The sequence below is a fragment of the Exiguobacterium sp. ZWU0009 genome (assembly GCF_000798935.2).
GTDB classification, from domain to species: domain Bacteria; phylum Bacillota; class Bacilli; order Exiguobacteriales; family Exiguobacteriaceae; genus Exiguobacterium_A; species Exiguobacterium_A acetylicum.
Genome location: NZ_CP018057.1, coordinates 2,735,060 through 2,792,730, shown reverse-complemented (window position 1 = coordinate 2,792,730; position 57,671 = coordinate 2,735,060). Strand labels below are relative to the sequence as shown.

Sequence of the window (57,671 nt, the reverse complement as noted above, 5' to 3'; positions counted from 1 at the left end):
CTTCTTAGCGAAGTGGGATGAGACGTATAAAGCGACAGGAAAAGGACTGTCTTACGGGTCTTGTTCAAAAGAAATCCCGATGCTGAAGCAAGAGTTCGACTGGCTGAAAGAAGTTGATAGCCATTCGCTTCAATCGAGTGTCAAACACTTGACCGATGCGTATGACCGCTTCTTCAAGAAGCAGAATAAACGGCCTCGATTCAAATCAAAGCGTAATCCCGTTCAATCCTACAAAACCAATATCGAGAAGAAGAACCAACTTCCCGAAGTTTCAATCGTTGGCAGCAAGCTCAAACTTCCTAGGCTGAAATGGGTGCGTTTTGCTAACTCGAGGCAGGTAGTAGGACGAATCTTGAACGCCACCATCCGACGTAACGCTTCAGGGAAATACTTCGTTTCCCTGCTCGTCGAGCAGGAGATCAACGAACTGCCGAAGACGGGTACATCCATCGGCATCGATGTCGGGTTGAAACACTTTGCCATCCTGTCGGACGGCACGGTCTACCAAAACGACCGTTACTTCCGAACTCTCGAGAAAAAGCTGGTACGCGAGCAACGCAAGCTCTCTCGGCGTCAGCGCATAGCCTTGGCTAAGAAAATCAAACTGTCCGAGGCGAGGAACTACCAGAAGCAGAAACGAAAGGTCGCTCGCATCCACGAGAAGATTTCCAACAAGCGCACCGACTTCCTGCACAAGGTGTCGACCGAGATCGTTAAAAACCACGACGTCATCGGCATCGAGACCTTACAGGTCAAGCACATGCAGAAGAACCGCAGGTTGAGCAAGTCTATCTCTGATGTCAGCTGGTCAGCATTTTTTCACATGCTGGAACACAAAGCAAACTGGTATGGGAAGACCGTCGTGAAGGTCGGCAAGACCTTCGCATCGAGCCAACTGTGCTCGAGTTGCGGTCATCAACACAAAGACGTGAAACATCTTGGCTTGCGTGAATGGACATGTCCGAATTGCAGAATCCACCATGACCGTGATGTGAACGCAGGACTGAATCTCAAACAAGAAGCAGAACGTATCTTAGCTTCTTCAACCGTCGGGACGACGGGGTTAGCCTGATCAGGTTTCGATCGTTAGGTCGGATTAATCAGGAATCCTCCACCTCTAAGAAAAGCGTAGGTGGAGGTAGTTCAAAAACAACGTCCGTTCTTTGAAGCGAAGAAAAACTATTCGTATACCTACATCGGTCACAAAGTAACGTCTCCGCGCTATTCGGATGAGAAAAGTTCCGACACCTCGGAACAAATCCAGACGGAACTGTACACACGCTTTTACGATGACTTTAAAGTGACATTGAGCACTCCGATTAACAGCTTCACGGTAGATCAACCGACCGTCTTGATGAATCGGACGGCATTTGATGAAGTTGCTGGACAATTTGCGAATAGTGCCTCCGTCTTAAAGCATGAGCTGACATTCTTTGCGCCAGAGGGGATTGCGATTCCAGCGAAGTCGACCATTGATAGTGGTCTTCGTGAACTCGGACTCGGGGCGTATCTCGCAGACACTTATCCGGTCGTCCGCTATCAAGAAGATTTCGAAACCGTCGCGATCGATCAAAATCTTACTAGCGGCAGTACACTCATCGATGATCCGTTACTCATCGTCGTCAATGAAGCAAAGCAACCGAAAGCACCGAAACAACTGTCCAATGTCTTACTGGCTGACGTCATGTATGACCTGGATCAAGAAACCTTTCAAGACTATGTGGCGGAGAAGCAGATGACGAACGAACTCATCTTACAGACGAATGCGTGGGAGAAGTATCTTGGCATCTGGGAAGCAGCGAAACGATTGATGAACATGAACCTGATTTTTGTCGTACTGATTCTTAGTCTCGAGTTACTCGTCATCTGGACGGTGCTACGACTCGAGTATCAAGTGAATGCGATCGAGTTATCGGTTCAGAAGGTGATGGGATACAGCATTTGGCAGAAAAACCGACGCCTGATCATGTCGACGATGGGGATTACGCTTGTCAGTACACTAGCTGTAGCGCTTGCTGCCTATATCCTTGAGTTTTCTTCACCCGGGCTACTATTAACTGGCGGAGGACTCTTACTAGTGGCAGAAGGCGTCTTATTGATTTGGCTGATTCGAAAGATTGAACGGGCAAATGTCCAGCGCATTTTAAAGGGGGGAAATCTATGATTGAAATTCGGCAACTGACCAAGTCGTTTCAAGGAAAAACTTTATTTGAAAACCTATCGTTAACGATTTCTCAAGGCGACTTCGTCATCTTTTCCGGTCCGAGTGGATGCGGGAAGACGACGCTGCTTAACATGATTGGGGCGTTAGAGCCGATTGATACGGGAACGATTGTCGTCGACGGAGTGGACATCACGAACAAGCGCAATCAACTGGCATACTTCCGGACGAAGCTTGGCTTCTTATTTCAGAACTTCGCACTCGTCGATCAAAAAACGGTCCGGCAGAATCTCGAGATCGTTCAGAAACGCTATCGCTCGGGTAAGACGATTGAAGAAGTGCTGACTGCTGTTGGACTGAGCGACAAAATCGATCAAAAAGTCTTCATGTTGTCAGGTGGGGAACAGCAACGGGTCGCATTAGCTCGATTGATGCTGAAGCAATGTGACATCATCTTAGCGGATGAACCGACGGGCTCGCTTGATCAAGCGAACGCGGAGCGGGTGATGGCGCTCTTACAAGAGTTGAACGATCAAGGAAAGACGATCATCCTCGTCACGCATGACGAAGCGATTAAACAACAAGGAAAAAGGCTGGTGGAGATAGGATAACGGAATGAACGATTCGCTGTTGTTGATTGGAGTTGTTCTAGTACTTTTTGTAATCAATCAACTCTAAAACATTTGAAAGAAGTAACGCGTGAGCATTTTTTCGCTTGATTGATCGTCAGATACCTCTCCTTTTTAAGGAGAGTTTTTTTGTTCATTAGAAACAGAAAATAGATTTCAAAAGTAGATTGATGTAATTTGAAACACAGTGACGAAATAAAAATGGATAAATTTTGCATTGGTCGGAATCCGTGACAAAGAAGGAATCATCAAATGATATGGACAGGGCTCATCATACTCGTCATGATCTTGGTGTTGCTCGTCCCTATTTCAAAACCATGTCAAATACTAATTACTAAAAAAACAATTCACAGTAGCAAAAAAGAACTTTTCTTTTATGCGAAGGCAAAGTTGTATGATTGCTTCACCATCAGAGAAAATGGTAAGTCTGCAACGAATTGATGACATTCATTTAAGGCATTAAGAGTGACTTTTGGTTCCGTAATGGGAGGTCTCTTTTTTATTTATAGTTATCCATTGCTTATCAGAAGAAAAAGTTTAGCACCATTACTAAAGAGTGTTTCAAAATAATATATAAAAAACAAATAAATTATAAGGTAAAGAAATGATGGTAGAAAAACGAAAAATGGAAATTTTTTTCTAATTTGATGGTTGTTATCTGAAAATTTATGATAGGATTTTTACGAAAGGGTAAGTGTAAAAGGAAATGAAAATTTAGGAGGAAATGTAAAATGAAAAAAGTACTTACGTTAACTGCAGTATCGACACTCGCTTGTACGCTTGCTTTCGCACCTCAAGCAGATGCTTACCGAGCGACCAAAACTGTGAGCAGTGTCACATCAAAAGCAGATTTACCTTACTTCTCTGATTTTAGTGGCTGCGGAAATTATAAAGCCTATAGTTCTACTACACGGACAGGCTTTAAAAGTTTAAAGCACCACGTCACATTTACGACAGTTGGAGGAAGTGTTTCATTCTCAGGTGCCGGCGTTAGCGGTAGCGGAACAAGCCCAGGGTACACGAAATCAACAAAGAGTAAATCATACTATAGTTCAGGAAATGTGTGTGGTAGCGGATTGACACTCTATTTAGGGATGAACACGACTACACATGTGGATTATAGCAACCGAACGTATACAGCTACTGCAAAGATTTGATCATTCGAACATAATTTAATCATTCTTTTTACACTAACCTTTCGTATTATGAACAGGAGTATCGAAACCATATGAAAAAAATAATCCTTATTTGTATCAGTTTTTTATTCATATTAGCTGGTTGTAGCCAAGGTGAAACGTTCATCAATCGAGATATACATAATTCAAACTTAGTGAAGACTGCATCTTCTTATCTAAAAACATCAGATGGTGGCTCTGTCTTTGAAGTAGATAGTCAGTTTAGTGAATCTTCAGCTATTAAAAATAACAGTACCTATCGTTTTCTAAAAAAGAAGTCAAAGAACTATTCAATTCAAAAATGTAATGAAAAGAGAAACAAGTTTTATTGTGACTTGATTGTTATGCAAATTAACGGTGAAGGTACATTGAATAGCAAACAAATTTCAAAAATCGACTCATTTTTTGATCTCTATTTTTTATACGAAACTGCAAATTCAATCAAAGAAGTCAGCATGATTCAAGATATAAAAGAGCATATTCACCAAATGAGAAAACCCGTTCAAGGTGATCAAATTGAATATTTATACTTTACACTCCTATCGCTTGAACTTGATTCTAATATAAGCACTTCTCCGACAAAAGAAACGATAAAAACAATCATTGACGAATACTCTAGTCAAGATTTGATGGATCCAAACCGTCCTATCTTGTTGTATGCAGCATTAAAATTAAACGATAGTCATAAATGGGGAATAAAGTTAGAACGTCTCCAATCTCTCTATCAGAATGAACAAAACCAAATCACACTACTATTTTGTGATGAAATCACATACTGGATACAATTACAAATTGTCGAGATGGTTATGGAGAACGATGCAGGAAAAAAAGCATTCGTAAACTTATTGAATCAAAATAAACCTTACACTAGTTTTTATCATTCTTTAGACAGTATTCGAAATCTGTATCTGATGTCTAACTTATTTGCTAGTAATAAATTGAAACATACAGAACAATACATCGAGGTGATTAATTCCCGCCTCGATACCCTCTTAGGAAGCGAAAAGAAGACGCAACAAAATTTGTACTTCATATCTGTCATAGATCAAATTTTAAAAAATGAAAATCGAGATATGAGTGAGTTTCCAGATGTGAATTGTAACGATTTGAACAATCTATCGGAAAGATATTATTGTGGGAAAAACCAAGATGAAAATGATCTTTTTAATGAAAAGAATTTATTAGAAGAAAACAAATTATTAACAAAATTGTTGATTTATGATAGCGTTACATTGACCTCTTCACAGAAAAAAGAAGTGAAGTCATTATTTCCAACTGTCTTGAAATATGATGGGAAAGATGATTATGTCGTTTTGAATGTGTATAGCAGTATGATCACGGAGCATGAATTAAAAGTGGATACTGAGAAGATCAAAGAGCGTATAAAAGAGAAAGAATGCGGTCTTGGTTATTGTGAGAAAGCAGGAAACTATTCATTCGAAATGAGTGTCTATCTGAATAATATCTTAAATATTTTAGAGGGTGACGAAATTGCTAGGAGGTTTCGATGATTCGATGATGTCAATAAACGTAAATAACGTAAGTTTCAGCTATGGAAATCAAGAAATTTTAAATGACTTTTCTTTAGAAATTCAAAAGCCAGGCATTTATTCACTATTTGGTAAAAGTGGTTGCGGTAAAACGACTTTGATTAACATCTTGTCGTTGATACAGGCTCCTACGCATGGAGAAGTAGTATTGTTCAATCAAACGCTAGATTTTTCGAATAAAGAAAAGATTGATGAGGCGCGTAAACAAATCGCTTATTTCTTTCAGGATTTAAATCTCATTGAAGCATTAACCGTGCGTGAAAATCTCGAAATCATATCGTTAATTAATCATCAAAATATTGATGAAGAAAGATTAAAGCGATACAGTGAAAAAATCGGAATGTCAAAGAAATTAGATGTACCTGTCAACAATCTTTCAGGAGGAGAACGGCAACGGGCTGCTTTCCTAAAAGTAATGATTTTTGAATACAAATTGATTTTGCTAGATGAGCCAACAAATAATCTAGACAAAGAAAACATTGAAATGATCATGGATTTATTAAAGGAAATTAAGTCTGATAAAATCATCTTAATTGTTACGCATTCTAATTATGTAGTTGGCCAATCGGATCAAACATTTAACTTCAATGAATTGAATAGAGGAATTGCAGTATGAAAATGACCGTTTTTCATTACATGAAGAAGAAGTATATGAAACAGCTAAAAAAATTGACTACATTAAATTTTCTCCTCATCGTTTTACTGTTATTTTCTGTTTTTACAATTTTTATCTCAACAGAAAATATTCGAAATAACATTTTAAACAATGAGCGGCTTTCCATGGTACTCATTAACGGATACACTAAAAACGGTGAGTTTACGTACGATACAGAAAAGATAAAAAAGTTGGATCATGTTAAAGATTTGTCGTACGAATATGAGATTCCATTATCGTATTCAAATGGCGACGGTGAACAGGATTTCATGAACTGTCTGACGCTAAATCCAACGACACGAGATGCTATCAACTATCATAAATCGGTCAAAGGAAACGAAATCATTCTACCTGATTCATTTAAAGGGAATACGTTGAAGTTCACGGATATGGAGAACAAACCGTTATCCTTAAAACAATCCTATTATGAAGGGTCAGGTATTTTCTTTTTAAAGGATAAATGTTATCTAGCACCTCAAACTAGCGCGAAACTAGCTGAAGAAATAAGTAAATCAGATAATTATTCTAGTGCTAAGTCGTTGTTAGTCAATATTACGAAAACAGAGCATATCTACGATTTCGTACAAGATTTTAATAACATGTTTGATGAAGAAAAAGCATATGTATACTATCAAGCGGAAGGATTAGAAAAACTTGTAACAGGATCTAAAATGTCGATGTATCTGTTGATACTCTTCCAAGTAGTGTTGCTTGCTATCGTTTTTATCTTCTATAGAAATAGTTTAAATGCACTGATCAAAACACTAAATAGAGACTTGTTGTCGTTGTATATCAACGGGTTATCGAGTAAAGAAATTTCTCGACAATTTTATTCAACCATCGAATCCATGAATAAAAAAATATATATGTATTCCTATGCTCTGATTGCATTATTTGCAGTAGGAATGTGGAAATACATGGGGATGCAGCCGCTTCTGATAATGGTCGCTGGATTAGTCGTTCTATTGTCACTCTTGATTGTGTTGAACAAACGATTCGTGAAGCTATTGATTACTCGGAAAATGAAGAAAGAGTTGTCTAACGACAACATCGTTTCCCAGTTGAGAAACTAACGTTGTTCCACATGCCGTAAGAGATAGAGTAGTTTAACACTTTATTTTGTAATGGAATAAGAAGGTTTTTTGATACCCTTTGGTCATTTAATGATTAAGGGGTATTTTTGTGCAGTTATGTTTATGTAGAGGATTCATTTCAACCATGCACAACCAACGAGATAGTCTAATTAAAAATCACCCCATTCAAAATTAGAACAGGGTGGAAAATATTATTTCAGTTGACTGACTGCAAAGTTCGCTTCTTCCGCTGTAAATTTTTCTCCATAATCCGATGAGAGTTGATCTCGAATCGCTTCAGGCGACATGCTCATCGTCTCTTGGTATTCCTTTGCCTTTTGAAGGGCATTCTGGTTGTAGTCGGCATCAAGTGTATCGATCGCATACTGTGCCTCTTCACTTGTAAACTTCTCACCGCTGTCGGATGTCAGCTGCGCGTAGATGCCTTTCTTCGACATACTCATCGTCTCGGAATAAGACTCAGCTGATTTGAGTGCGTTTGATTTCCAATCATCAAAACTCATGTTTTCGATCGCATACGCTGCAGCTTCCTTTGAAAACTGCTCTCCATAATCGGACGTCAACTGGTTCGAAACGGCTGCTTTTGACATGTTCATCGTTTCCGCATACGATTCCGCCTTGTCTAGCGCTGACAGATATTCTGTTGGAACATCAGGTGTCGAGTCTTCCTCTACTTCAGTGTCTTCTGTAGAAGTATCTTCTACGATAGCTTCTTCCTCCACAGCAACCCCGTCCTCTTCTGAATTCGATGGTGCAGTCGTTTCGTTATCCGTGTCGTTTGCCTTTGTAGTAGAAGACGTTTTCGTGGTTGATTCTGTTGATTTTGCTGATGTTTCTTTTTTGGCTGGAGTCGCCTGATCTTCTGAATTGTTTCCTGCTGCTACAAAAATAAGAAGTACGATTAACCAAAACCACCATTTCTTATAGAATTTACGTTTTGGTTTAGTAGATGATTGCATTATTTTATCCCCTTATATCTTTTATACATAAAAAATAGCATACATGACTATAAATTGGAATTTTATTATTTTAAAAAATGGATAATTGAATATGTTTAGTAGGATATGAATTTTACCTAAGTTTTCTCATTCATCAAGAGAACACTAGAGGGAAAGATAGCGTTTAATATGTATAAATCGTTTTTAGAATAAGTAAAAAAATCTTTTAAAATATTGATTTTAGTCAATAAGCAGTCAGAAAACAAAATTATTTTTACAAAAATAGTAATTTATGAGTAAACGTGTTATTATTTTCTATGGCTATTTTTTACTTAAATGAAATTAAAAAACAGAAGGAGAGTAGGACATATGGCATGTGTGAATTGTTCGGATGCTGCAAAACGTGGTCTGAAGTTTTGTCCGAGTTGCGGTGACGCCTTGGAACATCACGTAGAACACGCAAAACCTTTAGAAAAAGAACGCGACGTCAGACCTGTACGCTCTAAAAAAATGAGTAAGTCTGCAAAAGCCGTTCTTTTAACAGTTGGATTGTTGGTCGTAGCAGGTGGTGCCTATTATGGACTCGCGACACAATGGTTCACGGTCGAAGCGACGACGAATAAGGTCCGTGATGCGATTCGCTCTGGTGACGCTACATTACTCGCTGAGCATACGGAGTTCAACGGAAAACCGGTTGATCAGAAGATGGCGCAACGCTTTTTAGATGCCTTAAAAGAGACACCGGAACAAAAGAAATCATTCATGGATTATTTATTGATGGCCGGTGTGTCGATTCAAGCAGAAAACGAAAGTGATGTTCCTGGTCAAATCGTAGCGAGTGGTCGCCAGCTCGGGATCTTCAAGGATTATCGTCTGCGCCTCGATAGTGTCAAAACGGAAGTCATCAGTAATTTTAAAGGAACGAAGGTGACGCTCGTCAATCCGGTCGGAACGGAAAGTAGTAAAGCGTCGGCGGAGGGCATCATGATGGACGGCGTCTATCCAGGATTGACGGATGCCAAGATCGCGTATGATGGCGAATACGGAAAAGAGTCGAGCGATGTGACAATCAATCCGTTGACGCTTGACGCTGCAGATCGGAAATACGAAATCACTTTAAAAGGAAATGCGGTCGAACTCGACCAGACGTATCCGGATGCCTTTTTGATTGTTGATGGAAAATCGACATCAGAACGAGTATCAGATTTGAAGAACTATGGACCAATCCCGAAGAACGGCATTAAACTCTCGATTGAAAATTCATTCCCATGGGGTGAGGAAACATCGGGTGAGGTTGTCGTCAAACCAGATACGAAAAAAGCGATGTTCACGTTCGAACCATCAGAAAACGTTTTGAACCAACTGCAAGAAGCCGTCGAGCAGCATGCTTCTGACTGGGTTGATGCGGCAACTTATCAAGATACAAGTTATTTCTCACTCGTTGATGATGCTTCCTATCTTGCGAAACAACAAAAGAACTATGACGATTGGAGCCGAAAGGACTTGGAGTGGGACGGAGAGTTCATGAATGCGTCGATTGATCGTCCCTCAGCTAAGTTCGTCGAATATGGGGATTCGGTAGGTATCGAAGTCATGGCGACAACCTATATTCGGGGTGAAATGTATACGCCTGATAGTGAATCGCCAGGAAAAACAACATCGAAGTCGCTCTTCCGCTACTTGTTCACGTATGAAAGTAGTGAGGATAGCTACGAGGAAAGTTTCAGGATTCAACAGGCAACGAGTATTAAATAAGAACAAGGGAGGCTACACAGATGATGGATTGGCAATCAGTCAGATCACGTTTTCAAGGGATGACAGCAAAAGAATTACAGGAGCAGGCGGAGCAAGCACGACGTGAAAAAGGACGCTTGCTGTACGAAATCGGAGAGCGTCATTACATGAAGCTGCGGAGCGAAGGGCATCGTCAAGAAATCGAGGACATTCTTGCACAAGAAGTACTCGTATTCGGTGCCTTGTCACGGATTGACGAGATGGAAGTCGAAGCTGCACAAAAGCAATGTAAGTCATGCCGGACGCCACTTGAGCCAGGCGCGAAGTTTTGTGGGAAATGCGGCACGTCCGTTCCACGTGAGAACGAACAAACGAAAGTCGCCTGTACGACATGTCATACACCACAACGTAATGATCAGCATTTCTGTACATGCTGCGGATCGGAAATGGGGCAACGCGTATGAAGTATTGTTCGACCTGTGGTCAAGCACATGCTCCACACGCCCAGTATTGCGAAGTAGACGGGACGTCGCTCGATAAGCAAGCCCGTCCGATTCGCTTCGAACAAGCTGCGCATTTTTGTGTCGGGTGTGGTACACAAATGGATGGTCGTGCGTCGTACTGTCCGAATTGTGGACATTCGCGCCTCATCGCTGCGACGTCAGAAGGCTCACTTGTAGATCGTCTTCCAGGTATGGACGACATTCGTAAGAAGTGGAAGTCGCAGGATTGGAACGTGAATCTCCCGTTGAAAGAGCGTGGACGCGCATTTATATCACGATTCGATTTCTCGTTTGGGAATCCGAGTCTTGCGATCGGTAGTATCGCTGCCATCATTTGTTTTGCTGCAATCGTCGTCTTATTGTTCGTCATGCTCGGTCTCCTCAGTGATAACCCGGCATTAGAAGGAATCAAGACTGTTCAACAAAACATGGGAGATGATTTTAGTACGTTCGGTATGTTCTTTTTCCTTGCTTTCGTTGCCCTTGCTGGTCTAAATCTCACATCAAGTGAAGACTTGAAATCACGCTTCCTTACAGAAGTGGTAGGCAACGATGCAGAACAGTTCTCTGATATTCAAAAAGCGATCGATCAACTTGATTTTCATATTTTCTCAGGACATTTCTTGCTGTCCTTACCGGGTCTGCTTCTATTGATTGGGAGTGCGTGGTTACTGGAACGAGGTGGTGTCATCGGAGTCAAGACGACATCGTGGAATGAGCGAATCGAACGTGCTGTCGTCTTTGCCCTGACATTATCGTTGATTACGCTGGTCGTCGGATTGTTTGCGACAGATTTCGGTATCTTCGATCTACATCTGGTCATAGGAATGCTTCGGATCTTCCTTCTAGCGCTCGCTGGTGTCCTTTTGTTCCAATTCATCGGTCAAACGGATCTGCGTAGTTCTTGGCAAGTCGGGCGGATCGCTGCGACGACGTTAATGAGCGTCTATTTGTTTGGTGTCCTGCTGACGTCATTCGGACAATTGTATTATCTAAACGAGCTCGATGAAATGGACGAAGTCGAATTTGGTGAATCAGCAAGCCTCGTTCTCTTGAGTGGTGCTTCTCCGCTTTACGCGATGTCGCAAGCGGGACAAGTCGATTTCAAGATGACCGTTTTGACGGAAGACTTCCGTTTAGGTGCGGCCTTATATGGCGAAGACCGTTTGAATGATCTGCAACGACCAGTGGAAGAAGCGGGAGAAGCTTCGAATCTGAGTCGGATTCAAGGAATCATCGGGAACCAGATTGAAAACGGAGAAGATCCAACACTCGATCCGAAAGTAACACGTTTTGATGAAACGGTAGATGTCGGGCTCTTAACACGCTTCGCTCAAATCGCGAATGCCTCCACTCCATTTGAAGAAGAGCAATTGCTCAGTTCAAGTGTTGCTCCTTACGGCTTGATTGCGCTTGTACTGATGTTCATCATCCATATCGGAATCGGATTCCGCTGGATTCGGACGTTACCGAATGTTGCGATTTATGCTGGGGTCTTCATGATTGGTGGACTCATTCTAGCGTACTTCACACAAACACGGTTTGAACTGCAATGGGATAACGATGTCCTAGCCGGTGTCGTCGTTTCTACTTTGACATGGTGGAATGCGTTCATGCTTTTCCTCTTCCCATTCCTCGGTGGATTAGTGGGATACGGATTGAACCGCTTCAAAGATACAAAAGGATGATTCCAAATAAAAACGCTTGTCTCCTTTTGCGAAGACAAGCGTTTTATCATAAGGATTGTTTAGTTGTTTGTTCAAATTCAATGTAAGAGTCTTTTTCGATACCAGAAGCACGGAATGTCAGACTCCCGTCTTCATTAAACCTGATTTCTAAAGATGACTCGTGAAAGTAGAGCATCAAGGTGTTGTCGGAATTGAAACGTCCGCTGTACGTATAGTCATCGAGCGGTTGTCCTTCATAATCACGGGCGTCATGAATCGTCAGTGTTGCCTCGCGATTCGGACGTGTCACGACATCGATCGTCGCATCCGTATAATCTTGCTCATATTCGCCTTGATCACTTGTCGAGTACGCATAGCTACCGGCTAAATCATTGAACGCTTTTTCGACTTTACCGAGTGTCCGGTGATAACGAGCCGCCTCGTTCGCGAGTGCTTTGTCACCGAACGTCTGGTTCATGACCCGTTCTGCGTAGCGAAGGGCATCTGTCGTCTGATTCATGAACAAGGCGGCTTCAAGGTCACGAAAAGCTTCCTGTTGTTGCGTCAGTGCGATGAGCCGTTTGTCCGTCGTACCTTCCGTACGCGCCTTCTCACGCCATTGTTGTTCATCGAAAAGATCTCCAGCCATTGTACTTTGAGCACTTTGCTTCAAGTAGAGATCTGCTGAATCGTTACTACAGCCACTTAATACGACGGCTATGAAGAGGAGAGGAAGTACACGTGTCATCATGATGTAGTCTCCTTCTTGAAAGTTCGTTTGATCGAAGTAATGCTATATCGATCGTCTTGGAACGTGATCTCATATTCGACGATGGCACGATGCGAGGGCTGGTTCTCCATCTCGAAATCGTGTCGGTCGTATGTTTCCGTCGTCTCGACATGGAAGTGATTTTTATCGATGACTTTGACGGCATCGAACGTCATGTCTTGTAAGGCAACGTAACTCGTCGGATATTCTTCTGAAAAGGCAAGGCGATCGCCGAAATGTACGCGTTCATCTTCCGTCAAATCATCGTCTCCATAAAATAAGTCCGCATACGATATGTATTCGTCCATTGACGAATCATAATACTGCCAGTCATCGCCACCTTCGTTCTCAATCGAAGGAAGACGCTTGGCATAGGTACTGAGAAAGCGGTACAGGGAATCGGGTGATGCTGATTCAAAAGTGAGGTACTCCTCGAGTTCGTCGTCAGCTAACCTCGTCGCTGAGAAGCCTTGCGGCAAGACTTGATCGACATCTGCTGCGTCATGAGTCAGCTCACTCGTCTGAAACAATGGTTGTGCAGCTTGATATTTCAAATAACCGAAGGCACCTCCACCGATGCAAAGCAACAGAATCAGCAATCCGATGAACCACGCTTTTTTGGAGGAACGGGATTGCGTGTGACTATTTTTTTGACCACAAACTGGACAAAAGATCATCTGATCATTCATCGGAGTCTGGCAATTTGAACAATGTGACATAAAAGCACTCCTTTCTTATCTTCGTCATTATAATGTAAAATAAATATAAAAATAACAATTTTTTGAATAAAAGGAGAGGAAATCATGGATCCATACGAACGCCTAGGAATATCGCGTACCTCATCGATGAAAGAACTGGAACAAGCATACTCGGAAAAGCTTGAAGCACATCCGGAGGACTCCGAAGAACGGACGGAAATCGAGCGAGCGTACGTCGTCATAAAATACGAAAAGAAACAAAAGAACAAACGAAATAAACGAACGATTGGGATTGGAGCGCTCGTTCTGTTGCTCGCTGCAGGAGGCGGAACGTATTTCTTTTTAAATCAGGAAAAGACGCCTCAGGCGGTCGAACAGAAGAATCAGGACGCTTCGTTCGTCATTGGGGAAGAAGAGAAGGCAAGTCAGGAAAAATCAGAATCGACGGATACAACGAAAAAAACAGATTCGGAGGAACTGTCTAATCAGGATTATAAGGACGTCCAAGATATTTCAATGCTCTTTTTCCGGGAACTTGAAGATGCTTTGACAGAACGAAGTGTCAAAGGACTGTCCGTCAGTACAGACACATATAACCAGAACTTCCAAAAGAGTTTGGATGATTTAGTCACAGGTGGCTATATCTTTGACGGTGTACTGACGGTCAATGATATTCCTCAAAATGATATGACGATCAAAGGAGATAAGGCGACAGTCAAAGCGACGGTCGACTATTCCTCCCGGTCCTATCAGCCGTATCTGCACGAACGCCCCGAGGGTAGCACGATCGTCTGGGAACTAAGTCTTGTAAAGTCAGGTCAAGACTGGCTCGTCGATCAGCGGAAGTCGCTCTCGGATTCAGCGACAGGTAGAGGCATGGAAGTTCGAGAATCGGTTAAAGAAGATATCGTTGATACAGTGTATCAACATGCCAAAGAGTGGGAGCAGGCGTATATCGATAAAGATACGTCGGCGTTCACATTGTTTACATCATCTGCATACTTGAATAAGCAACAAGGCTACTACGCTAGCATGGACAAAAGGGGCGTCTATTGGGAAGGGTACTTGGACGAAGTCGAATATTCACCAGCATCTATCACTGTCAGTGAAGTCGCGACTAATCTGACCGCGACGGTCGAAGCACTTTGTTATTATGATGGAGATTATTTAAAAGAAGAAGACGGTTCACTTGCTGAAGAAAACCCAGGAAAAGACGTACCTTTCAAGTATTATTTGAAGTACAACCTGGATGACGAGCGCTGGTATATCACCGACTCGGAAGAACTGAAAACTTTCAGTCAAAACGATACGACGACATATTAATTGTAAGGAGGAATTCAAATGAAAAAAGTAGTTATAGCAACAGCACTTGGTCTCATCATCAGTACACTACCAGTAGCAAGTGATTCGGTAGCAGCACTCAGTAAGACGGAAAAAACGATCGTTGATCGTCAACTCGCGGCGTTAAAGAAAAGTAAACTATCAGGTGGTTATAAACCGATCGATGTCCGGTCTGTCTATCTACTAGGTGGCAAGTATCCTGAGACATTTACGTTGTATGAACGATTCAACTCGAACACATATATGAATGATGTCATCGGTAAAGCTCAGAAGTATGACGCGAAGAAGAAAAAATGGACAACGATCTATACGTATACAGATCGAGATACAGACTATTATGATGTCCGGGCGAAAGGAAAACTACTCGATACGAAAAAAGAACAGCTTGTCATCGGACCATCTGGTGGAAGCGGGGGTTACATCGTGCCGATCCTGATTGGTTCAACGGATGGTAAGATGATCAAAAAGATGTTCGAATCAAAAGAAGCATACCCGTTCGGTCGGGCGCTAATTAAAGATAAAAAACTCTATGTCGGTTCGATGACGATCGTTCATGATGTCTACTCCTACAACGGAAAGACACTGAAGCATCGAGTCGGTACAGGAGCGGATGACCGGATTGTTGCCGGGAAGGTCTCTAACTATATGACGCTCGATTATTATGGCGGTAGCACGCATCTGACGAGTGGCAAAACGATGACACTCAAAAAAGGGCAACGTTTCGGAATCGTTCGTAAATCGACGAAGGATACGAATCCATACGTCTATCGGGCATTTTCTTCAGGAGAAGGAAAGTTACAACTCGACGGATATGGATTTAAAGCGATTAAGACTGGCGTTGAAAAATGGCACTTCGAACCAGACGCATATAGTGATGCTATTACGATGAAGTTTACAGTGAAATAAGTACGAGCCAGTTCCTAGTTGTTGTAGGAACTGGCTTTTTTCGTTGTTCCTCTTATTATGGGATTGCAAACGATTTCATGATACGCTAGGGGACAGAAAAACCTGCCTAGAAAGAAGGAATTCCTATGCATATTCTTGTCATCGATGATGAGGCGAGCATCCGGCATCTCGTCAAACTGCAACTCGAGCTTGATGGTCAGACGGTCGAGACGGCAGCCGATGGAGCAGCAGCACTCGCCTTGCAGGCAACACAGACCTTTGATTTGATCGTCCTCGATTTGATGCTACCGGATACGACCGGTTTCGAATTGATTCCAAAACTTCGACAGACGACGCCTGACTTACCGATCTTGATGCTGACAGCACGTGATCAGATGAACGATAAAATCATCGGGCTGCAGCTCGGAGCGGATGACTATATGACCAAACCGTTTAACGGAACGGAGCTCGTCTTGCGTGTCAAAAATCTATTGAAACGCACGAAGGCGGTCGCGCCACCGGTACCTGTCGCAAGTGATCCATTCTTATCTGTTGATCCCGAAGAACGAGTCATTCGGCTCGACGGTCACCCGTTACCACTGACATACCGGGAGTATGCATTGCTCGCACTTTTCCTGACGCATCCGAAACGGGTCTTCGAGCGAGATGAACTGCTCGAACAAGTCTGGGGCTTTGACTTCTCGGGTCAGACCCGCGCCGTCGATATCATGGTCCAGCGCTTACGGAAGAAACTCGGAGCACAAGGCGAACGGATCAAGACGATTTACGGTGTTGGCTACAAGTGGGTCGACGCATGAAGCTACGTCAAGTCATCACGGAAAACTTCGTCTTGCTCCTCGTTCCGGCATTGCTCGTCCTCTTCTTGATTCTCTATGCCTTCATCCAATCGAACCTATACGAGAACGCCGTCGAGTCCGTCCAAAAACTAAGTCGGGAAGCGGATCTCTACACGATGAACTACCTCGCAAGTGAAGAGACGGACTCGCTCGCCGATACGGCAGTCCCGATCGCTTCCTATCTCGCAGACCGATTCGATGCGCGTGTCCAACTGTTTGGACCAAACGCAGAACTGCTCGCTGATTCGGAACGCGATCAATTGCCGCTCCTCGCGGGAGACATCGATCAAGCGTTAAAAGGGAAGTCGAGTTATCTCTTTCTGAAAGAAACCGATGTTCCGGTGCTGTTCTTCTCGAGTCCGCTGTATGGCAAAACGGACGTCATCGGCTCGGTCCGTTTTCTTGTTGATCTGAGGACGGAAGCCGAACTGCTGCGGCAATTCACCTACGTTTTCACGGGCGTATTTCTGATCTTGATCGTGATTGCTGTTTGGACAGCGCGGCGGATGGCAAAGACGTTGATCGGGCCGATCGATGATTTACGGAGCGTCTCGCACGCCTTGACGAAAGGACACTATGCGCACGCGTTACCGACGTATCCATATGAGGAGTTGAACCGACTGGCGGCGGACTTCTCGACGCTTGCTGACGCAATCCAGCACAACATTGGACAGCTCGAACAACAACGAAGCGACCAACAGACGTTCATCGATCACATCACCCATGAACTCCGGACACCGATGACGGCGATCATGGGCTATGTCGAATTGATCCCCAAGCTGCCGCCGGATGAAGCGGCGCACTGTTATCACTACATCGAAGTCGAGAGCCAGCGCTTGTTACGACTCGTCTCGCATAATCTCGAACAGGCGAAACAACAACGCAACGAACGCCACGTGACGTCGACGATGTTCGCGCTCGACACCTTGCTCGCAGACGCCTTATTCATCATGCAATTGCGTCTTGGTGGACAAGGAATTCAAGTTGAACAGGATGTTCCGCCGATCTACGTGCTCGGGCAACCGGATCAGACGAAACAAGTCTTATTGAACCTTCTTGAGAATGCCGTCAAATACAGTGACGCGATGTCGGTGACGTTTTCAACCGTCAGTACGGATACGACCCTTCAACTCATCATGACGGATGACGGAATCGGCGTTGATCCAGCAGTGCTTGCCGAATGGGAGAAGGAGCAACATAGTCTGACGACGGCGAGTGGGAATGGACTCGGTCTACCGCTCTGTCGGCGTCTGATGCAGGAACAAGGTGGCGATTTTGCACTTGAAAGTGATGTAAGCGGAACACGTATCACATTGACCTTCCGATTAGCGAATCAGACATGATGTAATCGCTTACAAATGATACATTTACGAAACAATTCGACCGGATTTACGAAACAATTGCCACGTAATCTAAGAATCAAGCAAGGAGAGGAATCATGAAAGCATCGACCATCGCTTATCTCTTCCTGATGGGCATCTTGTTTGTCCTCGGTCTTCTTTTGCTTCAGCAGACGGTCTTCGGACGCTTACACGTCCTCGATGGACCGAAACGACTGAATGCTTCCGATGACTCACTCCCGACCGAGTTGACGTTACGTCACCGGGCGTGGGGGGAGCAGACGGTAGAAGACGGAACGGAAGTCCAGCGCATCACGACGCTATTGAAGCAAATGAAGACGGTGACAAACGGGACTTGTCCGGCGGGCACGGCGACGTTTACCGGAACGCTCCGTTTCTTAAACGGAACGACGTGGACGTTCTCGCTCGGGGAAAGCATGACGCTAAATGGAAAATGTGTCGCGCAACGTCCTAGCACTCAGACGACGACATTAAAAGCACGCTTCTTGAACGCCTATCACGAACCAGAGCAGCTCGCGCGTCAGTTCGCTGAGGCGGAAGTCGTGATCGTGTATGCAGCAGGACGATCTCGTTCTTTGACTGCACGTGAGCGAGAAGACGTCAAGCGTCGCCTGACGCAAGCGGAGCCGATGACGGACTATGAAGAAGTCGGTCAAGCACTCGATGCCAGTCAGGGACAGCCGCGCATTCTCAAGCTCCAGCGGTTCAAGAATGAGCAGAACAAGCGTGCCAACTTAATGAATATTACCGTGTATGAGACATTGTTCAGCGTCCAGTACATGGATGATGACAATGGAAACACCTTCTATTTAAAAGGACAACTCCTGCCGACCGGGAAGGAGGCAAATCGATGAGAAAAGGAATGCTCTTCTTGCTGAGTATCATTTGTCTCATGAGCATTTGGATCGTCCGCAACAATGAACAGACGAAGCAGGGAACAGCTGCGCGGGAAACCGTTCCGCATTTGACGGCGTATGTCTCTGCGAAAGAGGATATCGGTCGCGCCTTGCTGTCATCATATTGTGAACAAGCTGGCTGTACGTACGAGTTCGTCCGCCTCTCGACGGAAGAACTCGTCCGGCGTGTGACGAAGGAAGCGGATCATCCGCGCGCCGACGTCATCATCGGTGGAACGTGGGATGCCCACCAGACGCTCAAGCAACGCGGGTTGTCGACACCGTTCCCGAGCGACATGGATCAAGCGGAACTACAGGATCCGGATCGCTACTGGATCGGCTACGAAGTCGAACGCCTCGCAATCGTCATCAATACGGACGTCTGGAACAACCGATTCGGGGCGGCACCGTATCCGAAGACGCTCGCTGACTTGACAGCGAAACGGTATCAGGACGAGTTAATTTTGCCGGATCCGAACCATTCCGGTACCGGTGCGACGATCCTGCAAGCGATCTTTGACGGATACGGAACGAAGTCGGAAGGTGTCTTACGCGAGCTAATCGAGCGAACGCGACTATTCACGGCGAACGGTTTTGCACCGACGTCGTACGTCGCCAGTGGGGAAGCGATGCTTGGGGTCAATTTCATCGGGGATCAACAATCGCTACGCGAAAAGTATTATCCGGTCAAAAGCATCCCACTCGATACGTACTCGATCAACGCGATCTCAAAGCTGAAAGGACGGACGCAACAAAAGCAGGCGAATGCCTTCATGCGTTTCGTACTCTCGGCGGACGGTCAGGCGATTCTGAGGAAGGTCTCATTCGGTACGCCGACCTATGCGATCGCGAAGACACAACCGATCCAGCAGAACGTCGGGCAGGACATCGTCGCCGATTACCGGGACTACCTCCGTCGATTCAATCAGCTCCAGGACAAATGATGCGAAGACTCTGATTCAGATAGGGGAAATGGAAGATGGGCTTCTTCAGCATCAAAAAATTGCCGAATGCCGGCATACCAATCGAAGTACAACGGAAACAATGGTTACAGCAATTCTTAAAGGCATTCTTAGTCGTCTTCTTCTCATATATGGCGATGTATCTCATCCGAAACAACTTCAAGGCAGCGCAACCGCTCTTGAAAGAGGAACTAGGTTTTACGACGACGGAACTCGGTTATATCGGCTTCGCCTTCTCGATTACATACGGAATCGGGAAAACATTGCTCGGCTACTTCGTTGACGGGAAAAATACGAAACGCGTCATCTCGTTCTTATTGATTCTCTCGTCCTTAATCGTCACCGCGATGGGACTCTTGATGAGTGCCGGCGGAAGTCCGGTCGGTTTATTGATGGTTTTATGGGGACTCAGTGGGTTCTTCCAATCGGTCGGGGGACCGTCGTCGTATTCGACGATCGCCCGCTGGACACCGTTTGAAAAACGTGGACGCTACCTCGGCTTCTGGAACGTCTCGCACAACATCGGTGGAGCAATTGCCGGTGGTCTCGCACTGTGGGGAGCGAACGTCTTCTTCAACGGAAGTGTCGTCGGGATGTTCATCTTCCCAGCTGCGATCGCGCTCGTCATCGGAATCGTCGGTCTGTTCATCGGGAAGGATGATCCGGAGGAACTCGGGTGGAATCGGAGTGAAGAAATCTTCGAGGAACCGATCGAACCGGAAAACATCGCTGCTGAAAGTATGACGAAATGGCAAATCTTCAAAACGTACGTCATCTCGAACCCATGGATCTGGACGCTCTGTATCGCGAACGTCTTCGTTTACATCGTCCGAATCGGGATTGATAACTGGGCGCCGCTCTACGTCACGGAACACTTGCACTTCAGCACGGAGAGTGCTGTCAATACGATCTTCTTCTTTGAGATCGGCGCATTATGCGGCAGTATGATTTGGGGTTACGTGTCCGATTTACTGAAAGGACGCCGGGCGCTCGTCGCAGCGATCTGTCTCTTACTGACGGCCGTCGCGGTCCTCGGTTATCGTTACGGGACGAGTGAACTTATGATTTACGCGTCACTATTTGCACTCGGTGCGCTCATCTACGGACCACAGCTCTTGATCGGTGTCTCGGTCATCAGCTTCGCACCAAAACAAGCGACGACGGTCACGAACGGGATGGTCGGTACGTTCGGTTACTTGTTCGGTGATTCAATCGCAAAAGTCGGTCTAGCGAAAATCGCTGATCCGGAAACGAACGGTCTAACAATTGGTTCGGTTACGTTACACGGCTGGAGCGACACGTTTGTCATCTTCAATGCAGCATTACTCTTTGGTTTGATCGCCCTTGCGATCGTCGCTGTCGTCGAGGAGAAAAAGATTCGTCGCCTCGGACTGCTGGAGCGTCAAGCGGATAAGTTGAGTTCGTAACAGACACGAGCACCCTCGCCTTATTTAGGAGAGGGTGCCCTTTTTTAATGAGACAAATAAGCAAGCAGAAAACCTTCTTCCAGTTTAACGTGACGAATCGAGCGGTAACGGGCATGACGGAAAGGAAAATAGAAGGAGAAATCGACAGTCAAGAGTCGGTTTTCATAACGCAGATAAGGTGGACGAATGAGGTAGGTTTCATTAAAGGATTCGGTATCGTGAGGACAGACGTCAAAGACTTCGAATGTGATGGTACGTTTATCGACTGCCCGCAATTGGAGCGTCAATTCGACAGGTAAGTCGCGCTCTAGACCATAACGTGTCAACGGTACGGAGGCTTGAAGGTGAAGGTGAGTTGGTCGAATCGTGACACAGATATCTGTCAGCTCTGGAATTTCCTTTGTCAGCACACTTGCAAGGTCGTATTCATCAATACTTGTTGCAAGCGTAAAACGACGAAAGGTCTCAATTATATGGCGCCCCAGTTTCATGAAGTAAACTCCTCTCTTATGATTCTTAACCTTAGTATAACTGAATTATAACCTAATTATTCCATATTATCTTTTACTAAAGTAAATTAATCCCTATGAATTAGAGCTTCTTTTTAAAAACAATATGATTTACGCATGTTTTTGTATCGTTCAGGGAACGATTAAGCATGTCGATCTGTTGTATTTTTTGAAAGGAGTTTTTTGATGCCTTACTTATCTGGATTTCCATCATCTTATTGGAAACAAAGTGCCCCTGCTACTTCCTATCCAGCTTTGAATCAAGATGCCAAGCATGATGTCGTCATCATCGGGGCTGGGATTGCTGGACTTGTCACAGCGATGCAATTGACGGAACGGGGATACGACGTCGCCGTGATCGAAGCAGGCGACGTCGCTGCCGGCACGACGGGTTATACGACGGCTAAAGTTTCCTCACAGCACGGTTTGATCTATGACACGCTGATCCGAACCGTCGGCGAGGAATCAGCAAGACTCTATTATGAAGCGAACGAAGAAGCAATCACGTTTTTACGTCATCAAGTGGAACGGCTCGATATTGGCTGTGAACTTGAAAGGCAAGACGCCTATCTCTACGTTGAGAACTCAAAAGAGCAAGCGATGGAACGAGAAGTCCGTGCCTATGAACGCTTAGGGTTGAACGGTGGCGAGGCGACGGAAGAAGTCCGAAGTAAGTTGCCGTACGATGTCAAACGAGCGGTCGTCCTGCGCGATCAAGCGCAGTTCCATCCTGTGAAATATCTTCAAGGTCTTGCGGAACAAATCGTCCACCAAGGTGGGAAGTTGTATGAACAGACACGTGCCGTATCGCTCGAGTCGAACCGGACGCCAACTGTCATCCTTGAGAACGGTCACCGGATCGAGGCGAAGAAGGTCGTCATCGCGACCCATTTTCCGTTTCATGACTTCAAAGGCTTGTATTTTTCAAAACTCGAAGTCCATCGCTCGTATATCGTATCGGGTCATGTCGACGAGACGTTTCCGGACGGAATGTTCATAAGTGCTGATCAACCGAGTCGTTCTTTGCGTCACGCGCGGACAGAGGACGGTCGTCTGCTTGGTCTGTTCGGTGGTGAGAATCATTTATCCGGTCACGAGACAGAAACGATGCAACGGTATGAGCATCTTGCTGACTTTGCGAGAAGTGAGTTTCATGTCGAGTCGTTCGAACAATTCTGGTCAGCGCAAGACTTGATCACGCTCGATAAGATTCCCTATATCGGACAGATGACAGCGGGTGATCCGAACGTGTTTGTTGCGACCGGATTCGCGAAGTGGGGGATGACGAACGGTATCGCAGCCGGACTATTGTTGAGCGATTTATTGACGGGAACACCAAATCGTTTTCGTCATTTATTTGATCCGAACCGTTCGAAGCTAAAGACGAAGGATGCGACTCAGTTCGTCAAGAACAACGCGGACGTTGCGATCGAGCTCGTCAAAGGGAAGCTGACGAAAGCAAGTCGTCGTGCTGACGAGTTACAGCCGGACGAAGGAGGACTCATCACCCATCATGGCAAGACGGTCGGTGGATACCGGGATCCGGAAGGGAACCTTCATCTCGTCTCGACGACTTGTACCCATATGGGATGCGATACGAAATGGAATAAAGCAGAACGGTCATGGGATTGTCCGTGTCATGGTTCACGATTTGGTCCGACAGGAGAGGTACTAGAAGGACCAGCCGTCAACCCACTCAAATCAATCGATTAAGCAGAGGCACTTGTCTCTGCTTTTTTTTTTATTTTAAAAATAATCCGGAGTCGATTTATAATATGTGATATAATTACCTGGTAACAAAAATATTTTAGCGCTAAACAATTAGAGTGCCGCTTTTGAATCGTGTTGTAGAGGCACCGTCACGACCACTGCTCACTGGTTTCATATTTAGTTTCACTATTTTACTTAGCGTCGTGAACGCTGAAACAACCCGAGGAGGAAGCACCACTATGAGTAAAGAAAAGATTGCCCAGCTGCGCAAACATGTGTCGCCGTTTGAAAAGGCAGACATCAAAGCCAGCGTCCGGCAGATGATCAACACGATCCTGCCATTTCTCGTCCTATGGTTTCTGGCATATCAGGCCCTGAAGCTATCTGTGTTTCTCGCGATTCCTTTGGCGATCCTCGCTGCTGGATTCGTCGTCCGGATGTTCATTATCTTCCATGACTGTACGCACGGTTCATTCTTCAAGAATAAGAAGGCGAATGCTATCGTCGGTACGATCACCGGGATTTTGACGTTATTCCCGTATGAGAAATGGAAGCGAGAGCATTCGATTCACCACGCATCAAGTGGAAATCTCGATAAGCGTGGTGTCGGTGACATCTGGGTCATGACGATTGAGGAGTACATCGAAGCGTCACGCTTCACACGTCTCAAGTATCGTCTGTACCGGAACCCACTCGTCATGTTTGGTCTTGGACCGCTCTTATTGATTCTCGTCTCGAGCCGCTTCAACCGGAAGGATGCTCGCAAAAAAGAACGAGTCAACACACATGTCATCAATGCGTCGCTTATCGTCCTGTACGGTATCCTGATTTACTTCATCGGCTGGCAAGCCTTCTTGATCATCCAAGGAACGACGATGTTCACAGCAGGCGTACTTGGAATCTGGTTATTCTACGTTCAACACACGTTCGAAGACTCGTACTTCGAGGATGAAAGTGAATGGGATTACGTCAAGGCGGCAATCGAAGGTAGTTCGTATTACGAGTTGCCGAAGGTCTTGCAATGGGTGACAGGAAACATCGGCTTCCACCACGTCCACCATCTCAGCCCACGTGTTCCGAACTATCATCTCGAAAAAGCACACGTCTCGACGCCACCGCTTCAGAAGGCGACGAAGATTGGTTTATTCTCGAGTCTGAAGTCGCTTCGCTATAAACTATACGATGCGAAGAACAGAACGTTCGTGACGTTCCATGACATCAAACACCTCTTACGCGAACCGAAGACGTCATCGCTGTAAGGAACTGTACCTCGTCCACTTGGACGAGGTGTTTTTTGTTGTGTTTGAAGCAAAAGAGGGAATCAACAAGAAATGAGAGTAAGATAAGTCCGCCTTTTGACGTATGTTCACGATGAGCATCCATGGTAGGATGTACAATAGAAAGGAGAGTGCATGATGCGCCGAATACCCATTTCCGTTTATATAGGAGGAGCCATCTTACTTTCCTTATTCGTCTTCAGCTCGATGACGTACCAGCAACAATCTTTGATTCCGTTTTTGACACAACATATCCCACTCGACTGGGTTTATGCGTTTTCCTTCGTGTCGTTCCATTATGAAGTTCCAATTAGTGTCGCGTCGCTTGGACCTGCAGCGTTCCTTGAGTTTTTCATTCGAAAGGGGATGCACGCTGGATTGTTCTTCATTCTTGGAATCAGCATCGTACATTTCTTACGTGCACGAGGATACACAGCATTACCAGCTGCCTTCTTTGCCTTTACGGCAGCGATGACGATTGGTGTCATGGATGAGTTCCATCAGCAATTGACGGGTGGACGAACACCGCTTGTAGGCGATGTATTGATCGATGGCAGTGGTGCATTGATTGGCATCGTATTGTACACAGCGATTCGTCTTTACTTAAAAGCTGATCGAATCGTGCGGGAGCAAGAACAACAGCATGCATGAAAATAACCCATCGTCTCAATCATCATGACTGAGGCGATGGGTTATTTTAGCGATTAGAACCGTTGTACCCATTCAATCTTATACTGAGTACGTCCGAATTCTTTTCTTAACATGTTGTCTGCTTTCTTTCGTGCTGCCGTGTGATCGCCTGCCCGGATGTTGAGTCGATCCGTATCAACGATCTCATCTCCGCGTAATACTTGATACTGGACGGTATAGTCCTTTTTTATTAAATTAAATAAACCCAAGAAAACCACTCCCATATTCTTCTTCCTATTAGTTATTATATGGTATTACAAATTTTTCTGCAATCAAAAAAAGTGACTTTTGTCCTACCTATCAATAAAAAAATAGTGGTTCGAACGACAGGTTGCTTTATTATGAGAATTGCGTATGAATGCTGAAAAATCAACAAAAATCGCTCTAAAATAGAATATGCGAAATTTTATTCCATATATAATGAATAATCAGGAAAAAAAGTTACGTTATCAAAGAATAGGTGAAAATATAAGTTATCTGAATATTCTTTTGGTATGTCAGGAAAGGATTCCCTTGGAACTTCGAGGGAATAACCGTTAAGATAAGAAGGAAGAGAAAACGGTGAATTACGTGATAGATGAATTACGTGATAGATGAGGGAGATGACGTATGGAGCAGGAGACGAAAGAACGGATTGATCCCGCGCACCGGATCAGAAGAGCGGTGACCCGCAAAGAGACCGTCTACTTTAGTTTGTTGTTAAGCATCGCCATTTTGACAGTGGGTGGCATCATTGGGTTAGTGTTTGAAACAGGGCAGCCCGGTATTTATGTGATGGTGGGTCTTGTGATCCTATTGTTAATACTCTGGCTACGGCAATGGCAACGGGTCTCCCGGATTCGTAGTGAAGGAGTTCGCTTGAGTGCCGAGCAGTTTCCAGAGTTGTTCGAGCAAATCCGTATACATACAGAACAGTTGCAACTATGGCGGATGCCAGAAATCTATTTCCAAAATGAAGTAAAACGACCTCACGTTATCGGTCTATTTCAAAAGTATTTGATTGTCCTACCGACGTCGTATCTAGAATTGACAGAGATTCGTCGTTTCCGATTGTTACTTGAACTGGCACGAATCAAACGGAACCATCAGGAAAAGCAAATCTTACTATGGATTGGCAGTTGGATTCCGTTTTTACGTCCGGCTTACATGCGGGCATGTGCTCGGACCCGTCACCAGATGGTCCTACCACTTGTTTCGCCCTTATACGCGCGACAAGCCATGTTTGAGGATGTGCTCGGACCAACACTTCTAGCAACGACAGATACAGCTATCTACGTCGAGGAGAAACGGAAGCAACGGACGTTTTCCATCTTATTGTATGAAGCGTTACGAACCGAACTTTCTTTACTCGAAAGGTTGCACTTAACGGGTGAGCCAATCGAACGTCCGCGCCCACTCTTTCGATATGGTCAAGGCTTCGTCGTCGCAGGTAGCATTCTAATCGCAATATTCCTCGTTAGCACGACGGCAGGTATGCTGTTAGACGAAGGGGCGATTGAGGCAAAAAAAGAAACGAGTGACGAGAACGTCACGACGAAGACGAATGGTCAGAATCTCAACGAGACGGAGTTGATGGCAGCGATTCAAAAAGGGAAGCTCGAAGACATACATCGACTGATTCCGGAAAGTGATATGAAGGCAGTCGATGCCGATGGCGATACGGCGTTGCATTATCTCGGGTACCGGAAATCGAGCACAGGACTCGAATCGATCTTTAAGGAATTGCTTGCAGCAGGCAGTGATGTCGATGCTGTCAATGAGTTCGGCGAACGACCGTTCATTACGGCAGTCTTTAGTAACAACGATGAACTCGTCGACCTATACTTGAAGCGAGGCGAAATGGTCAATCAACAAGATGCCGACAAGTTCACGCCTCTTCATCATGCTGTTGAAGGGGAAGGGAAAGAGACCGTCAAGCTCTTACTCGAGCACGGCGCTGATCCGTCGATCAAAAACGCGGATGGCTTTACGCCACTTATGTTGGCACAAGAGTATGAACTCGATGAAATCATTGAGCTGTTGAAGCAAAACTCAGCGCAGACACTATAACATAACAACCGCAGGCGTTCTCGAACGAATCGAGAAGACCTGCGGTTGTTTTTTGTTCGTATTAGTTTGGAAGTTTTGATGTATCGACGATGCGACCTTCAATCTTGTAGTCGACTTGACCGAGTGATTTCGTGAAATCACGTAGGTTTTCCCAGTCAGAGAGACCGAGGTCCGTGACGCGACCAGCTTTGTAAGCCGTCTCGAATGGTGTGAGACCATCGCCACCTTTAGCTGTGAAGGCATTCGTTGCGATGACATATGTCTTCGCTGGATCGATGACTTCGAATGTGCCGTTATTGTTCACTTCCATCTTCGTGACGCGTTCGCCTTTAGCTTTTGTGCTATCGTATTCGAACTTCATACCAGAGACGTGGAGGAAACCACCGTTTTCAACAGGTGCAACACCAACGCTGATTTCAAGCAATTCTTTGATCTCTGTACCAGTCAATTTGACTGTTGCGAGTGTGTTACCGAACGGTAGCGTCGTCAAGACCTCACCGACTGTCAGTGGACCGGCATCAATTGCTTCACGGATACCTCCACCGTTTTGCATTGCGATGACTGTCTCTGGATTATATTCCTTCGCTTTTTTAAGCATACCGTCTGTGATCAAGTTACCAAGCGCTGTTTCGCTATTACGGACGCTGATCAAGTTCTCACCTTTGACACGAGGGTTTGGTAAGGCATTGACGATATTTGCGCCAACTTCTTCATTTTTCAACTCAGCGATTTGATCGGCATACGGTTTAAGGATTTTAGCAGCTTCAACATCTGCTTCTGCTTTTCCGACTTCAATTAATGATCCTTTGTAATCTGTGAGTTGTCCTTTATAATCAAACGTTAAGTTTAAGTTACCTAGGAATTTGCCATACTGAAATGCCTGCGCGACTAATGTTGTATCTTTCTTTCCTGGCGTGTTTTCACTATCAAAAATGACTGGAGAGTCTAATTGGGTATGAGAGTGACCACCGATAATAACGTCAATACCCTCAACATTTTTAGCTAATAACTTATCATTATCAACAGCTTCGTTATCGTCAAAACCTATGTGTGTCAACGCAACAATCTTATTTACACCGCGATCTTCAAGTTTTTTGACAGCTGCTTTAGCGCTAGCGATATAGTTTGCGAAAGCAACTGTTCCTGGACTTGCGATATCCGCTGTTTCTTCTGTCGTCAAACCGAAGAAACCGATTTTTTGTCCTTTATATTCCTTGATGATCCCTTGATAGATTTTCCCGCGCTCTGGTCCTGCTGTAATTGTTTTCTTTTGCAGACCATTGAAGAGTTCGTTTTTACTGAAGTCGACGTTCGCCGTGATGAACGGGAATTTCGCTTTCGTGACGAAGTTTTTCAAAGCAATGTTGTTATCTGTATCGCCAAGATCAAACTCGTGATTACCGAACGTCATCATGTCATATTTCATGTAGTTCATCAGTTCAAGATCGGCTTGACCGAGGAACTTATTGAAGTAGAGGGATCCAGAGAAGACGTCGCCAGCATCAAGAAGTAGAGAAGGAATACCTTCTGCTCGATAAGACGATCTTAATTGTTTAATGACCGTTGCTCTCTTTGGTGCATCATCGAGGTTCGCATGCGTATCGTTTGTATGCATTAAACCGATCGAGAAGTCATCCGTATTGACGTCGAGCACCGTGATTTTTGCTTTTAATGTAATCGTCTTACCAAGACGTGTATAACTTGCGACCGCATATTTCACACCCGCTTCGCTCGTATCAACTTTCGACCAGCGGACTGGCTTGTCATAGATGCGACCTGTCGCATAGAGAACAGCTAATGTTTTCGGCAATTCTGGTTTTTGATCGACGTAGATCGTCTGATCCGCAACCTTCTCGACGAACTTCACGGCGTAGTTCTGAATGTAGATCTTGATTTCGATTGGATTCTTTTTCTTACCGTATGTGCCTTTGACCGTTTGGTAACGGTTGAACGCATGGCGGTCGTAAGACTTCCACGTGATCTTCTCGCCTTTATATGTAGCAGGGAGTTTGACCGGGGCACCTTTCGTGAAGACGAGTGACTTGAGTTTGACCGTTTTGACTTTGACATGTGTTGCAGCCGAAACTGTCGTTTGAGCAACTGGCACGATTGCCGATGTCGTCAGGGCGACAGCAACAGCTGCCGCGTAAAGCGGTTTTGATTTGTACATACGTAAAAATCCTCCTTCAAGAGTGGGGTATGAATGCAAGGTCGCGATGCGATCGTTGACCTCCTCTTCTACTATAAAGGGTTCGGAAAGCTTCGTGGGATGAACCTTTTGTAAATAACGTAAATTCTTAGGTCCGACGACAAGACAACCCACGGAAGTCGTTTGCTCGTAATCTTGAGAATCCGAACGTTCGCCTTCGCAATAAAATGATAACGCTTTCATTATATCTTGTCTTAAATAAAAATGAAACGAAATAATATTACCAATCGTTAAACATTACCATTAAATGTCGATTTTTTAGTGGTCCTGAATTGCTAAATATTGTATGATGTCAGTATATAGACAGTTCGGATGAAAAGAGGCAACGATGGATGAATGATACGATTCGAGGCGGTGTCCTCGTCGGCATTATTTGTGTGATTACCGTCCTCCTCGTATGGGGGCTCGCATCACCACCGACGACGATTGAGTTTCCACATTTTAATCATGCGTAAGGAAACAAACTAGGAGATGACCGGTGGTGGACCCGCCGGTTTTTGTCGTGCCTGAAAAACTACAGTTTGGTGTCGGTTCGTCCAATACATTGACACGCTTTTTCACGATAGCTAGAATTGATTAAGTGTATATAGGAAGTATTGCTTCTGCCATGCACGAATGAGTGGACAAAGGAGGCGAGTCGGAATCGACCGGGCAAGGACCCGTTCATGCGGAGAGAGCGTTCGTTTGAGCAATCGCGGACGGCATCTGTCTTTTTTTGAGTGGAATCAACGAATATAAAAATAAAATACATGTATCATGAATCGGAAGGAACTTACACTTATGCTGAAAGAAATGAGAAGTATCATCCGGGAACAGGTGGAGAACTTCCCACTGATTCGCCGGTTGGCGCGATATGAAATCAAATCAGCGCATGCAGAGCAACGCCTTGGCCTTTTATGGGAGCTCCTCAATCCGGGTCTCCAAATCTTTATCTATTGGTTCGTCTTCGGTGTCGGTCTACGTGGAAACAAGAACGTCGACGGAGATATTCCGTTCATCGTCTGGCTTCTTTGCGGGATCGTCGTCTGGTTCTTCATCAATGACGCCTTGCTCCGTGGATCGAACTCGATCAATAGTCGTCTCGCGATGGTGACGAAGATGCGTTTCCCGATGAGTGCGATTCCGTCGTATGTCATCTTATCACGCATGTATCAACATTTTGCGATGCTCTTGATCGTCTTCATCGTCATCATTGCAAATGGCATCCCGATTACATGGAAACTACTTCAGTTGCCGTATTATATGATCGCGACGTACATTTTCGTCTATGCGTTCTCACTTTGTTTTTCAACACTTATCACACTCGTTAAGGACATCCAGCTCTTCTTACAATCGATGATGCGGATGCTCTTCTATATGACACCGATCCTTTGGAACATCGAACGGTTCCCAGATGCTTTACATGGTATCCTCCGTTTGAATCCTGTCTTTTATCTCGTCGAGGGATACCGAGCAAGCTTGCTCGGAGGACATTGGGTCTGGCAAGAGTGGCCGACCGGTCTGTACTTCTGGAGTGTGACGCTCCTCTTGTTCACAGCGGGAACATTCTTGCACATCAAGTTCCGTAAATCATTCACAGAGCTCGTTTAAGGGAAGGAAATCGCCATGTCTATGATTAAACTCGACCATGTCACGAAACGCTTCGACATGGTCACGACTACGAAAGAAAAATTCAAGCTCTTGTTCAAGAATCAAAGCAAGAGCGTTAAAACATTCACTGCACTACGGGATGTCTCGCTCGAAATCGGCTCAGGTGAAGTCGTCGGACTCGTCGGTATCAATGGATCCGGTAAATCGACGTTATCGAACTTGATTTCAGGTATCATCTATGCAAACGAAGGAGACGTCGCGATCAATGGTGAAGTTGCGATCATCGCTGTCTCGCAAGGGTTGAAGAACGTCCTGACAGGACGGGAGAACATTCGCTTGAAGTGTCTCATGCTCGGGATGGACGATGCGGAAATCGAGCGCCGGATGCCTGGCATCATCGATTTCGCGGATATCGGTGACTTCATCGATCAGCCGATCAAGAAGTACTCAAGTGGGATGAAGTCGCGTCTCGGCTTCGCGATCGCAGTTAATGTCGACGCCGACATCCTGATCGTCGATGAAGCGTTATCGGTCGGGGACCAAACCTTTTATAACCGTTGTATCGATAAGATGAACGAATTCAAGGATGAAGGGAAGACCATCATCTTCGTCAGTCACTCGCTCTCGCAAATCAAGAGCTTCTGTGAGCGGGTCGTCTGGCTCGAGTACGGTCAAGTACGTCTCGACGGAACGACGAAGGATGTCTTACCGGAGTATAAGAAGTTCCTCGCAGAGTATAAGAAGTGGTCGAAAGAGGAACAGCATCAATATCGACGCGATCGCTTGAAAGAACAAGCAGCAAATGCGCGATCGGGTAAAGAAAACACGGACTCAGAGGATACAGTCAAACATCCAGGGTGGATTTTATCAGGTCTTGGGTTACTCGTCCTTGCAGCCGGGAGTTTGATGGTCATCGATGAGACGCCGTCTTTGACGAATCTCAGTGATGCAATCTTGAATTTCTTTTAACGTTAAGCCAGGTGCATGCGCATCTGGTTTTTTTATGCTGTAAAGTAGGATTCTTACGTCAGTGTAGAGAAAATGAGTAACGAGAGAGAAGTAAAATCGGAAGAGCTGAGCATCCATACAAAAAAAAGGAGTCGAGGACTCCGTTTGCATCAGGTTTGTGAGCGATCCATATAGGTTTTGACGTGTGGAGCTTCATACGTCGCGAAGCGTTCAAGAAGACGATCAGGATCTGACTCGACAATCAGCATCGCACGGTGTTCCGGAATCAGGAATCCTTGACGTTCCATCGTGTCAAATAGGGCGATCAAGGGATCATAGTATCCTTCGATATTGAGTACACCACACGGTTTTTCGTGTAGACCGAGTTGCGCCCACGTGAAGACTTCAAAAAACTCCTCCATCGTACCGGGACCACCAGGGAGAATGATGAAGCCGTCAGCGAGTTCTGACATCTTCGCTTTTCGCTCGTGCATCGAGTGAACGAGATGTAATTCAGTCAGTCCGGGGTGGGCAAGTTCCTTTTCTTGTAGAAAATGAGGCAAGACACCGATTGCCTGACCTTGAGCAGCAAGCGTAGCGTCCGCGACAGCCCCCATCGTTCCAACACGGGAACCACCGTATACGAGTCCGATGCCGTGCGTAGCGAGCGCTTGACCAAGCTTACCCGCTGTCTCGCGAAAGACTGGGCTAGCACCATCTTTGGAACCACAAAATACAGCAAGTCTATTCATGAAACAGAACCTCCTTCGTTATCTTCACCATAGCATATTCGGTGATCGGACGGCAGAGTAGACCAGAAAGGAGATCGATATGCGACCACGTACGATTGTTTGGCTCGTCCTAATTATCGCAGCAATCAATTTAGGGCTTGGGATATGGATGCCGGATACGTCGACTCGAACGACAATTAGTTCAATACTACTAGGTGTGATTGTCGTCCTCGGTATCTTTTACGTCATTGCGTTACGACAATCCTCAAAATAAAGAGAGCTCGTTTGACTCGTAGGAGTTGGACGGGCTCTCTTTATGTCTGTTACGGAATTTCATTATGATGGAATATTCAAAAAAATCTATTTTCATACACAAGTTCGACATATTGATGGATGATTTGTAAGAAAAACACAGGAATCAGGACATATGACTCGAGTCAAAAGTAATAGAAAGTGAAAATAATGTGTAAAATACCATAATTATTCGTATTCGAATATTCAGAGGGGGTCTAAGGTTATATGATGTTGTTACGAAGCCATACGAAAAATAATAGGAGGTAATTTAAATGAACTTGAAAAAGAAATTAGGTTTAGCGATTGCAGCTTTATCATTATCTGTTACTGTTGGTGCTGGCGTTGCTAGTCAGCTTGAAACTAATGTAGCGATTAAAGGATTGCCACTCGAGTATTCAGAAAAAACAGACCTAGCGATCAAAGGATTACCACTTGAGTATGCTCCAGCTTTCGATGTAGCGATTAAAGGATTGCCTTTAGAATATTCACAAAAAACAGATGTGGCTATTGATGGAATTCCACTTGAGTACGCAGTAAAACGAGCTTAATTGAAATTCATACATTGATACAGCTATTTGGCTAGATATTCTTCTTTCATCGTTGTGATAATTTTTTGATACTCTTTCATTCCTAATAATTCAAACAAAAAATATGATTTATCAAAAGTTCTAATGATTTCTTGTGATGGAGCACCTAATTTATCTAAACAAGCAGCTCTTTGAGAGTATAATTGTCCGAGTAACGACATATCTTTAAATTTTAAGCTTGTTTCAATTGCTTCATCAATTATAGTAAGTGCTCGATTATGTTTTTGGAATTCTAAAAGAATCTTTGAAAAATTATACGAAATTCTAATTCGATCGACGATTAAATCATCATTGTCAAAGTTGAGATTTAATATTTCTTCATAAACATTGATACTATATTGAAAACTTCTATTTTCAGAATATAGATTCGCAATCGCAGATTTAATTCGAATTAGCATATTTGGTGAATAAAATGAAGTGGAGTATTCATTAGATAGATTTTGAAGTTCTACTATACATGTACGGTAATCGATTTTTCCTAGACGATACGAGCAAATGAAGAAGTAATATTTATACAATAATGAATGTTCAAATGAAGTATTAGCATTAGATAGTGCGACTTTACTTTGTTTATAAATGCCTTCAAAGTCCTGATTTCTAAATTTATAAAGTAATTCTTCGTCAATCGTTCGTAAATTCGTTTGTTGATTTGTAGGGTCTAAGAACGCTGATAATGGAACTTGTAATCGCTTTGATAAAGCATACAGCAATTCGACTGTCGGTGAATGTGTGCCACTCTCAATCTTACTGATCTCTGCTTGACTGCAAATTCCGTTTGCTAAATCTTTTTGGGTCAGATTGTGTTTCTTCCGCAATCGGCGTAATGCTAAGCCGATTTGCGGTGACATGAATTGATCCATCGGCTCCTCGTCCTTTCGTGGAGATTGAACTGGTATAGGGTACCAACTTCTATTATAGAAGCGAACCAGACGAGATACTACTGATTTACTTGATTTCGTATCAATGTTTCAACGACCATCACACTTGATTCAGAAAGGGGTACATCCATGACACTCATCTTAAAAGAAACGCGACGTAACATGACTTCTTGCGCTTGGTGTCTCAATCCTGCTACCGTCTCCGTCGCCCCCCTCGCTCATCGGGAAATGGACCGGACTGCTACGAAACCTAAGGCAAACGTTAAATCGGCTTAATCCACACAAAAGGACTTCATTCGGCTATTGGAATGAAGCCCTTTTTTCAATCATTTGATGAGAAAGGAGAGAGGACATGATCGGATTATCGCTTTTATCGGAACAAGACGGCTGGCTGCAACGTTCTCTACCATCGATTGATCTGCAGACGTTTTGTGAGACGCACCGTATTTCGCTCGACGCGTTTGATTACGACACACATACGTTCCATGATTTACTCGATTATATGGATTTTCAAGAGTATGAGCACTATGTCTTCGTCCTCCAAGGGGAAGGGGAACGAACGTTACGACTCGTCGCGTATTTGCAACACGAGATGTTACACGTCCAGTTCCACTTGATTCGCCCAAATGGAGAAGTCCTGTTCGGACAACCTGATTTCCTGAATGGTCTCTTCTTACCGCAGGAAGACATGCCGGCTTCTGCATCCGTTCCAGCGGTCCATCATGCGCTTCTCTCATTGATGACAGGTGTGTACCCAGCATCGGTGCCGCACCATCCGCAACCGTTACGTCATGTCTACATCGAGGACAGCTCATTACTGGACAACATTCCGGCAAGCAATTTCCATGCGATGACGATCAACAGCGTCATCTATTTTGATCACCCGATGCGTCACGATCTACCGATCATCGAACTGATGAGCCGGACACCGATTCTGTTGACGTTTTCCGATCGTCTCTTTCCCTCGCTTGATTCGCAGTTGACGGTCTTGTCACGTGACGCGCTAGCAGAGCAATTAGTGGACTGGCAACAAACGGGACGGATTCAAAATGATCAATCGATGGGGATCCTCGATTATGCGACGTTAAGTGGATTACGCGTCTCGCATCGACTGTTCTTCTTTGTGGACGGGATTTACGCCGATCGACAGAAGACGATTCAGTTGAGTGCAGACCTATCTGTTGATATCGAGTCATTCCGAGAGCGGCAACTTCAACCTGACGCGCTGGCATCACAAACTGAACTAGAGCTGTTTCCGTTGCTGTATCAACTTGCCGGAACGTTTCAGGGAACGAGCCGTTTCATCACACCGTACTCTGATCTCGAATTACCTCGGACAGCCGGGCGGATCGGACCGTTGACGCTAATCGGCATTCAAAACGAGGAAGGTTGTTTTGCGTTCGACCGGACGACGTTACGGTTATTTGAGACAAACGAAGCATTCCTCTGGATTCTTGAAGCGGATCAAAAAGAACAGTTCGACATATTACCGGAGCGACTCGGCGCAGATTATGCAGAAGCGATTCAGCACTACAAGGAGTTGATGTATCATGGGTGATGTCTTATTTGGTCCATTCTTGCGTAAAGGGAGTTACTCGCGCGTCCAAGTGCTAGATCATGTTCAGGCGGATGAACGATTCGGTCAACTGTATCAAGAGGCGCAACAGTTAAATGAGGTCGATGAGCTGATGCTCTATCGGCGTTATTTACGAAAAGGGGAGCGGATCCTGTTTCATGGAACGTTTGATCCATCGCTCTTCAATCTCTTGTCGGATGAAGGGTATGATCTTTATCTGATCGAACCGGAAGCTGCACGGACGAAACAGATTGCGGAGAAGTATCAGCATAAGATTTACGGCTGGAGTCATGACGTAACGGACGTCGTCGGACCTGAGTACTTTGACCGGATCATCTTACCGGGAACGACGATTTTACGTTATACGCGTGGGGAGCTGTTATTGTTCTTCCGAAACATCCGTCAATTGCTACGACCGAGTGGACGACTGCTCGTGTCCTTGTATCGTATCGATCATCTAAAATCGATGGCCCATCCGATCGCGACACGACGTTTTCAAAAGACATTACTGTTCTATGGCTACCACATCGATGGCGAACGTTTATTATTTAACGCCTACCTTAAATCGGGGCAAGAGGAAAAAATCAGCTATGCAATAGAATATTTGTACGAACCGAAGACGCTGTTTGAATTTGCGACGTTATCGCGCTATCAGGGACAATTTCTGTATGAAGGAAACACGATGCTGGTGTTGGAGTTCGAGAAACAGTAGTCAAACAATATAATATAACGATACAATTAAAAATATATGTAATATACTGGTTTGAATAGGTCTAAAGGCTGGGTAATGTGATACAGTAGTTTCCTTTTCACGATTCGAAGTACATCATGAGAAAGAGGAGCCGGACACATCATGGAAAATCAGAGCGGAAGTACCTTTCAGCAAAGCTGTTTATCGTTCATTGAGACCTTGTTTCCAGATGAATCTTTTCACTTCTTAGAAGAATCGAAAGCAACGGACGCCTTTGGTCATCCCGGTCGACAATTGTTCTTCTCTTCATCTGCCCGTACTCTGAAATTCAGTGTACTCGAGCAGGCGCACCAGCGCTACACACGTGTATTCGTATCCGAGAAAACAAGTGAAAATGCGTTTTTTCGTCAACTATTAGAAGCGACATATGAAGACGGACAATTGTACATCGACCATATCGTCCAAACAGAATAAGAAAAAGGGATCAAAATCAGCTGATTTTGATTCCTTTTTACGCCTCGATGGAGGAAATCCCTCGTTTTAATGCCTGATCAATGGACGTTGCCATCTCATCTCGGACGTTCGCTGAGACGAGGCGACCATCAAAATAGATTTCCTTTGACAGACTGAGGTGAACGAGTAAGTCTTCGAGAATGAGTTTCAGATCAAGCGGTTGTGATGGTTCAAGCGCTTGTTGCATGAATTCATTCAACGAAGGATGCTGTACATACTTCGGATCGATGAGATCAATGACCGTCGTGTCTAAAGCAAGAGCCAATCGTTCTAGGACTTGAGGAGAGGGCATGCGCTGACCACGTTCGTAAGCGGAGATGTCCGTTGCTGTTTCTCCACATCGTTCAGCTAAAAACTTTTGAGTATACTTGTGTTGTTTGCGCAATTGCATGATTTTTTTACCTAGTGCACGGTTCATGGCACTCCACTCCTATTCTGCAGGTCATCGTGTATAGTACTAATTAACCACTTTCATTATAAAAGAAACCTTTGAAATGTAAAATATCGTTTTTCAAGGAAACTAAAAATATGAAATGGGTTAAAATAGAAATTGAATTTCAGGAGAAATCGCCTATTGTTTCCACCCATGTTATTCTAAAGTGATCTAAAAAAAGGAGTGTGTTCATGAAAAAAATCACGTGGTCCGGCTACGTCGTCCTGACCGTTCTATTGATCCTTTTTATCTCGAGTTCGATGCCGTATCAGGCACAATCCATCAAGCCGGGGTTATCTCGATACATCCCGTTAGGATTCGTCGATCATCTGCGATTCATCTCCTTCTCCTATCATGGAGAAGTCAGTGTTGCAGCACTCGGACGAAGTGGCTTCATTGAATTTTTCATCCGAAAAGCAGCCCACGTCTCGACGTTTCTCGTATTAGGCATCGGATTGATCGATTTAACACGCCGTCGCCTGACACCAGGACTTGCGGTCCTGTTCGCCTATTCGTTAGCAATCATGGTCGCTGTCTTTGATGAGTTCCATCAAATCTTGACAGGGGGTCGGACGGGACTCATCCAAGATGTTTTACTCGATGGAGCTGGTGCTTTGATTGGAATCGGATGTTATGTACTCATCTATAGGAAAAAAGTATGACGTTAAGCAGGAAGTGTCTCCTTCCAGCACGAAAAGAACAGGCATCATTTTTAACGAAGGAGACTGCCCTATGAAGACTTCCCATTTGTTGATGACGAGCGTCGGTCGACGGACGAAGCTGGTCGAGTATTTCGTCCGTGAGATGCCGGACGGTCACGTCAGTACTGCGGATTGTAGTTCACTCGCACCGGGTCTTTATATGACAGAACGCCATCATCTCGTTCCCTGCATCGATGCACCGGATTATATCGATCATTTGCTGGAGTTGTGTCAGCGCGAACAGGTGACGGCGCTATTGTCATTGATTGATCCTGAACTGGAATTGCTCGCAGCGGCGACGGAACGGTTTGAAGCCATCGGTGTCACAGTCCTCGTCTCACCGATGGATGCCTGTCGTCTCTGTTTCGACAAGTACGCGATGTATACGTATTGTGTCGCGGAAGGGATTGCGCATGCGCGGACATACGTGACGCTCGAAGCATTCCGGAGCGCACTTGCGCAAGGGGAGGTACAGTTCCCGGTCTTCGTCAAACCACGCAATGGGAGTGCCAGTCTCCATGTCCAGGCGGTCTCCTCCCTCGAAGTCGTTGAAGGACTGTTTGCCGTCCATCCGGATTTATTGATTCAAGAATACTTAAGAGGACAAGAACTCGGTGTCGATGTCTATGTCGACTGGTTGACGCATGAAGTGACCGATATCTTCATCAAGGAGAAACTCGTCATGCGTGCAGGGGAAACGGATAAGAGTCGCTCCGTTAAACGCGACGATGTCTTTGAACTGGTCGAGCAGGTCTTACGTGGAACCGGTCTCGTCGGACCGCTTGATTTCGATCTGTTCGATGTGGACGGAACGCTCTATCTATCGGAAATCAATCCGCGATTCGGTGGGGGATATCCACATGCGTATGAATGCGGCGTTAATTTTCCGAAAGCGATCCGAAACAATCTGCAGGGAAGACGTAATCCCCGACGCATCGGGGCATATGCGGAAGACATCTATCTATTGAAGCACGACACGGTGACGCTGTTGCCTGCAGCTTTGCTTGAGCAAATCAAAAAACCATAAGCGCACGAAAAAGGAGTGACTCGGTAGTGATACCGGATCACTCCTTTTAGGTAGAAGAGCAGAATCAAGAAAGAGAGACGCGTGCACGCTTGAGGCATTGCACGGCGGAGGTCCAGCTACCGAAGAGAGCGTTGATCGTCGAGGTACTCGGAACCGAGCGACCTTCTGCCCATTTCCGGTAATGAATGATACTGAGGGAAGGTAATTCTTCTTGTGCCTGCCGCAGTGCTTCAAGGACATCTTCTTCGACCCATTTCCGGCGAGGCGGTGCGATGTCGAGGCAAGCGAGGGCATCTGCCCATGAACCGTATTTACGGGCAATCGTCGCGACTGTCGGATGACCATTTTCCTGTGCCCAAATCGCATACGTCTGTGTCGTCAGACGGGGAAGGACATCAGAAGCTTCGAGTAAGGCGGTGATGATCCGTTCTTCCGTCATCGAGATGGAGCGTGTCATCTCGATTTGTGCTTCTTCGAGTGCACGTGACCAAGAACCGAAACGTAAGTTGATCAATGTCAAGGAGGGTCCATGTTTCGCCTTTGCCCATTCTCGGTAGCTGTTGCTATGGAAAGGGTGTAAGCGTGTCGATGCTTCCTTGATGAAAGCAAGGATCTCTTCATCTGAAAAGTACGGACGAATCGATGAGAGACCGGCCGCTTGGAGTGCTTCACGCCAAGAGCCGAATACATTGATGATCGTCGTGATCGACGGAATATCTTTTCCAATCGACCAACGTGCATACGTCTTTGCGTCGAGAGCGGGATATTCGATACTAGCTTCGATTAGGCTATCGATGACTTGTTGTTCTGTCCATTTCTTCATGATGTCATACCCCTTTCGTGTAGGTGCTCTAGGTGTGGGTACTGTCGTGAGGTGGAAGTCGACGAAGCGACGTATAAGCGAGAAGGCTGAGCCAAATGAAATAAAATCCACTCGGTCTGACGAGAATACTTTCCGTAAATTGGAGCAATCCGAGCCAGCTAGCAAGCAACAGGGCGAGAAACGCGAAATCCGTCGTCTGAATCCGAAACAGTCGATAGAACAGATATAGAAAGACTGCACCGTACAGCCAACAACCGATGAGTCCGAATTCATAAAGATGGGTGATCGGTGTGCTGTGGAACGTATAGAGAACTTGTTCGTTTAGTTGTTCCTGCAGACCGCGTGGGGCACTTCCAATCCCGTGTCCGAACCAAAGCGAATCAGTGGAAGCGCGCCATCCTGCTTGCCAAAGCGTAAATCGTCCGTTGAGACTGAGCAAACGGGGAAGCAGTCCTTGAAACGCAAAGACAGCTAGGAGAATCAAGCTTCCCGTTACGTAACATGCTGTCACCTGCAACCGCCGTTTCATTCCCGGAACCATTCGAATACTTGTCAGCAGAGCAAGAAGGAGAAAAGAATAGATTCCTGTCTGCGAACCGCTTCTGAGTAACGCGATGATGATGAGCAAGAGAAGGACCGCGTGCAGAAAGCTTTGCCGACGCGGGAATTGTCTGAGCAGGTAGAACCAAGCAAACAGTCCTCCTGGAACAAGCCACGCTGCAAACGTATTCGGATTGTTCATCAGACCAGCGAGGCGAAGGAACGAGCCTTGTTCCCCGACGTACAGTTGAGGAAACGACAAAGGACCGATTCGAAGCCATTGCAGGTTTTCGACCGGAACATACTCTGAACCAAATGAGACGATGAGGGCGTAGGAAGCGAGAAAGACGGCTTGTCCATAAAGAAAGTGACACAACAGTCGTTGCCATTGTTCGATCAATGTACGCGAGAGCGAAGAGACGATGCCAACGAATAGCCAAGTCGAAATGAGGTAAAGCGAAGCAAGAATACGATCCGTATTCGCGTTAAAAAAGAAAAAAACGATATGAAATGTCAGATAAATCAGAAAAATAAGTGCAATTTGATGTCCAGTCGCTCGGTTGGCGCGATAGAACGGTCGTAAGATGAGCCAACAGACGCTGAACAGAACGATGTAGACCGGAAGCAACCAAAGGGACCACTGTTTCGGCAACACTTCGTCCGTGAAGGATAAGGGACGAATCCAAGCATCGAGCATGATCCAAACGACTAGGATGGATAAGGCAAAAGATGTGGGTATATTGGCTGATTTTAACATGATTTCTAAAGACTATCCACCCTTCATATAGGACTTATTACCGATTTGAGCACTTTTTAATCATCAAATTGGTATTTACCCTTATCTTTCAAAACATCATGCAGATAAATGAAAAAAGATTAAGGGAAACGTGATCATTTTTTCGTGAATCGCGTTTTTTTCGTGATATGAATTCATGCTGTGAACTAGTGTCACGCAAGCGAGATAGCTACCGAAAAAAATATAATCATTTCCATCAAGCTCTAATTGTTTTGGGAGTCGATTGGAAATAAGGTGTAGACATAACCAATGTCCATCCATTCGGTCAAGCCAGAAAGAGGTGAACAACAGTGAGCTCGATGCATCAAAGAAAAACCTTCGGAGATCATCTAACGACACTCCGACGCGGCTGGTGGCTACTCGCACTCTTCATGATTCTCTTCGCGGGAGCCGGATATGCGCTTAGCACGTATGTCATCCCGAAGACATACGAGGCGACGGCCTACATTCTTGTCGTTCCTCAAGCGAACGCAGAGGCGACATCGACGCCGACACTCGTCAGTACCTATCAAGATATCCTACGAAGCCCAGAGGTCGTCGATCAGGTCGCCCAAAAGATGAACGTCACCGACAAGCGGTTATTCGATTTGACGGATCGTCTGACAGTCTCGAGCAATCTCGATTCGCAAGTCATCGCCTTATCCGTCACGGATCGTTCGGCGGAGCAGGCAGCCATCCAGGCTAATACGATGACGGAAGTCTTCCAGGATTATCTCCCACAACTGATCAACACGAGTAAGACGGAAGTGTTCTCAAGCGCACGGATTCCAACGAAACCCGTGTCACCGAACATCCTAATGAATACAGGCATCGGTGGCGTTCTTGGTCTGATGCTCGGACTCCTGATCGTCTATTCTCGCTCGTTAAGCAAAAAGGAAGCGACACGCGAATCCACTGATAGTTATCCGAAAGCGATTCCCCGCAGTCATTCATGAGAGAGGAGAGGAGACACCGTCATGCAGCATTCCCCGCTCACCCCGTATCGTCGACAGTTGAAGATCGGACTCCTTCGCCTAATCGACGCTGGAATCATCGCACTCGCGACTGTCGTTACGTTCTACTTCTTTAATCCGCTCCATCTCACCGTCAACTTCGAGTTGCAGGACGCACTCGAAATCGCCCTCATCCAGTGGGTCGCTCTTACATTCGTCGCACACTGGATGCGCTTCTATCAAATCATCTGGCGTTACGCGAGCCTTCGTGATCTTGCCGTCTTACTCGTCGTCGTCCTCGCTAGCAGCTTCGTTTTACTGGGTCTCGAATACGCCTTGTTCGACTTTGCGGTCGAACGAGCGATCTTCCTGCAAACAGGACTCGTCCTAAACGGTCTCTTATTCGTCCGGTTGTTGATTCGTGGACGTAGCCTTCGTCTCGTTCCTGACAATAAGACGCTCGGCAAACGAACGCTGATCATCGGTGCCGGTGCTTCCGGTCAGATGATCACAAAAGAGCTGAAGCAAAAGAAGTCGCACATCTTAAACGTCGTCGGATTACTTGACGATTCGCTCGAACTACGCGGGATGCGGGTTCACGGTGTTCCCGTCATCGGAGCGATCGACCAGCTCGAATGCATCATCGAGGAACAAAAGATTGAAGCAGTCGTCCTCGCGATTCCATCGTTACCGTATCCGCAACGGATAGAATTGCTGAACCGGATCAAACAAACCCAAGTCGAAGCGCATACGTTACCAATGCTCGTCGAACTGGCATCCGGAAAAGTCTCGATCAAACAGATCCGTGAAGTCTCGATTGCTGATTTACTGGGTCGGGAACCGGTCGAACTCGATATTACGGAAATCGAACGAAGCGTTCATGGCGCGACCGTCCTCGTCACCGGTGCCGGTGGTTCGATTGGTTCCGAGATTTGTCGGCAACTGATTCGTTTCCGTCCCGAACGGCTCATTCTTCTCGGGCACGGCGAAAACAGCATCTACCTGATTCGTCGGGAGCTCGAGTGTCTCAGTCGGGACATCCAGTTCGAATCCGTCATCGCCGATGTTCAGGACAGTGATCGGATGCTTGAAGTCATGCGACGGTTTGAACCGGATCTCGTCTATCACGCAGCAGCCCATAAGCATGTACCACTGATGGAGGATAATCCGAGTGAAGCCGTCAAGAACAACATCTACGGCACACGCAACGTCGCTCGAGCGGCGGAAGCAGCTGGTGTCAAACGCTTCGTCATGATTTCGACCGATAAGGCCGTCAACCCGACGAGTGTGATGGGGGCAACGAAGCGAATCGCCGAGATGGTCATCCAGCAGATGGCACGTAACAGCGAGACGACGTTCGCCGTCGTCCGGTTCGGAAACGTCCTCGGGAGCCGTGGTTCCGTCATTCCACTGTTTAAGGAACAAATCGCCAAAGGCGGACCGATCACGATCACCGATTCCCGGATGACGCGGTACTTCATGACAATTCCGGAAGCGAGTCGACTCGTCATTCAAGCGAGTGTCCTCGCGAAAGGTGGCGAAGTCTTCGTCCTTGATATGGGTGAACCAGTCCACATCACGACACTGGCGAAGAACTTGATTCACTTGAGTGGCTTCACGGAAGAGCAGATCCCGATCGTCTACAGCGGCATTCGAAAGGGTGAGAAACTCTACGAGGAATTGCTCGCTCGCGATGAAGTCCATGACGAGCTCGTCTTCGACAAGATCCTCGTCGGGAAGACACGACCTTTTGGATCCGTCGACCCGTACTTGCGTGAGATCGCCCAAGCGCTCGGTCAGGACGAAGCACTCCGCCAGTATTTGTTAGACGTCACGAACGAAACCGATACCGACCCGGTCGCACCAACGATACGGATCGCTCGCAAATAGAGAGGAGGGGAAACGATGAAAACGGCCCGGCTGTCCCGCTTCAATCTCATCTTCATTGCCGATACGGCGTACTCGCTCCATCAATGGATGATTTTGACGCTCCTGATCAAATGGAGCACACCGCTCAACATCGGTTACTTCAACTATGCCCTTGCCATCACCGCACCGATCGTCATGTTCTGTTGGCTGAACGCCAGTACGATCCTGACGGCAGAACGGGCTGGCCTGACGAACTTCTGGCTCTTCATCAAGACTCGTTTTTCACTCCTCTCGGCAGGTGTGTTCGTGTTACTCGGTGTCTATTATTTCTTCGGTGAAGCGGACATCTTACTCCTGACATTACTCGTCTACCTGAATAAGTACATGGAGTCGTTCGCCGATCTCGCCTATGGTTTCCTGCAAGGACACACTGCCTTCAAGGAAGTCGCGGTCTCGAAGATCTTCCGTAGTCTCTTGAACGTCTCAGGCGCAGCACTCGTCCTCTTTACGACCCATTCAATTCACGGATTCGTGCTCGCCTTGATTGCTGGGAACTTGATCATGCTACTCGCATACGACTTACCGACGATTCGCCGGGTCGGTCGTGGCTTTGACAATCAAGCGCTCGACTTACGATATCGGTCAGGCAAGGAGCTGTTCCTCAAAGCGATGCCACTCGGATTCGTCGCACTCCTGATCGCCTTGAACGCAAACATCCCACGATTGTTCGTCGGTCGCACGATCGGCACGGAAGAACTTGGCTATTACGCCAGCATCGCCTATCTACTCGTACTCGGCAGTCTGTTCATCCACTCCTTGATCGCCGTCTTGCTACCGAACTTCTCGTCTGAGACGGGCGAACGCCAAAGTTTGCCGGAATTACGCAAGCTGACCCGCTCGATGTTACTGATGACGAACATCGTCGGCATCCTGTTGATTGTCGGAGCGATCTTCTTCGGCAAGTGGGGCTTGACGATTTTCTACAACGCATCGTTCGTTCAATACCATCTGATTTTCGTCTTGATGATGGTCGCCTCACTCTTTTTCTACAACTCGACCGTCATTCAGGCACTCTTGACCGGCTTCCAGCAGTTCCGGATCCAGACAATCTCGATCTTCGGCAGTGTCGTCGTCAACCTGATTGCCTGTAGCTTTTTGATTCCGCTGTACGGTCTATACGGTGCAACGATCGCTTACACCCTTTGCGCTGTCACTCAGATCGTCCTATTGTTACCGGCACTGTATCGGTCCTTATATCCACGGGACGTCACGCTCGTCGTCGAACAAAGCAGCTGAGGAGGGAAGAAGATGCGACCAATCCTACTACTCATCGTCATCGAAGCGCTCGTTTGTCAATTCGCCCGGTCGCTCTTCCCGGACACCTACGTGACCGCCTTGCTGCTCATCAACTCGGTGTTGTTTCTTTATTACTTGCTTCGTCAAGCAGAGACGACGCCACTCTTTCTCGTTTTCATCACCGCTTTCTTCGTCCGATTGGTCCTGATGTTCATCGATCTCGAGCTGTTCCGTTTACCGCCACACAGTGGTGACGACACGGAAGCCTTTCATCTCGAAGGTGTCCAAATCTTCACTGATCCGTCGACCTTCAATGATGTCGTTCGTGGCACCTATTCCAAGTTTCTCGGAATCTTCTACCTGATGTTCGGTCCAGAACGGATCCTCGCTCAGTTCTTGAACGTCATTCTCGGTGTCGTCGCTGTCATCATCCTAGCGAAGACGCTGCAACGGTTACGCTTACCGGAACGATACGTGTTCGCAGCAACACTGATCTTCGCGTTCTTCCCGCAAGGATTGTTACTCTCACCGATTCTCTTGCGTGACCAGATCGTCGCCCTTGGCATCGTCTATACACTCTACTACATGGTGCGCTGGACGGAAGACAAGTCCGGATGGTATATGACGCTCGCGTATCTCGGCTACTTCGTTAGTACGATGTTCCACTCCGGTCTTGCTGTCGGGATCATCGTCTTACTCGTCTATTTCTCGTTTTATAGCCATGAGACACGACGAATGGACTTTGAACCGACGAAGGTGCAGCGACTGATCTTTCAAGTACTGATCGTTGGCTTCATCGTCTACAGCTTCCAGGACGTCTTGTTCGCGAAGTTCACCCACGTCTCAGAAAACGGACAGTTGTTCAGCGGGATGAGTTACGACCGTGGCGGCTCCGCTTATCTGAACGGATTGACGGTCACAGGTCCAGCTGACATGATTCTCTACTCACCGATTCGGATGATTTACTTCCTGTTCTCACCGTTCCCGTGGCAATGGTCGAGCGTCATGAACATTCTGATTTTCTTCCTTGACGCCATCTTCTACTTCATCGCCTGTTTTGCGATTGTCCGTTTCTTTAAACTGATCCGTCAGCATCCATTCGGCAGCGTTCTCTTGTTCTTTTTCCTTCTCTTTGCGCTTAACGCCGTCATCTTCGGTCTAGGAACCGGCAATGTCGGAACGGCCATCCGACACCGGTATAAGTTGTTCCCGATGTTACTCATCGTCTACACATCCGTTCACTACATGCGCTGGCAAGCGCGCCACTACTTCGAGGAGGTCGAACACCGTGCCGAATAAAACGATCTTAATTACAGGTATCGCAGGCTTCATTGGATTTCACGCCGCACGTCGTTTCATCCGGGAGGGTTACCGGGTCATCGGACTCGATGAAGTGAACGACTATTACGACCCGACGTTAAAAGAAGCCCGGCTCGCTGAACTCGGAACGAACTACACGTTTTACCGGGTCTCACTCGAAGAGACGGCAGCCGTCGCGCGGATCTTCGAACAGGAATCAATCGATCTCGTTCTCCATCTGGCAGCCCAAGCAGGGGTACGGTATAGCATCGATCGACCGGACGTCTACATGACGTCAAACATCGTCGGCTTTCTCTCGATTCTTGAGGCGTGTCGGCATCACCCAGTCGAACAACTGATTTACGCTTCCTCCAGTTCCGTCTACGGATCGAATACGAAGATGCCGTTCGCGACGACGGATGCCGTTGATCATCCGCTAAGTCTTTACGCCGCTTCAAAGAAAGCAAACGAACTGATGGCACACACCTACAGTAGCCTCTACGGCATCAAGACGACCGGACTTCGTTTCTTCAGTGTCTACGGTCCGTGGGGACGCCCGGATATGGCACTGTTCAAGTTCACAGAGGCGATCGCAAAAGGCGAACCGATTGATCTCTACAACTACGGCGAGATGGGACGGGACTTCACTTACGTCGACGACATCATCGAAAGCATCTACCGCCTGTTCCAGACTGAACCGGAGGTCGACGCGACGTTCGATGCTTCAAACCCGTTACCGGATCGGAGCAACGTTCCGTACCGCGTCTACAACATCGGCAGTCACAGCCCGATTCGACTGAACGAATTTGTTGCCTTGATCGAACGGCGCCTCGGTAAGACGGCAATTAAACAGGGGATGCCGCTTCAACCAGGCGACGTTCCAGAAAGCTTTGCTGACGTTTCCTCACTGTTCGAGACGATCGGCTATCGACCACAGACGACGGTCGAAGCCGGTGTCAACGCATTCATCGATTGGTACGAGAGTCACTACTTGCTGAAGGAGGAAATCCAAGATGGCGCTTAAAGAGGAATTCTACTACCGCTCTCCGATCTTCATCCAAAATTGGCTGACATCGTTATACGGTCGCAAGTTGATGCAAGAACGGTACGGTCCCTTCTATGAACAGAAGATGAAGGAGCTCCGGATGAAGGATCGGACGCAGGATTATAAAGCGGAACAACTCGATCGCCTGAATGCCTTTCTAGCCTTCGTCGTGACGCATACACCGTACTACACGCAACTCTTTCACGAACATGACATCCAGTTACCGTTGACATCACTCGAGCAGCTGAAGAAAATCCCAATCCTTGAAAAAGAGACGCTTCGCCAAAATAACGATGCGTTCATGTCCCGCGTCGATGCGCCGGTCCGAGGGCGGACGGGCGGAACGAGCGGAAAGTCGCTCCAAGTCGCGTTCATGCGCGAGGATGTCCAGGAACGGATGGCGCATCTCGACTACTTCAAGGAACGTCATGGCTTTCACGCCGGTATGCGGCGGGCGAGCTTCACCGGTCGGACGTTGACAGCTGTCGATCAAAAGAAACCCATTTTCTGGCGGATGAACCGGCCGCTCAATCAGTTGCTCGTCTCCATCTTTCACATGAAGGAAGAGAACTTTCCCGCTTATATCGAGGAGCTGAATCGATTCCAGCCACAGGCACTTGACGGCACACCGACAGCAATGGTCGAAATCGCCCGCTATATGCTGAAGCATCACATTCGACTGGATATCCCACTGATCGCCATCTTCCCGACATCGGAAACGGTGACGGAGGAGATGCGCTCGGTTCTCGAGGAAGCCTTCAACGCACCGGTCTTCGATCAATACGGTTCCTCTGAAGGCGCGCCAATCATTTCAGAATGCAGTCATCGAAAACTTCATCTCCATCATGAGACGGGCATCATCGAACCGTATGGAGAGGACGGTGAAGTCGTCGTCACGTGTTTTACGACACGCGGCACGCCACTGATTCGTTACCGGATCGGTGACCGGATGACGCTCAGTGACGAGACATGTAGCTGTGGCTTAAACGGACCTGTCATCGCTTCAATCGATGGACGAGGAACGAGTTATATCGTCAGCGAAAAGCGGGGCAAGGTGTTTGAAGGGGACATTACAACGATTGCCCGTGAACTGCCGAATTCGGTCTTACGACTCCAAGTCGAGCAGCATACGATTGACCATGTGACACTCCGGTATATTCCAGATGCCAAACGTTTCCATCCGAAACACGAACAGATCCTTTTGAACGAGATGCGCAAGTTGCTCGGCTCCGAGATGAAGATTGTTCTTGAACCAGTCGAACAAGTCAAACAGGAACCAAACGGAAAAACGTTGATCGTCAAACAGTCGATGAAATAGGAGGAACCCACCATGAACAAGGCAGTCAAACACATCGTAGATACGACAGCAGCCCAAACCGGTGCACTTCCCATTGCCAACCGTTCGATTGCCGTCGTCGGACTCGGATACGTTGGACTTCCCGTCGCCGTCGCCTTTGGCGAAAAAACAGACGTCGTCGGCTTTGACATCAAGGAACAACGCGTTCAAGAACTGCAAGAAGGCATCGACGCAACACTCGAACTGAGTCCGTTCACGTTGAAGAATGCAACGGTCGACTACGTCTCGGATCCTTCTGCTCTCCAAGCAAGCGACTTCATCATCATCGCTGTTCCAACACCAATCAATGCGCAGAATCAACCAGACTTAACGCCACTCTTACGGGCGTCCCATCTCGTCGGTCGCCAGCTCAATAAAGGCGACATCGTCGTCTACGAGTCGACGGTCTACCCAGGGGCGACGGAAGAAGATTGTATCCCGGTTCTTGAAGAAGCATCTGGCTTACGCGCTGGCGTCGACTTCTTCGTCGGCTACTCCCCGGAGCGGATCAACCCGGGCGACCACGAGCACACATTCAAGACAATCAAAAAAATCGTCTCTGCTCAGGATGAACAGACACTCGACGTCGTCGCAGAAGTCTACGAAGCGGTCGTCGAAGCTGGTGTCCACCGTGCTTCATCGATCAAGGTCGCGGAAGCGGCAAAAATCATCGAGAACACACAACGTGATCTCAACATCGCCTTGATGAACGAACTAGCAATCATCTTTGACCGGATGGACATTGATACGCTCGAAGTTCTCGAAGCAGCCGGAACGAAATGGAACTTCCTTCCGTTCCGTCCAGGTCTTGTCGGTGGTCACTGTATCGGCGTCGATCCATTCTATCTAACGATGAAAGCGGAGTCGCTCGGCTATCATCCGGAAGTCATCCTCGCTGGTCGCCGGATCAACGATACGATGGGACGCTTCATCGCAACGGCGCTCGTCAAGAACTTGATTAAACAAAATATGCCGGTCCTCGGCGCTCGCGTCACGATCCTCGGCTTATCATTCAAGGAGAACGTCAGCGATATCCGTAACTCGAAAGTCGCGAACCTCGTCCGTGAAATCGAAGAGTTCGGAATCGACGTCCAGGTGACGGACCGACTCGTCGAAAAAAGTGAGGCGAAACGCGAGTACGGCATCGACTTACTCGAAATGAGCGAACTCAAACCAGCCGACGTCGTCATCTTCGCTGTCTCACACGAAGAATATGTCGAAGGTGGTTGGAATTTAGCACAACATCTACTCAAAGTCGGACGCGGCATCGTCGTCGACATCAAAGGGATGTTGCCACGGTCAGAACAGCCAGAGGGGGTCCACGTATGGCGCCTCTAAAAATCCTTCAAGTCTGTGCCCTTGATACGACGGCAGAGACGATGTTGCAGCCGCTCTTACTTGCTTTGCAAAACGCTGGGCACGAGGTCGGTATCGCCTGTGCCGACACCGGTGCCTCGGCAAAACTCGCAGCCAAAGGATTCCGGATGCATGACATTCCGATCGAGCGCCGGATCGACTGGACGAGTAACTGGCGGACAATCCGAGAAATCACGCGAATCTTGAAGGAGGACGGCTACGACGCTGTCCATGTCCACACACCGGTCGCCGCCGCTCTCGGACGCGTTGCCGCGAAACGGGCCGGAACGAAGCATATCGTCTATACGGCACACGGCTTTTACTTCCACGAGAAGATGGGGCGGATGACGTATCAGCTGACATACTCCGTCGAAAAGTGGCTAGCACGTTTCGCAACCGACTACCTGCTCCTCCAAAGCGAGGAAGATTATCAACTCGCTCAGCGCAAACGCTTCAAAGCGAACACGCGCCTGATGCACCTTGGAAATGGCATCGACTTAACGCGCTTCTATCCACGACCACGTGAAGCCGGAGCACCGTTTACCTTCCTATTCATCGGTCGAATCGTCGAAGAGAAGGGGATTCTCGAACTGCTCGATGCGTTCGAGGATGTCGTCTATCGTCATCCGGAAGCCCGTCTCGTCATCGCCGGTGAGATGATGGCGAGTGAGCGCGATCAAACGACGAAACACTTATTCTTACGGCGGATCCGCGAGATTCCAAACGTCGATTACCTCGGATTCGTCGAAGATGTTCCCGCCTTGTTCCAACAAGTCGATGCCTTCGTCTTACCGTCACATCGCGAAGGCGTACCACGATCAATCATCGAAGCGATGGCGAGTGCTAAACCGGTCATCGCAACAAACATCCGCGGCTGCCGCGAAGAGGTCGTCGAGGGGAAAACGGGTTATCTCGTTGAAGTCCGCGACGTCACAAAGCTCGCTAAACGGATGAACACACTCGTCGAACATCCAGACCGTGCCAACGAGATGGGACGGAACGGATTTGACCGTGCTATGAAACATTTCAACGAAGCCGACGTCATCAAACGACAACTTGATCTCTTTTCAGCTATGTAAAAGGAGGACGTCATCATGAAACGCACATTCGACTTCACGGTTAGCCTCATCGCCATCCTGATCCTACTTCCTGTTTATGCCGTCGTCGCCTTAGTCATCTATACGAAACTCGGACGACCGATTTTCTTCAATCAAGTCCGCCCTGGCTATAAGGGGGAGCTGTTCAAAATCTATAAGTTCCGTACGATGACGAACGAAACAGATGCCGACGGACAACTCCTTCCGGATGCAGACCGGATTCCAGCATCGCTCGAGTGGATTCGTCGCTTAAGTCTTGATGAGATTCCGCAGTTCGTTAACATCCTCCGCGGACAGATGAGTTTTGTCGGACCGCGTCCCTTACTCGTCAGTTATCTCAATCACTATACGAAGGAGCAGATGACACGGCACGACGTCTTGCCTGGTCTGACAGGCTGGGCGCAGATTCACGGTCGCAACGCAACGACGTGGCAGCAACGCCTCGAACAAGATCAATGGTATGCGGCAAACCATACGTTCCGACTCGATCTCTATATCCTGTTCAAGACGTTCAAAATGGTCATCTCATCAGAAGGAAACTCGACGGCTCACCAGACTAGTATGGGTGAGTTCAAGGGTCTCGACGGAGGTGTTCCCCATGATGTCGCTAAGCGATGAACGCTTGATTCGGGATCCACGGGAATGGGACGCGCTCGTCGCGAGCTATCAGCTCGATTGTTACTACGAACATGCTTACTTCGAACTCGCAAAAGAGCACGATGAGATTCCTGAATTATTTTATTATCCAACAGAGTTCGGAACGTTGATCTATCCGTACTTGCGGCGTCCGATTCCAGGCACACTCTTTGAAGACATCACGACGCCGTACGGCTACGGTGGTCCTTATTTCACAGGTATCTGGTCACTCGATCAGATTCGCGAAGCCCGCGCGCGATTCGAACAATACTGTCACGAGACCGGGATCGTCACCGAGACGGTTCGTTTCCACCCCTTGCTACACAACCAGGAACTCGGTCAACACTGGTGCCATCAAACGGATATCTTGCAGCCGACCGTGACACTCGAGCTGACGGATCCATTCGAGACGATCGAAAGTGGATTCTCGCAAATGACGCGACGCAATATCCGGAAGGCACGTCGCGAAGGGGTCACGATTCGCCTCGGGCGTCCGGAAGAGTACTCGGACTTCGCCCGTCTCTACCAGATGACGATGGATAAACATCAAGCCGATGCGCGGTATTACTTTGATCAGACCTACTTTGATCACTTCGCCGACGGACGGATTAAAAATGTCCTGTTGCTTGCCGAACAAGAGGGACGAATCATCGCTGGTTGCATCGTCTTAACGGGTCGCCAGTTCGCACATTATCACCTCGGTGCTTCAGATCCTGCCTACTTGTCGCTTCGACCGAATCACCTATTATTCGCGGAGATGATTCGCTGGGCAAAACAAGCTGGTCTGCAAGCGTTACATCTCGGTGGCGGAACGACACGATCCGATGAGGATAGCTTACTCGCCTACAAACGGTCTTTTGGCGAAGCGAATCGAACATTTTTCGGACTCGGGACATCGATTCTTGATACAACGATTTATGACCGGCTCGCACGACAAATCAAACGACAACATCCGGAAGTCGAGACGGGGAATTGGTTTCCGGTCTACCGGACGCCACTCCGTCAGCTGTCACCTCGAAGGGAGGAAACATCATGAAACACATCCCGCTCTCCATCCCGCACTTAAGTGGCCAAGAAGCACGTTACGTCACGGAAGCACTCGAGACGAACTGGGTCGCACCGCTCGGACCGAACGTCGACGCCTTTGAGCGAGATATGCGTGCCTACACAGGGGCTGGTGCAGCACTTGCAACGAGTAGCGGAACGGCGGCGATCCACTTGGCACTCGCGACGCTTGGTGTCACGACGGGGGATGACGTCTTCTGTCAGTCCTTGACGTTCATCGCTTCGACGAATCCGATTCGCTACGTTGGTGCTAGTCCCGTCCTGATTGATTCGGAAGAGGAAACATGGAACATGTCACCCATTGCACTCCGACGCGCGTTGATCCAGGCAGCAACGCGAGGAAAACTTCCGAAAGCGGTCATCGTCGTCCATCTCTACGGTGTCGCAGCGCAAATCGAGGAGATCGCCGCCCTCTGTGAAGAGTACGATGTCCCGTTGATTGAAGACGCAGCAGAGTCACTTGGAACACGCGTCAACGGGCGGATGACAGGAACGTTCGGGACGTTCGGGATCTATTCATTCAATGGCAACAAAATCATCACGACGTCAGGTGGTGGGATGCTCGTCGCAAATGATCCAGCCTTGATCGAACGCGCCTTCTATCTCGGGACACAGGCGCGACAACCGGTCCTCCATTACGAGCATACGGAAGTCGGCTACAATTACCGGATGAGCAACGTCGCTGCTGGGATCGGACGCGGACAACTTGAAGTCCTCGATCAACGCGTCGATGCGCGGCGGAAAATCTTTGATCGTTACGATCGTGCCTTTGCACCGGACGGCGTCACGTCGCAAGTCGAGCAGACCGGAACATTCGCCAACCGCTGGCTCAGTGCTTTTCTCTTACCTGGTGGTCAAGCGCAACGTGATGCAATGATTCGGACGTTGCAACAAGCAAACGCAGAATCCCGCCCGGTCTGGAAACCGATGCACTTACAGCCCGTCTATCGCGATGTACCATTCGTCACAGCAGAAGGGGATGATATCAGCCGTCGCCTGTTTGAAGACGGGATCTGCCTCCCGTCTGCTTCACAAATGACGTTCACTGAACAAGCCGTCGTCATCCGAAACGTTCGTCATGCCTTGCAGACGACCGTACGCCGGAACGTCCAGTCATGAATATATGGGAAGGGGACATCGTCATGCGCGATATGGAGGAAGCGATCCTCGCACTCCGTCTCGCTGCGAACGGGAAGAATGAATTGACGGCCAATACCTATTTCCGCTGGCAACTGAACACCACTCATCCAAGCGTCGCGGAAATCTTGATGCTGTTTGGATCGTGGCAGATTGCCTTGGAACGAGCTGGCATCGGACAAGCCCGCTTGACGTTCACGAAATCGGAAATCATTGACGCTTTGCGTCAGGCACGGGAGGAACTCGATCCTTTCACGAGCGCGACGTACCGCGAATGGGCACAACAGAAGCAAGCACCAAGCCTGACGGATATCGTCCATCAATTCAACTCGTGGCAGCAGGCATTGTCAGAAGCAGATATCTTGAAGGAACGCGTACAGGAAATGGAACAACGGATCATCGAGTCACTACTTGAAGCGCAAGGTGCCTTGCCGGTCTTGACGAGCCAGACCTACACGAAGTGGGCGGCTGGTCAAAATCGTCCGACCGTCGCAACGATTGCCCGCCGGTACGGCTCTTGGTCGAACGCCCTGGAAATCATCGGGATCGAATTTCCCCGTAAACGCTGGCGGGAAGAAGAGGTACTCGACGTACTTGCTGCAGCCGCGCAAGAAACGGAAAATCTGACGATCGCAAGTTATCAACGGTTCAGTATCGGACGCGATGCACCGAGCATCGGTGTCATCACTGCCTTGTTCGGTAGCTGGCGCAATGCCTTACTCGTACTTGAAGCACAACGGCCGTCCTGAATTCAAATCGAAGAAAAGGAGAATGGGTGATGAAGAAATGGAAATGGATCATACTGACACTGACGGGGATTTGCCTGCTCCTTCTCTTCGGTTCAGGCGGATATGTCTATCATAAAGCGAGTCAAACACTTCAAGAGGTTCAAGTGCCGGTCAAGGCGAGCGTCGAGACAGAGAAGGCCGTCGAACAGAAAAAAGGACTCTCGTTTCTCTTGCTCGGCGTCGATCAACGGAAAAATGAGACAGGACGTAGTGACACGATCATCGTCGTGACGATTGACCCGAATACGAATAAGAGCCAGATGATCAGTATCCCACGTGATTTGAAGACAGAAATCATCGGTAATGGGTCGAATGATAAGATCAATCACGCGTATGCGTTTGGTGGTCCACAGATGTCACTCGATACGGTTAGTCATCTGCTCGATATCCGGATTGACTATTTTGCAGAGATCAATCTAGACGGCTTTACGGATCTCGTCAACGCCGTCGATGGGGTCACCGTCGAGAACGATATCGATTTTTCATACTATGAGATGCAGTTCCCTAAAGGAGAACTTTCACTGAACGGGAAGGAAGCGCTCGCTTATGCGCGAATGCGCTATGATGATCCACGCGGAGATTTTGGACGACAAATCCGTCAACGGCAAGTCGTTCAGGCGGTTGCTGATAAGATGACGGAGGACTTCTCGATTCGTCGCTTCAATGCCGTCCTTGAAGCACTCGGGAAAAACGTTAAGACAAACGTACCGTTTTCCGTTGCTCGGACCGTCGCGACGGATTACCGGGATGCTTTACGAAATGTCGAGACCTTATCACTTGATGGGAAAGGTGGCATCGAATCGGACGGAATCTACTATTGGCATCCGACGGATAAGTCGTTGAAAGAAGTTCAAACTCAGCTGCAGGAAGCATTGGAATGATATGAGGGAAGAACGAGCGTACGCTTTGTTCGCCTCGCATCGTTTTCCTGGGACAAGCATCGTGCCGCTTCGCTGCGCTGCAGGGTCATTTTCCCTAGGAAGCGATGTCGAGCGAACAAACTCCTCCTCTGTTCTTTTGACGCGTACTACAAATTGAACAAAAAAGATGTCCATCTCCGATTCAAAACCGAAAATGGACATCTTTTTTGATGAATTGATTAGCGTGTCACGACGAGCGGATCGTCCGAAGCATCGAGAATTTCATCATCGTATAGAGGAAATAAACAACAGTCAGAATGGCAGCACCGCTCCATAACCACTGGTATGCCGAACTGAAGTAGCCGAACCGAAGACCAATTAGTGCCGGTACGATCAACGTCAACCAGCTCAAGACGAGGGCAACGCGGGCAGTGATTGCATCAATCGGGCGATTCATTCCCATTCCGAGGAAGAACAGGCTCCAGAGCAGTGCCCAGAACAACCAGGTCACACCACCGATGATGTCATTCGTCGTAAAGCTGACGAACGCATAAAACAAGGCGGCAATCGCGACGAACAAGGAAAACCAACCGACACCGCTCCCGTCGAGATTGAATAAGAACGTGATCCCGACGTACACATACGTAAAGGCAAACAGATAGATGCTCGCGTATCCGAACGTCAGGGCTGGATCACCTGCTGCACCGATGACGAGATAGGTCGCGATGAACGTCTGCAATAGACCAGTGATAAGGCTGAAGACACCCGCACTACGGAGATTGACTTTTCCGAACAAGGTCAAACTATTTAAAAAGAGCGCGACGCCCCCAAATAACAAACTGACATTTCCCACGTAAAACTCTCCTTCATTAAGACGTCAGACGTCTGATTCTAAACTTAACTCTAAGATGAATTCGTTTTCAGCGCAAGCATAATTTTAGAGGCGAAACGAAAAACAACCTGACTCCCGGAAAGGGAATCAGGTTGTTGATTAAAAGATCATTGGTTCAAGACAGAACGGAGTGTCGTCTCGGTTTGAGACAACGATCCTTTCAGTGTGACAAGACCATATCGCGTCGAG

General features: G+C 47.1%; 57 protein-coding genes (2 of these 57 running past the window's edge). 44 read left to right on the top strand and 13 right to left on the bottom strand.

Annotated elements, in window-relative coordinates; genetic code table 11:
- From tnpB to L985_RS14420, 7 genes are all read left to right on the top strand, one after another.
- Window positions 1-1,072, top strand: the 3' portion of a protein-coding gene (gene tnpB, locus L985_RS14455) for an IS200/IS605 family element RNA-guided endonuclease TnpB (RefSeq protein WP_047392803.1). 101 nt of this gene lie to the left of the window's left edge; the window shows 1,072 of its 1,173 coding nt (coding positions 102-1,173); its start codon lies off the left edge, out of view; the stop codon is at window positions 1,070-1,072.
- A 60-nt stretch (window positions 1,073-1,132) separates the two neighbouring features.
- On the top strand, window positions 1,133-2,164 hold the full coding sequence (locus L985_RS14450) for a DUF1430 domain-containing protein (protein WP_047392808.1): 1,032 nt from the start codon (window positions 1,133-1,135) through the stop codon (window positions 2,162-2,164).
- Window positions 2,161-2,772 carry an ABC transporter ATP-binding protein gene (locus tag L985_RS14445; protein WP_047392809.1) on the top strand — a complete coding sequence of 204 codons (612 nt, stop codon included), beginning with the start codon at window positions 2,161-2,163 and terminating at the stop codon, window positions 2,770-2,772. The genes L985_RS14450 and L985_RS14445 overlap by 4 nt, the downstream gene beginning before the upstream one ends.
- A 749-nt stretch (window positions 2,773-3,521) precedes the next feature.
- A complete protein-coding gene (locus tag L985_RS14435) occupies window positions 3,522-3,947 on the top strand; it encodes a hypothetical protein (RefSeq protein ID WP_035410480.1) in 426 nt (141 codons plus the stop codon).
- A 71-nt stretch (window positions 3,948-4,018) separates the two neighbouring features.
- Window positions 4,019-5,476, top strand: a complete 1,458-nt coding sequence (locus tag L985_RS14430; RefSeq protein ID WP_047392819.1) for a hypothetical protein — start codon at window positions 4,019-4,021, stop codon at window positions 5,474-5,476.
- Window positions 5,448-6,131, top strand: coding sequence for an ATP-binding cassette domain-containing protein (locus L985_RS14425; protein WP_235609840.1), 684 nt, complete (start codon window positions 5,448-5,450; stop codon window positions 6,129-6,131). Before L985_RS14430 ends, L985_RS14425 begins: the two co-directional genes overlap by 29 nt.
- A 20-nt stretch (window positions 6,132-6,151) precedes the next feature.
- On the top strand, window positions 6,152-7,243 hold the full coding sequence (locus L985_RS14420; protein WP_235609839.1) for a hypothetical protein: 1,092 nt from the start codon (window positions 6,152-6,154) through the stop codon (window positions 7,241-7,243).
- Between the two features lie 212 nt (window positions 7,244-7,455).
- Here the strand turns inward: L985_RS14420 and L985_RS14415 are convergent, their stop codons facing one another.
- Complete coding sequence (locus L985_RS14415) at window positions 7,456-8,223, bottom strand: Ltp family lipoprotein (RefSeq protein ID WP_047392829.1); 768 nt, start codon at window positions 8,221-8,223, stop codon at window positions 7,456-7,458.
- Window positions 8,224-8,571: 348 nt separating this feature from the next.
- Between L985_RS14415 and L985_RS14410 the strand changes: the two genes are divergently transcribed.
- The 3 genes from L985_RS14410 to L985_RS14395 are packed head-to-tail and all read left to right on the top strand — an operon-like array spanning window position 8,572 to window position 12,127.
- The gene (locus L985_RS14410; protein ID WP_047392833.1) at window positions 8,572-9,957 is read left to right on the top strand and encodes a TcaA 3rd/4th domain-containing protein; all 1,386 of its coding nucleotides are present in this window, start codon (window positions 8,572-8,574) and stop codon (window positions 9,955-9,957) included.
- 20 nt (window positions 9,958-9,977) lie between these two features.
- Complete coding sequence (locus L985_RS16815; RefSeq protein WP_029342665.1) at window positions 9,978-10,400, top strand: zinc ribbon domain-containing protein; 423 nt, start codon at window positions 9,978-9,980, stop codon at window positions 10,398-10,400.
- Window positions 10,397-12,127: a zinc ribbon domain-containing protein gene (locus L985_RS14395; RefSeq protein WP_029342664.1), complete on the top strand. Its 1,731-nt coding sequence runs from the start codon at window positions 10,397-10,399 to the stop codon at window positions 12,125-12,127. Before L985_RS16815 ends, L985_RS14395 begins: the two co-directional genes overlap by 4 nt.
- A 46-nt stretch (window positions 12,128-12,173) precedes the next feature.
- Here L985_RS14395 and L985_RS14390 read toward each other — a convergent pair whose 3' ends face one another.
- Together L985_RS14390 and L985_RS14385 are read right to left on the bottom strand one after the other, a co-directional pair.
- Complete coding sequence (locus tag L985_RS14390) at window positions 12,174-12,857, bottom strand: hypothetical protein (protein WP_047392838.1); 684 nt, start codon at window positions 12,855-12,857, stop codon at window positions 12,174-12,176.
- A complete protein-coding gene (locus L985_RS14385; RefSeq protein WP_148662042.1) occupies window positions 12,854-13,564 on the bottom strand; it encodes a hypothetical protein in 711 nt (236 codons plus the stop codon). Before L985_RS14385 ends, L985_RS14390 begins: the two co-directional genes overlap by 4 nt.
- Before the next feature lie 114 nt (window positions 13,565-13,678).
- On the opposite strand from L985_RS14385, the gene L985_RS14380 reads away from it, so the two are divergent.
- The 7 genes from L985_RS14380 to uhpT all read left to right on the top strand — a co-directional run bounded on the left by L985_RS14380 (window position 13,679) and on the right by uhpT (window position 21,302).
- On the top strand, window positions 13,679-14,896 hold the full coding sequence (locus L985_RS14380) for a hypothetical protein (protein WP_029342661.1): 1,218 nt from the start codon (window positions 13,679-13,681) through the stop codon (window positions 14,894-14,896).
- An 18-nt stretch (window positions 14,897-14,914) separates the two neighbouring features.
- On the top strand, window positions 14,915-15,820 hold the full coding sequence (locus L985_RS14375) for a hypothetical protein (protein WP_047392843.1): 906 nt from the start codon (window positions 14,915-14,917) through the stop codon (window positions 15,818-15,820).
- 125 nt (window positions 15,821-15,945) lie between these two features.
- Window positions 15,946-16,617, top strand: coding sequence for a response regulator transcription factor (locus L985_RS14370; protein ID WP_047392847.1), 672 nt, complete (start codon window positions 15,946-15,948; stop codon window positions 16,615-16,617).
- A complete protein-coding gene (locus L985_RS14365; protein ID WP_047392850.1) occupies window positions 16,614-17,999 on the top strand; it encodes a HAMP domain-containing sensor histidine kinase in 1,386 nt (461 codons plus the stop codon). The genes L985_RS14370 and L985_RS14365 overlap by 4 nt, the downstream gene beginning before the upstream one ends.
- A gap of 95 nt (window positions 18,000-18,094) precedes the next feature.
- On the top strand, window positions 18,095-18,871 hold the full coding sequence (locus L985_RS14360; protein ID WP_047392854.1) for a DUF3919 family protein: 777 nt from the start codon (window positions 18,095-18,097) through the stop codon (window positions 18,869-18,871).
- Entirely contained in the window at window positions 18,868-19,857 is a 990-nt protein-coding gene (locus L985_RS14355; RefSeq protein WP_051656300.1) for an ABC transporter substrate-binding protein, read from the top strand. Before L985_RS14360 ends, L985_RS14355 begins: the two co-directional genes overlap by 4 nt.
- A gap of 35 nt (window positions 19,858-19,892) precedes the next feature.
- On the top strand, window positions 19,893-21,302 hold the full coding sequence (gene uhpT / locus L985_RS14350) for a hexose-6-phosphate:phosphate antiporter (RefSeq protein ID WP_023469436.1): 1,410 nt from the start codon (window positions 19,893-19,895) through the stop codon (window positions 21,300-21,302).
- Window positions 21,303-21,346: 44 nt separating this feature from the next.
- Here uhpT and L985_RS14345 read toward each other — a convergent pair whose 3' ends face one another.
- On the bottom strand, window positions 21,347-21,793 hold the full coding sequence (locus L985_RS14345) for a hypothetical protein (RefSeq protein ID WP_029342655.1): 447 nt from the start codon (window positions 21,791-21,793) through the stop codon (window positions 21,347-21,349).
- A gap of 204 nt (window positions 21,794-21,997) precedes the next feature.
- Between L985_RS14345 and L985_RS14340 the strand changes: the two genes are divergently transcribed.
- The 3 genes from L985_RS14340 to L985_RS14330 all read left to right on the top strand — a co-directional run bounded on the left by L985_RS14340 (window position 21,998) and on the right by L985_RS14330 (window position 25,449).
- Complete coding sequence (locus L985_RS14340) at window positions 21,998-23,524, top strand: FAD-dependent oxidoreductase (RefSeq protein ID WP_047392858.1); 1,527 nt, start codon at window positions 21,998-22,000, stop codon at window positions 23,522-23,524.
- Between the two features lie 236 nt (window positions 23,525-23,760).
- Window positions 23,761-24,780, top strand: a complete 1,020-nt coding sequence (locus L985_RS14335) for a Delta(5) desaturase DesA (protein WP_029342653.1) — start codon at window positions 23,761-23,763, stop codon at window positions 24,778-24,780.
- A 156-nt stretch (window positions 24,781-24,936) separates the two neighbouring features.
- Window positions 24,937-25,449, top strand: coding sequence for a VanZ family protein (locus L985_RS14330; RefSeq protein WP_047392862.1), 513 nt, complete (start codon window positions 24,937-24,939; stop codon window positions 25,447-25,449).
- Window positions 25,450-25,502: 53 nt separating this feature from the next.
- Here L985_RS14330 and L985_RS14325 read toward each other — a convergent pair whose 3' ends face one another.
- On the bottom strand, window positions 25,503-25,697 hold the full coding sequence (locus L985_RS14325) for a hypothetical protein (RefSeq protein WP_133207773.1): 195 nt from the start codon (window positions 25,695-25,697) through the stop codon (window positions 25,503-25,505).
- Window positions 25,698-26,097: 400 nt separating this feature from the next.
- On the opposite strand from L985_RS14325, the gene L985_RS14320 reads away from it, so the two are divergent.
- Window positions 26,098-27,537 carry an ankyrin repeat domain-containing protein gene (locus tag L985_RS14320; protein ID WP_052169440.1) on the top strand — a complete coding sequence of 480 codons (1,440 nt, stop codon included), beginning with the start codon at window positions 26,098-26,100 and terminating at the stop codon, window positions 27,535-27,537.
- A gap of 61 nt (window positions 27,538-27,598) precedes the next feature.
- Here L985_RS14320 and L985_RS14315 read toward each other — a convergent pair whose 3' ends face one another.
- Complete coding sequence (locus L985_RS14315) at window positions 27,599-29,707, bottom strand: 5'-nucleotidase C-terminal domain-containing protein (RefSeq protein WP_047392867.1); 2,109 nt, start codon at window positions 29,705-29,707, stop codon at window positions 27,599-27,601.
- A gap of 371 nt (window positions 29,708-30,078) precedes the next feature.
- Here L985_RS14315 and L985_RS17215 point away from each other — a divergent pair, with 371 nt between their 5' ends.
- From L985_RS17215 to L985_RS14305, 3 genes are all read left to right on the top strand, one after another.
- Window positions 30,079-30,201 carry a hypothetical protein gene (locus tag L985_RS17215; protein ID WP_255359374.1) on the top strand — a complete coding sequence of 41 codons (123 nt, stop codon included), beginning with the start codon at window positions 30,079-30,081 and terminating at the stop codon, window positions 30,199-30,201.
- A 337-nt stretch (window positions 30,202-30,538) separates the two neighbouring features.
- Window positions 30,539-31,336 carry an ABC transporter permease gene (locus L985_RS14310; RefSeq protein WP_231925655.1) on the top strand — a complete coding sequence of 266 codons (798 nt, stop codon included), beginning with the start codon at window positions 30,539-30,541 and terminating at the stop codon, window positions 31,334-31,336.
- Window positions 31,337-31,351: 15 nt separating this feature from the next.
- On the top strand, window positions 31,352-32,305 hold the full coding sequence (locus L985_RS14305) for an ABC transporter ATP-binding protein (RefSeq protein WP_052169441.1): 954 nt from the start codon (window positions 31,352-31,354) through the stop codon (window positions 32,303-32,305).
- A 149-nt stretch (window positions 32,306-32,454) separates the two neighbouring features.
- Here L985_RS14305 and L985_RS14300 read toward each other — a convergent pair whose 3' ends face one another.
- Window positions 32,455-33,036, bottom strand: coding sequence for an LOG family protein (locus tag L985_RS14300; RefSeq protein ID WP_047392871.1), 582 nt, complete (start codon window positions 33,034-33,036; stop codon window positions 32,455-32,457).
- A 79-nt stretch (window positions 33,037-33,115) separates the two neighbouring features.
- On the opposite strand from L985_RS14300, the gene L985_RS17060 reads away from it, so the two are divergent.
- Complete coding sequence (locus tag L985_RS17060; RefSeq protein ID WP_023469413.1) at window positions 33,116-33,289, top strand: hypothetical protein; 174 nt, start codon at window positions 33,116-33,118, stop codon at window positions 33,287-33,289.
- Window positions 33,290-33,581: 292 nt separating this feature from the next.
- A complete protein-coding gene (locus L985_RS14295; RefSeq protein WP_047392874.1) occupies window positions 33,582-33,857 on the top strand; it encodes a hypothetical protein in 276 nt (91 codons plus the stop codon).
- Between the two features lie 23 nt (window positions 33,858-33,880).
- Here L985_RS14295 and L985_RS14290 read toward each other — a convergent pair whose 3' ends face one another.
- Window positions 33,881-34,756 (bottom strand): helix-turn-helix domain-containing protein, encoded by an 876-nt coding sequence (locus tag L985_RS14290; RefSeq protein ID WP_047392878.1) that lies wholly within the window; start codon window positions 34,754-34,756, stop codon window positions 33,881-33,883.
- A 370-nt stretch (window positions 34,757-35,126) separates the two neighbouring features.
- Between L985_RS14290 and L985_RS14285 the strand changes: the two genes are divergently transcribed.
- The 3 genes from L985_RS14285 to L985_RS14275 all read left to right on the top strand — a co-directional run bounded on the left by L985_RS14285 (window position 35,127) and on the right by L985_RS14275 (window position 37,515).
- Window positions 35,127-36,332, top strand: coding sequence for a hypothetical protein (locus tag L985_RS14285; protein WP_047392882.1), 1,206 nt, complete (start codon window positions 35,127-35,129; stop codon window positions 36,330-36,332).
- Window positions 36,325-37,062 carry a class I SAM-dependent methyltransferase gene (locus tag L985_RS14280; protein ID WP_029342642.1) on the top strand — a complete coding sequence of 246 codons (738 nt, stop codon included), beginning with the start codon at window positions 36,325-36,327 and terminating at the stop codon, window positions 37,060-37,062. Before L985_RS14285 ends, L985_RS14280 begins: the two co-directional genes overlap by 8 nt.
- 141 nt (window positions 37,063-37,203) lie before the next feature.
- Entirely contained in the window at window positions 37,204-37,515 is a 312-nt protein-coding gene (locus L985_RS14275) for a hypothetical protein (RefSeq protein ID WP_029342641.1), read from the top strand.
- Window positions 37,516-37,552: 37 nt separating this feature from the next.
- On the opposite strand, the gene L985_RS14270 is transcribed toward L985_RS14275, so the two are convergent.
- Window positions 37,553-37,972 (bottom strand): helix-turn-helix domain-containing protein, encoded by a 420-nt coding sequence (locus L985_RS14270; protein ID WP_047392887.1) that lies wholly within the window; start codon window positions 37,970-37,972, stop codon window positions 37,553-37,555.
- 206 nt (window positions 37,973-38,178) lie between these two features.
- Here L985_RS14270 and L985_RS14265 point away from each other — a divergent pair, with 206 nt between their 5' ends.
- Complete coding sequence (locus tag L985_RS14265) at window positions 38,179-38,649, top strand: VanZ family protein (RefSeq protein ID WP_029342639.1); 471 nt, start codon at window positions 38,179-38,181, stop codon at window positions 38,647-38,649.
- A gap of 70 nt (window positions 38,650-38,719) precedes the next feature.
- A complete protein-coding gene (locus tag L985_RS14260) occupies window positions 38,720-39,715 on the top strand; it encodes an ATP-grasp domain-containing protein (protein WP_047392890.1) in 996 nt (331 codons plus the stop codon).
- A gap of 64 nt (window positions 39,716-39,779) precedes the next feature.
- Here L985_RS14260 and L985_RS14255 read toward each other — a convergent pair whose 3' ends face one another.
- Window positions 39,780-40,538, bottom strand: a complete 759-nt coding sequence (locus tag L985_RS14255) for a homing endonuclease associated repeat-containing protein (protein ID WP_029342637.1) — start codon at window positions 40,536-40,538, stop codon at window positions 39,780-39,782.
- 28 nt (window positions 40,539-40,566) lie between these two features.
- On the bottom strand, window positions 40,567-41,835 hold the full coding sequence (locus tag L985_RS14250) for an O-antigen ligase family protein (RefSeq protein ID WP_047392895.1): 1,269 nt from the start codon (window positions 41,833-41,835) through the stop codon (window positions 40,567-40,569).
- Window positions 41,836-42,173: 338 nt separating this feature from the next.
- On the opposite strand from L985_RS14250, the gene L985_RS14245 reads away from it, so the two are divergent.
- From L985_RS14245 to L985_RS14185, 13 genes are read left to right on the top strand one after another with little or no spacing between them, the layout of a single operon-like run.
- Window positions 42,174-42,809 carry a YveK family protein gene (locus L985_RS14245; RefSeq protein WP_231681773.1) on the top strand — a complete coding sequence of 212 codons (636 nt, stop codon included), beginning with the start codon at window positions 42,174-42,176 and terminating at the stop codon, window positions 42,807-42,809.
- 21 nt (window positions 42,810-42,830) lie between these two features.
- Window positions 42,831-44,696 (top strand): polysaccharide biosynthesis protein, encoded by a 1,866-nt coding sequence (locus L985_RS14240; RefSeq protein ID WP_029342634.1) that lies wholly within the window; start codon window positions 42,831-42,833, stop codon window positions 44,694-44,696.
- Between the two features lie 15 nt (window positions 44,697-44,711).
- Entirely contained in the window at window positions 44,712-45,971 is a 1,260-nt protein-coding gene (locus tag L985_RS14235; protein WP_029342633.1) for an oligosaccharide flippase family protein, read from the top strand.
- Window positions 45,972-45,983: 12 nt separating this feature from the next.
- A complete protein-coding gene (locus L985_RS14230; protein ID WP_029342632.1) occupies window positions 45,984-47,270 on the top strand; it encodes a glycosyltransferase family 39 protein in 1,287 nt (428 codons plus the stop codon).
- The gene (locus L985_RS14225) at window positions 47,260-48,294 is read left to right on the top strand and encodes an NAD-dependent epimerase (RefSeq protein ID WP_047392904.1); all 1,035 of its coding nucleotides are present in this window, start codon (window positions 47,260-47,262) and stop codon (window positions 48,292-48,294) included. The genes L985_RS14230 and L985_RS14225 overlap by 11 nt, the downstream gene beginning before the upstream one ends.
- A complete protein-coding gene (locus L985_RS14220; protein WP_029342630.1) occupies window positions 48,284-49,633 on the top strand; it encodes a phenylacetate--CoA ligase family protein in 1,350 nt (449 codons plus the stop codon). The genes L985_RS14225 and L985_RS14220 overlap by 11 nt, the downstream gene beginning before the upstream one ends.
- 12 nt (window positions 49,634-49,645) lie before the next feature.
- Window positions 49,646-50,989 (top strand): nucleotide sugar dehydrogenase, encoded by a 1,344-nt coding sequence (locus tag L985_RS14215; protein ID WP_047392907.1) that lies wholly within the window; start codon window positions 49,646-49,648, stop codon window positions 50,987-50,989.
- Window positions 50,977-52,086, top strand: coding sequence for a glycosyltransferase family 4 protein (locus L985_RS14210; RefSeq protein ID WP_047392910.1), 1,110 nt, complete (start codon window positions 50,977-50,979; stop codon window positions 52,084-52,086). The genes L985_RS14215 and L985_RS14210 overlap by 13 nt, the downstream gene beginning before the upstream one ends.
- 15 nt (window positions 52,087-52,101) lie before the next feature.
- Window positions 52,102-52,722, top strand: a complete 621-nt coding sequence (locus L985_RS14205; protein WP_047392914.1) for a sugar transferase — start codon at window positions 52,102-52,104, stop codon at window positions 52,720-52,722.
- Window positions 52,703-53,776, top strand: a complete 1,074-nt coding sequence (locus L985_RS14200) for a lipid II:glycine glycyltransferase FemX (protein ID WP_047392918.1) — start codon at window positions 52,703-52,705, stop codon at window positions 53,774-53,776. The genes L985_RS14205 and L985_RS14200 overlap by 20 nt, the downstream gene beginning before the upstream one ends.
- On the top strand, window positions 53,773-54,924 hold the full coding sequence (locus L985_RS14195) for an aminotransferase class I/II-fold pyridoxal phosphate-dependent enzyme (protein WP_047392921.1): 1,152 nt from the start codon (window positions 53,773-53,775) through the stop codon (window positions 54,922-54,924). Before L985_RS14200 ends, L985_RS14195 begins: the two co-directional genes overlap by 4 nt.
- Window positions 54,921-55,691 carry a hypothetical protein gene (locus L985_RS14190; RefSeq protein ID WP_235609838.1) on the top strand — a complete coding sequence of 257 codons (771 nt, stop codon included), beginning with the start codon at window positions 54,921-54,923 and terminating at the stop codon, window positions 55,689-55,691. The genes L985_RS14195 and L985_RS14190 overlap by 4 nt, the downstream gene beginning before the upstream one ends.
- Before the next feature lie 29 nt (window positions 55,692-55,720).
- Window positions 55,721-56,611: an LCP family glycopolymer transferase gene (locus L985_RS14185; RefSeq protein WP_047392932.1), complete on the top strand. Its 891-nt coding sequence runs from the start codon at window positions 55,721-55,723 to the stop codon at window positions 56,609-56,611.
- A gap of 226 nt (window positions 56,612-56,837) precedes the next feature.
- Here the strand turns inward: L985_RS14185 and L985_RS14180 are convergent, their stop codons facing one another.
- Both L985_RS14180 and L985_RS14175 read right to left on the bottom strand, forming a co-directional pair.
- The gene (locus L985_RS14180) at window positions 56,838-57,443 is read right to left on the bottom strand and encodes an AmiS/UreI family transporter (RefSeq protein ID WP_047392938.1); all 606 of its coding nucleotides are present in this window, start codon (window positions 57,441-57,443) and stop codon (window positions 56,838-56,840) included.
- 146 nt (window positions 57,444-57,589) lie between these two features.
- On the bottom strand, window positions 57,590-57,671 hold the end of the coding sequence (locus tag L985_RS14175) for an SH3 domain-containing protein (protein ID WP_047392943.1). The gene runs 1,172 nt beyond the window's last position; 82 of the gene's 1,254 nt are visible here — the last part of the coding sequence; the start codon falls outside the window, past its right edge — the gene reads right to left on this strand; its stop codon occupies window positions 57,590-57,592.

Excerpts from the sequence above, each read along its gene's own strand:
- L985_RS14315 (WP_047392867.1), bottom strand. The coding sequence starts at position 29,707 with ATGTACAAATCAAAACCGCTTTACGCGGCAGCTGTTGCTGTCGCCCTG.
- L985_RS14445 (WP_047392809.1), top strand. The coding sequence starts at position 2,161 with ATGATTGAAATTCGGCAACTGACCAAGTCGTTTCAAGGAAAAACTTTA.
- L985_RS14370 (WP_047392847.1), top strand. The coding sequence starts at position 15,946 with ATGCATATTCTTGTCATCGATGATGAGGCGAGCATCCGGCATCTCGTC.
- L985_RS14240 (WP_029342634.1), top strand. The coding sequence starts at position 42,831 with ATGCAGCATTCCCCGCTCACCCCGTATCGTCGACAGTTGAAGATCGGA.
- L985_RS14430 (WP_047392819.1), top strand. The coding sequence starts at position 4,019 with ATGAAAAAAATAATCCTTATTTGTATCAGTTTTTTATTCATATTAGCT.
- L985_RS14355 (WP_051656300.1), top strand. The coding sequence starts at position 18,868 with ATGAGAAAAGGAATGCTCTTCTTGCTGAGTATCATTTGTCTCATGAGC.
- L985_RS14215 (WP_047392907.1), top strand. The coding sequence starts at position 49,646 with ATGAACAAGGCAGTCAAACACATCGTAGATACGACAGCAGCCCAAACC.
- L985_RS14395 (WP_029342664.1), top strand. The coding sequence starts at position 10,397 with ATGAAGTATTGTTCGACCTGTGGTCAAGCACATGCTCCACACGCCCAG.
- L985_RS14205 (WP_047392914.1), top strand. The coding sequence starts at position 52,102 with ATGAAACGCACATTCGACTTCACGGTTAGCCTCATCGCCATCCTGATC.
- L985_RS14200 (WP_047392918.1), top strand. The coding sequence starts at position 52,703 with ATGATGTCGCTAAGCGATGAACGCTTGATTCGGGATCCACGGGAATGG.
- L985_RS14360 (WP_047392854.1), top strand. The coding sequence starts at position 18,095 with ATGAAAGCATCGACCATCGCTTATCTCTTCCTGATGGGCATCTTGTTT.
- L985_RS14270 (WP_047392887.1), bottom strand. The coding sequence starts at position 37,972 with ATGAACCGTGCACTAGGTAAAAAAATCATGCAATTGCGCAAACAACAC.
- L985_RS14195 (WP_047392921.1), top strand. The coding sequence starts at position 53,773 with ATGAAACACATCCCGCTCTCCATCCCGCACTTAAGTGGCCAAGAAGCA.
- L985_RS14320 (WP_052169440.1), top strand. The coding sequence starts at position 26,098 with ATGGAGCAGGAGACGAAAGAACGGATTGATCCCGCGCACCGGATCAGA.
- L985_RS14345 (WP_029342655.1), bottom strand. The coding sequence starts at position 21,793 with ATGAAACTGGGGCGCCATATAATTGAGACCTTTCGTCGTTTTACGCTT.
- L985_RS17215 (WP_255359374.1), top strand. The coding sequence starts at position 30,079 with ATGAATGATACGATTCGAGGCGGTGTCCTCGTCGGCATTATTTGTGTG.
- L985_RS14255 (WP_029342637.1), bottom strand. The coding sequence starts at position 40,538 with ATGAAGAAATGGACAGAACAACAAGTCATCGATAGCCTAATCGAAGCT.
- L985_RS14185 (WP_047392932.1), top strand. The coding sequence starts at position 55,721 with ATGAAGAAATGGAAATGGATCATACTGACACTGACGGGGATTTGCCTG.
- L985_RS14415 (WP_047392829.1), bottom strand. The coding sequence starts at position 8,223 with ATGCAATCATCTACTAAACCAAAACGTAAATTCTATAAGAAATGGTGG.
- L985_RS14280 (WP_029342642.1), top strand. The coding sequence starts at position 36,325 with ATGGGTGATGTCTTATTTGGTCCATTCTTGCGTAAAGGGAGTTACTCG.
- L985_RS14295 (WP_047392874.1), top strand. The coding sequence starts at position 33,582 with ATGAACTTGAAAAAGAAATTAGGTTTAGCGATTGCAGCTTTATCATTA.
- L985_RS14380 (WP_029342661.1), top strand. The coding sequence starts at position 13,679 with ATGGATCCATACGAACGCCTAGGAATATCGCGTACCTCATCGATGAAA.
- uhpT (WP_023469436.1), top strand. The coding sequence starts at position 19,893 with ATGGGCTTCTTCAGCATCAAAAAATTGCCGAATGCCGGCATACCAATC.
- L985_RS14245 (WP_231681773.1), top strand. The coding sequence starts at position 42,174 with ATGCATCAAAGAAAAACCTTCGGAGATCATCTAACGACACTCCGACGC.
- L985_RS14310 (WP_231925655.1), top strand. The coding sequence starts at position 30,539 with ATGAGAAGTATCATCCGGGAACAGGTGGAGAACTTCCCACTGATTCGC.
- L985_RS17060 (WP_023469413.1), top strand. The coding sequence starts at position 33,116 with ATGCGACCACGTACGATTGTTTGGCTCGTCCTAATTATCGCAGCAATC.
- L985_RS14275 (WP_029342641.1), top strand. The coding sequence starts at position 37,204 with ATGGAAAATCAGAGCGGAAGTACCTTTCAGCAAAGCTGTTTATCGTTC.
- L985_RS14285 (WP_047392882.1), top strand. The coding sequence starts at position 35,127 with ATGATCGGATTATCGCTTTTATCGGAACAAGACGGCTGGCTGCAACGT.
- L985_RS14300 (WP_047392871.1), bottom strand. The coding sequence starts at position 33,036 with ATGAATAGACTTGCTGTATTTTGTGGTTCCAAAGATGGTGCTAGCCCA.
- L985_RS14250 (WP_047392895.1), bottom strand. The coding sequence starts at position 41,835 with ATGTTAAAATCAGCCAATATACCCACATCTTTTGCCTTATCCATCCTA.
- L985_RS14190 (WP_235609838.1), top strand. The coding sequence starts at position 54,921 with ATGAATATATGGGAAGGGGACATCGTCATGCGCGATATGGAGGAAGCG.
- L985_RS14410 (WP_047392833.1), top strand. The coding sequence starts at position 8,572 with ATGGCATGTGTGAATTGTTCGGATGCTGCAAAACGTGGTCTGAAGTTT.
- L985_RS14385 (WP_148662042.1), bottom strand. The coding sequence starts at position 13,564 with ATGAATGATCAGATGATCTTTTGTCCAGTTTGTGGTCAAAAAAATAGT.
- L985_RS14335 (WP_029342653.1), top strand. The coding sequence starts at position 23,761 with ATGAGTAAAGAAAAGATTGCCCAGCTGCGCAAACATGTGTCGCCGTTT.
- L985_RS14365 (WP_047392850.1), top strand. The coding sequence starts at position 16,614 with ATGAAGCTACGTCAAGTCATCACGGAAAACTTCGTCTTGCTCCTCGTT.
- L985_RS14290 (WP_047392878.1), bottom strand. The coding sequence starts at position 34,756 with ATGGATCAATTCATGTCACCGCAAATCGGCTTAGCATTACGCCGATTG.
- L985_RS14230 (WP_029342632.1), top strand. The coding sequence starts at position 45,984 with ATGCGACCAATCCTACTACTCATCGTCATCGAAGCGCTCGTTTGTCAA.
- L985_RS14340 (WP_047392858.1), top strand. The coding sequence starts at position 21,998 with ATGCCTTACTTATCTGGATTTCCATCATCTTATTGGAAACAAAGTGCC.
- L985_RS14235 (WP_029342633.1), top strand. The coding sequence starts at position 44,712 with ATGAAAACGGCCCGGCTGTCCCGCTTCAATCTCATCTTCATTGCCGAT.
- L985_RS14305 (WP_052169441.1), top strand. The coding sequence starts at position 31,352 with ATGTCTATGATTAAACTCGACCATGTCACGAAACGCTTCGACATGGTC.
- L985_RS14220 (WP_029342630.1), top strand. The coding sequence starts at position 48,284 with ATGGCGCTTAAAGAGGAATTCTACTACCGCTCTCCGATCTTCATCCAA.
- L985_RS14260 (WP_047392890.1), top strand. The coding sequence starts at position 38,720 with ATGAAGACTTCCCATTTGTTGATGACGAGCGTCGGTCGACGGACGAAG.
- L985_RS16815 (WP_029342665.1), top strand. The coding sequence starts at position 9,978 with ATGATGGATTGGCAATCAGTCAGATCACGTTTTCAAGGGATGACAGCA.
- L985_RS14420 (WP_235609839.1), top strand. The coding sequence starts at position 6,152 with ATGAAGAAGAAGTATATGAAACAGCTAAAAAAATTGACTACATTAAAT.
- L985_RS14210 (WP_047392910.1), top strand. The coding sequence starts at position 50,977 with ATGGCGCCTCTAAAAATCCTTCAAGTCTGTGCCCTTGATACGACGGCA.
- L985_RS14265 (WP_029342639.1), top strand. The coding sequence starts at position 38,179 with ATGAAAAAAATCACGTGGTCCGGCTACGTCGTCCTGACCGTTCTATTG.
- L985_RS14390 (WP_047392838.1), bottom strand. The coding sequence starts at position 12,857 with ATGATGACACGTGTACTTCCTCTCCTCTTCATAGCCGTCGTATTAAGT.
- L985_RS14375 (WP_047392843.1), top strand. The coding sequence starts at position 14,915 with ATGAAAAAAGTAGTTATAGCAACAGCACTTGGTCTCATCATCAGTACA.
- L985_RS14435 (WP_035410480.1), top strand. The coding sequence starts at position 3,522 with ATGAAAAAAGTACTTACGTTAACTGCAGTATCGACACTCGCTTGTACG.
- L985_RS14330 (WP_047392862.1), top strand. The coding sequence starts at position 24,937 with ATGCGCCGAATACCCATTTCCGTTTATATAGGAGGAGCCATCTTACTT.